Here is a 57,671-nt window from a genome sequence, read left to right as displayed (position 1 = left end):
TAAAAAACATTTTTTCAACTATTTTCAATGGTGTCTTGTTAAAGCAACATATTGATTATAAATATAAATTACCGTTTTTCATATTGAATAAAAGCCCTTACTATCCTAAATCTCTTTTATTTGGAATCTGTTCATGTTGAATCCATTAAAACAATGTCTCTTGCAAGACACAAGTCAATAATCTTGATTGATTTAATATGAACAGATTTTCAACCAGAGAATCTTGCGATATTCGGAGTATCATTTAGCATTCAAAAAGACAATTTATCATTATACATCAATATATTATATAAAAATCCAATTCAATAGCTCTTATAACCGTGCAAAACAGATGCAATATTGGAGGTTGAAAATAGTGTGATGATACTTGCCGCTCTTCTCATAAACGCAAAAATAGTGAATATTTTATAAGGGATTGTATTACATAGTTTCTGTGAAAATAGAAAAGTTTTTAAGTATAGTCTTTTTATCTTGCAAAAATATGGCAAAAAATGGAAATATTTTTTATTAAAATGAACTATTTCCTTACCAATTTGTAAGGTTCCTTCTTCATATAAATCTCTTGTAATTTTTAAATAAATCTCCATAATAAGAGCATATATGCTGGAATTCTGTCAGTGATTCTTAAGGGTTTTTGTATTTGCCCAATTAAGGCTTATACCAAGCTTATCTGTGTAATGACAGAGACACCTTTAAAGCCCTATACCTGACAGAACATATGCTAAAGGATTTTATATTATGGCTAATTTAAAAGATTTACGTTCGGCACCTGCTTCTCATGCCGATGCATCAATTGATCAGGGATTACGCGACTATATGTTGGGTGTCTACAATGCAATGGCCATTGGTTTGCTTATTACAGCTGCTGCCGCTTATGCAATTGTATCATTAGCAACGACAACAGATATGAGCCAAGCAGCAGCTCAAATCAATAGCAGTGTTTATCTAACACCATTTGGAGTAACATTTTATACATCGCCATTCTCTTATATTGTTATGTTTGCACCACTCATAGCAGTCTTATTTCTCAGTTTTAAAATTAATACATTGAGCACAAATGCTGCTCGTAGTCTCTTTTTTGGTTATGCTGCTCTGGTTGGTCTTTCACTGTCTTCAATCGTTTTGCGCTATACGACAGAAAGTGTTGTGCAAACCTTTGTCATTTCCGCCGCAACTTTTGGAGCTCTTTCACTTTATGGATACACAACAAAGCGTGATCTCACAGCAATCGGTTCATTCTTATTCATTGGATTGATCGGCTTGTTGCTTTCCATGATTGTGAACATTTTTCTTGGATCAAGCGCTTTGCAGTTTGCTATTTCTGTGATTGGTGTTTTTATCTTTGCTGGTTTAACAGCCTACGATACCCAGAGCATTAAGTTGATGTATTATGAAGGAGATGAAAGCGATACCAGAGGACGTAAAGTTATTATGGGCGCGCTGAATCTTTATCTTGATTTCATCAATATGTTTGTCTTCTTGCTACAGTTTCTTGGCTCAAACCGTGATTGATTGCAAAAATCATTACTTAATTAAAGAACCTTGTTTCTAAAAGAAACAAGGTTCTTTTGTTTTTAGTGTAAATCTTTACCCTCTGCTTCTTAGAAACTATTCTTTTCGCAAAATGACAAAAATCCCTTATAAGCAAAAATTCCCTTGGTTTACCGGTTTTATCCAACAAAAACTCCATAGCTCCTTTTTAAATACAATTCACAGCCGCTCTCATCATCAATCAAACATCGTCAATCAAAATAGTAATTATGATCTGACCGTTGCTTCCTATAATGTGCATAAATGTGTAGGTGTTGATAAAGTTTTTAATCCTACAAGAATTGTCCGTGTTATTACTGAATTACAAGTTGATATCCTTGCTCTTCAAGAAGCAGATAAACGTTTTGGGGAACGCATCGGTTTGATTAATCTTCAGCTATTAAAAGCTGAAACCGGTTTGATTCCTGTACCTCTTAATACTATGTCACCTCATGGCCATGGTTGGCATGGGAATGCTCTTTTTTTGCGAAAGGGATATGTACGTGATACTTTACAAGTCACTCTTCCTAGTATTGAACCACGTGGGGCTGTAATTGTAGAGTTGGAAATGGCAGCAGGCCCTATTCGTATTATTGCGGCTCATTTTGGCTTATTACGTTACTCTCGTAAACAACAAACAAAAATGCTCCTTGAAATTTTCCAAAAACGCCCCCTTATGCCTACACTCCTCATAGGAGATTTTAATGAATGGCGAATGGGAAAAGGCTCATCTTTAAATCATTTTTCTCCCTATTTTGATAGCACTTTTGAAGTTGTACCAAGCTTTCCCTCTCGTTTTCCTTTGTTAGCCCTTGATAGAGTTTTTTCTTTTCCCCACCAATTGGTAACAAGTATTGAAAATCATTATTCACCACTTGCACGCATTGCTTCAGATCATTTGCCTATCAAAGCCTATCTTAATCTTTCCAACGCAATCAATATTCTTAAAAATAAATAAAAAAATTAATGTGCCTCATCCCAATTTTGAGCCGTCATAACTTTTACTTCAAGCGGTACAGATAAAGATAGAACCGGTATTGTAGCATTTTCCATAACATTTTTAACAACAGTCATGGTTTTTTTACTTTCTTCTTCTGGTACTTCAAAAATCAGTTCATCATGAACTTGCAGCAACATTTTTGCTGATAGTTTTTCTGCTTTTAAAGCATCTTCCATATGTATCATAGCGCGGCGAATAATATCGGCCGCAGAACCTTGAATTGGAGCATTGATAGCTGCCCGCTCATTAAGAGAACGAATTTTTACATTCTTTGCTTTTATTTCTGGATAATGGATACGACGTCCAAAAATTGTTTCTACATAACCATTTTCACGTGCAAAGATTTTGGTCTTCTCCATATAATCTTTAATTCCTGGAAATCTTTCAAAATACAGTTGAATATAACGACCCGCTTCTTGGCGTGAAATTCCCAATTGATTGGCTAATCCAAAAGCTGAAATACCATAAATAATACCAAAATTAATCGCTTTTGCACGCCGTCGTATATCTGAATGCATTCCTTCTATCGCAACACCAAACATTTGTGATGCCGTTATAGCGTGAATATCATGCCCTTTAGCAAAAGCTTCTTTTAATGCTTTTATATCCGCAATATGTGCAAGAATGCGCAACTCAATCTGACTATAATCAGCAGAAAGTAACACATGTCCTTTGGGAGCAATAAAAGCTGTTCGAATTTTACGTCCTTCAGCAGTTCGCACTGGAATATTTTGCAAATTTGGCTCTGATGATGATAACCGACCTGTTGATGTTATTGCCAAAGAATAATTCGTGTGAACTCGCCCTGTTTTTGAAAAAATATAAGAAGGCAAGGCATCTGTATAGGTAGATTTTAGCTTTGAAAGTTGACGCCACTCAATAATTTTACGCGGTAAAATATGACCTTCAGCAGCCAACTCTTCTAAGGTCTGTGCAGAAGTTGACCATTGTCCACCCTTTGTTTTAGTGCCTCCAGGCAATCCCATTTTGCCAAAAAGGATATCCCCTAATTGCTTTGGCGAAGCAAGATTAAACTTTTCATCAGCTTGTTTGTAAATTTCCTCTTCTAGAATCAAAGCAGCTTGTGCCAACTCTCCTGAAAGACGCAATAAAATCTGCCTATCAATAAGAATCCCCCGTTCTTCCATTCTTGCAAGAACTTCTACAAGAGGTCGATCAAGACGCTCATAAATTTTTGTCATTCCACGAGCAACAAGTTGCGGTTTCAATACTTGCCAAAGACGTAGCTTTATATCAGCATCTTCCGCCGCATAAAGGGTTGCTTGTTTTAAATCTACTTGTGCAAAAGAAGTAATTTTTTTCCCGTTATGCGTTAAATCTTTATAGGCAATTGGTTTATGCTCAAGCCAACGTTCAGACAAATCATCCATATTATGGGTTAACATTCCAGCATCAAAAGCATATGATAAAAGCATGGTGTCGTCAAAAGAGCTTATCATAATGTCGTATTGCTTCATCACCAACCAATCATATTTTATATTATGACCAATTTTTAACACCGCTGAATCTTCTAATATCGGTTTTAAAAGTGCTAAAGCTTTTCGAGCCCCAATCTGTGAAGCAATGCGCCCGCCCCTCAAAAGGTCCTTTTCTCCTTCATCAAAATGTTCAAGAGGTATATAAGCTGCTTTTTCCGGCTGTAATGCGAGTGAAAAACCAACAAGCTTTGCTTGCATCGGATCAAGAGATGTTGTTTTAGTATCAAAAGCGAAAAAACCCTGCTCTTGTGCTTGTGATAACCAGTCTTTTAAAATTTCCTCATCAAGAATTGTTGTATAAGCATCTCTTGTAATTTTTTGAGTCAGCGCTTGATCTTTACGTTCTTGTGCAAAAACTTGTGGAGAATTTTCAGAAAAATTATGAAGGGATGCGCGCTCAGTATTCTTGATATCAGAATCATGCCTGATATCAGAATCATTCCTGGGGCTTAGTTTTTCCCATTCAACATTTATATCAAGTGCGTCAATAACAGCTGCATCGCATGTTGTTGCCTCTGCCACGCGACGCGTTAATGTTGAAAACTCCATCGCTTTCAAAAAAGCAATTAAACGTGGACCATCTTGTGGCTCCAAAATAAAATCATCTAAATCATTATCTATAGGAACATCTGTTTTAAGCCTGACAAGTTCACGAGATATTTTAACTTGTTCTCTATAAGCTTGAATGTTTTCACGTCGTTTTGTTTGTTTAATTTCTGTTACGTTTTGCAATAAAAGATCAAGAGAACCAAATTCATTTAACAACTGAGCTGCAGTTTTTGGACCAATGCCTGGAATACCCGGTACATTATCCGTTGAATCTCCAATTAATGCTTGTAAATCAATCATTTTTTCAGGCGCAACACCCCATTTTTCTATAACTTCTGAGATACCTATATGCTTATCTTTCATTCCATCATACAAAGATACATGCGTATTTACGAGTTGCATAAGATCCTTATCAGAAGAAATAATGGTTGTTTTTGCCCCAACCTTTGTTGCCAACTTTGCATAGGTAGCAATTAAATCATCCGCTTCAAAGCCTTCCTTTTCAATACAAGGCAAATTAAAAGCCTTCGTTGCTTGGCGTATTAGCGCGAATTGAGGAATTAGATCTTCAGGAGGTTCAACGCGATTCGCTTTATATTCAGGATAAATTTGTTTCCGAAAAGTATCAGATGAATAATCAAAAATAACAGCAAAATGTGTTGGAACAACACCCGTAGCTGTATTACGAGCATCACAAAGTAATTTCCATAACATATTGCAAAAACCAGCTACTGCTCCTACAGGAAGTCCATCCTTTTTACGTTTTAAAGGCGGCAAAGCATAATAAGCACGAAAAATATAGCCTGATCCGTCAACCAAAAAAAGATGATCTGTTGCTTTCATGACAATTTTTTCTCCATTTCAGCTAAAAAAACAAATTACCCTTATATATTTTTTCACTTTGCCTCTAAAAAGCCATTTTTTCTCTTCATAAGACGTGAAGTCGTTGCACTTTATATTAAGTACCTAGAGCTTTTCTTTGCTGTTACAGGATTAATAGCTTTCATTTTGCTCCTCCTATGATAGCTGAGGTACGATGTAGCGACAGGGTCGTTGTGGTGTTCCCCTCCCCACAACGACCGTTTTTTTTGACATCGATATTCTTTAATTTCAATCGTGACTCTTTTAGATAAAAGATGATGTTATTCATGAATTTTGAAGTTATTCCACAGAGCTTTTTCACCCATTTTGTAGATAAAATCAGCGTGTAACTTTTTTTCTTGCATACTCAATCTTGAAGGTAAAGCCTGCGGGCGAATTTTAACGGCATAAGATGTATCTTTATCGTTCTGGATATGTTCATCAATACCCCTTCTGTTATCAAAACCCAATACACCTTGCTTTCCACCGATGAGCTCAATATAAACATCGGCTAGAATCTCTGCATCAAGCAAAGCACCATGAAGAACACGATGGCTGTTATCAATTCCAAAACGTTTGCATAAAATATCAAGAGAATTAGGACCCATAGGAAATTTACGCCGCGCCATAGCCAATGTATCAAGAATATTATCAACACTGATAAGCGGTTTGTTGACGCGTTTTAATTCTGCATTAATAAAACCAATATCAAAACTCGCATTATGCGCAATCATTGTCGCGTCTTTGATAAATTCCAAAAATTCATCAACAATATCACTAAAACTTTTCTCGTTTTTCAAGCGTTCATTGGTTAATCCGTGAATTGCTACAACTTCATCAGGAATAATAACGCCTTCAGGGTTTAAATAAACATGAAATTGGCGTCCTGTGAGATAACGATCAACCATTTCTACACAACCAATTTCGATTATGCGATCTTTCTCTTTATCTAAACCTGTTGTTTCTGTATCAAAAATAATTTCACGCATAATTTTAATTCTTTAGCAATTTTTTTATCACATCAAAAACCTGTTGACGTGTATTCTCTAAATCTTTCCCTGTATCAATAATAAAATCAGCGCGTTCTCGTTTTTTTTCATCTGGCATTTGTTGAGCGTTGATAAAGGCAAATTTTTTCTCATTCATACCTTGGCGAATCATTACACGTTCTTTTTGTATTTCTGGTGGAGCAGAAACAACAATAACGCTATCCACACGACTTTCACCATTTTTTTCAAACAGAAGTGGAATATCAAGAATAACTAATTTTTTCCCTTGTTCACGCGCTATATCAATAAATTCCCTTTCTTTTTCTTGCACCAAAGGGTGAATTATTTTTTCTAATGTTTGTAATTTTTCTTTATCATCAATCAAAATTTCAGAAAGTTTCAAACGGTTAACTTCTCCGTTTTCAACAACACCTGGAAAAATACGCTCTATGAATGACAAAGCTGGCTCACTTTTATAAAGCTGTTGTACTGCTTCATCAGCACTAAAAACAGAAATACCCGCTTGCTTGAAAAAATCAGCAACTGTTGATTTTCCCATAGCAATTGATCCCGTTAATCCTATGATCTTCATTCTCTTTTTTCACTCATATCCTCTAAAATAGCTGTCCGTAACGCTTTTGTTACCTGTGGTCTTATTCCGAACCACTGTTCAAACCCTATAACAGCCTGATGTAGAAGCATCCCAAGTCCATCAACCGTCTTGAGATCACAAGCCTTTGCCTGTTGTAAAAAAGGAGTTATCAATGGTGTATAAATAATATCTGTTACTAATGCCGTTTTTTTTGCTTTATGAAAATCGCAAAAAAAAGAATCACTTTTTTCTTCTGGACTTTTTATGCCAATAGAGGTTGTATTAACAATCAAATCAGCTTGATGAAGTATTTCATGGATTTTATGCCAATCGTAAACTTTAATGATTTTTCCAAAATGCTGAGCTAAATTATCAGCACGTTGTTTTGTACGGTTAATTAAATAAATCTGTTCAAATCCGCGTCTTTTTAAGGCATATATGATAGCGCGTGCGGCACCACCTGCTCCAAAAACAAGAGCTGTTTCCCCTCCCCAATCAGATACAAAATCATCAAGATTAGCGCTAAAACCATAGGCATCACTATTCGTGGCACAAAGCTTATCTCCTTCATACCAAAGTGTATTAACAGCACCAATCATTGTTGCTCTCTCATCTTTATAATCTGCTAAACGAAAAGCTTCCTGTTTATAAGGCAAAGTAACATTTCCTCCACAAAAGCCTATTTTTTGTAAAGACGCAATAAAATGACTGAACTCTTCAGATGTTACTTCTTGTGCAAGATATTCTCCTTGTAAACCATATTGTTTAAGCCAAAAATTGTGAATTCTTGGCGATTTTGAATGATGAATTGGAGAACCAACAACAAAAGCACGCGGATAATTTGTTTTTTTTATTGTTAAGTCAACCATCAATAATTCCTAAGTGGCGCAGTTTTATGAGTAGAGGCAGCAAAGGTAAACCAACAATGGTAAAAAAATCTCCTTCAATTTTTTCAAAGAGATGAATTCCTTCTCCTTCAATTTGATATACTCCCACGCTGTTTAAAACATCTTTTCCTACGCGTGCTAAATAACGTTCAATAAATTCTGATGAGAGTAAACGGACGGACATATGTGCACTAAAAGCTTCAACCCAAATTTTTTGACCATTTTTAAATAAAGCTACCGCACTATGAAGAGAATGGGTTTTTCCTGATAATTCACATAAACGTTGATGTGCTTCTTTAATATTTGTTGCTTTGTGAAAAACTTGACCTTCAAAATCAAGAACTTGATCACAACCAATAACGAAAGCATCAGGAAAACGATCTGAAACATTTTTTGCTTTTGCGCTCGCAAGAAAACAGCTGAGTTCTTTAGGTGTTTTTTCTTTTGCTTTTTTTTCTACTTCTCTTTCATCAAAAGAAGCTCCTTCAATGGAAAAATTTAAGCCTGCTTTTTTTAATAATTTTGCACGATAAAAACTAAGAGATGCTAATATTAAAGTATCTGCGTTCATGAGAATTTTCTCTCATTTCCTTCACGAAATCGTGATAACAGTTCAAATATTGCAGCAGCAGTTTCTTCAATAGAACGTCTTGTGACATCAATAATAGGCCAACCAAAACGTTCGCAAATGCGTTTTGCATGGATTAATTCTTCAGCTATGTTGATACGATTAGTATAATTATCAAGAGCAAAACCTTCTCCTAAATCTCTATTTTGACGAATATGTGAGATTCTTTCAGCTGAAGCAATTAAACCAATAATTAAAGAATTTTTTGCCTCTAAAAGGGATTCTGGCAAATCAATATTAGGAATAAGAGGAATATTAGCCGTCTTTATTCCGCGATTTGCTAAATAGATGCTTGTTGGTGTTTTAGAGGTTCTTGAAATTCCCACAAGGATCACATCTGCTTCGGATAAGCTACTGGAAGACTGTCCATCATCATGCTCTATTGTAAAATCCAGTGCCTCAATACGGCGAAAATAATCTGCATTAAGATCATGTTGTGCGCTCGCACGTAAATGTGTTGGCATTCCAAGGTAAGACTGAAAAGCATTTAAAACAGGATGCAATATATCAATACAGGGAACTTCTATTTTTTTGCATTTTTTTTGAAGGAGTAGTTTAAGTTCTTCATCAATCATTGTGTAAAGAACAATACCTGGCTCTTGTTGTATTTCATCAAGAGCTTTCTGTAACTGTATTCTATTACGAATCATAGGATAGATATGCTCTGTTGCCTGAATCATTGCATATTGCGATGCTACAGCTCTTCCAACAGAAATTAATGTTTCTCCTGTTGCATCAGAAAGCATGTGTAAATGAAAGAATTTTTTTTCTTTTGTCACAAAAATTTTAACTCCTTGTTAAGACATGTGTATATATCCTCACCGTTTTTTATAAAACTAAAATTTATGAAAAATTCTCCTTTTTTATGCACAAATTAAATGCTTGTGATAATTTAATCCCTCTTATAAAAAAAGAGGGGATAATATCTTTAAGATAGTGATATTTTTATTCTTTTTTCAGTTCCTTTTGTGGATAAAATTGAGGATAAATAATAATCCACACTAAACACAGTTATAAATAAGAATAATCCTTTCTTTAATATAAATTTATTAATATAAATTTCTGTAAAAAATACTTTTGAATAGCATTTCATTAATGCTATAATCCTAACTCACATTTTTGTTATTAAAATAATTAAATACTATTTGGATTTTATATTTTTTCAAGTTTTTCATATAATTACTTAATATTACAGGAACAAATTTCATATAAATGGTACTTGCAGATTAAAAAAATTGAGTGTAGGATATTTTTTCTTAATAATATTTCACTCATAAATTTCCATAAATTATTTAGAACAATCTTCTCCTTAATTACAAAGAGCATATTTCATGCAAAAAATGAAACTACAAGAACTTAAAAGCAAAAATCCCGTTGAGCTTGTTTCTTTTGCTGAAACATTAGAAGTTGAAAATGCCTCCCTTATGCGCAAACAAGAATTAATGTTTGCTATCTTGAAAAAACTTGCTCTACAAGATGTTGAAATTATAGGAGAAGGTGTTGTTGAAGTTTTACAAGACGGATTTGGATTTTTGAGATCTGCTGATGCTAATTATCTTCCTGGTCCTGATGATATTTATCTTTCACCTGCACAAATACAGTCGTTTTCTTTAAAAACAGGCGATACAATTGAAGGTCCCATACGCAGTCCAAAAGAGGGAGAACGTTATTTTGCTCTCCTTAAAATTAATACAATTAATTTCGAAAAACCTGAAAAGATTCGTTATAAAATCCACTTTGATAATCTTACTCCTCTTTATTCAAATGAACGTTTCCAAATGGAAATACAAGATCCTACAGAGAAAGATATGTCATCACGCGTGATTGATTTGATATCTCCATTGGGAAAAGGACAAAGAGGGTTAATTGTAGCTCCTCCTCGGACGGGAAAAACAGTTTTACTTCAAAATATTGCTCATTCTATTACCACTAATCATCCTGAATGTTATCTCATTGTTCTTTTAATTGATGAACGACCAGAAGAAGTTACTGATATGCAGCGTTCAGTAAAAGGAGAAGTGGTTTCTTCTACTTTTGATGAACCTGCAATACGTCACGTACAAGTGGCAGAAATGGTTATTGAAAAAGCCAAACGTCTTGTTGAATATGGGCGTGATGTTGTTATTCTTCTCGATTCTATTACACGTCTTGGGCGTGCATATAATACAGTTGTTCCTTCTTCGGGTAAAGTTTTAACAGGTGGTGTGGATGCAAATGCCCTCCAGCGTCCAAAGCGTTTTTTTGGTGCAGCACGTAATATTGAAGAAGGCGGATCTTTAACCATTATTGCAACGGCTTTGATTGATACAGGAAGTCGTATGGATGAGGTTATTTTTGAAGAATTTAAAGGAACAGGTAATTCGGAAATTGTTCTTGATCGAAAAGTTGCTGATAAACGTATTTTCCCTGCTATGGATATTTTAAAGTCAGGAACGCGTAAGGAAGAACTTCTGGTAGAACGACAAGATTTACACAAAATTTTTGTTCTTCGTCGTATTTTAGCATCTATGAATGTAACAGATGCAATTGAATTTTTGATTGATAAATTAAAGCAAACAAAAAACAATAGTGAATTTTTTGATTCAATGAATACGTAGAGTCATTAAAGTTTTTATTAGGATAAAACCTGTGGATACAATCTTTGCTGTTTCGAGTGGATTGTTACCTTCAGGGGTTGCAGTCATTCGGCTTTCTGGTCCTCATGTTGTGGATATAGTTAAAACGCTTTGTGGTCGTTTACCTAAAGCACGTTTTATGCATTATGGAAATCTTACTGCTCGTGATGGTAGTTTTTTAGATTCTGGTTTAACTGTTTTTTTTCCTGCTCCTCATAGTTTTACGGGGGAAGATTGTGCAGAATTCCATTTACATGGAGGAAAAGCAGTCGTTAATCGTTTTCTCGATGAATTGTCGACATTTTCTGGATGCCGTATTGCAGAAGCAGGTGAATTTTCACGTCGTGCTTTTATGGAAGGAAAATTAGATCTTGTTCAAGCAGAAGGTCTTGCTGATTTAATAGAAGCAGAAACGGAAAGCCAACGGCGTTTAGCTGTTATGGGTACAAGTGGACATTTAACGACGCTTTATCGTGATTGGCGTCATAAGCTTATGAAGGCGCGTGCTTTTATTGAGGCAGAACTTGATTTTGTTGATGAAGCAGATATTCCCAACGCAATATCTGATAAAGTTTGGAAAGATGTTCAGGATCTTTGTACTTCTATTCGGGAATATATTACTGAAGGAGAACGTGCGAGTATTTTACGTGATGGATTAAAAATTGTTATTGCTGGTGCTCCAAATTCTGGAAAATCAAGCATTATGAATCGTCTTTCAGGAAGATCTGTTGCTATTGTAACGGAAGAAGCAGGAACAACCCGTGATGCTTTAGAAATGAGAATTATTCTTGGTGGTTTACCTATTTTTTTAACCGATACTGCTGGTTTTAGAAAAACAGAAAATAAAATAGAACAGATGGGAATAGAAATTGCTAAACAGCATGTTAGGGAAGCTGATTTGGTTATTTTGGTTTATGATATAGGAAATCCTAAGCAAGTTGATTTACCAGAAACATCGGCTGAAATATGGTGTGTTGGCAATAAGCTTGATCTTTATGAAAAAAATGATCAGCGTTGGTCTATACAATTTTCCGCATTAACTGGTTTAAATTTTGATTATTTTATAAAAGAACTTGAATCATTTTGTCATTATCGTGCTTCTAAAATTGGAAATATTGTTCCAGCACGTAAAAGGCAACTTCAATTATTAAAGCAGGCTGTTAAAGAGATTGAATTTTCTCTTAATTATCATTCTCTTGATCTCAGTTTACGTGCAGAACATCTCCGTTGTGCAAGTGATTTTCTTGGGAAAATTACAGGGGATATTGATGTTGAAGATTTGCTTGATATTATTTTTTCAGAATTTTGTGTTGGTAAATAATGATTCACGTGAAACATTGATTATTTCATAGACAGATTATAAGGATTATGTAATTTATATCCTGTTTCACGTGAAACCTTAGAATATTTTCTACGGAATTAATTAAATGCAATCATATGATGTTGTTATTGTTGGTGGTGGTCATGCTGGCTGTGAAGCGGCTTCAGCTTCAGCACGTGTAGGAGCCAAAACAGCGCTTGTTACACATAAAATATCAGCACTGGGAACAATGTCGTGTAATCCTGCTATTGGTGGACTTGGAAAAGGGCATTTAGTTCGTGAAATAGATGCGTTAGATGGTCTTATGGGAAGAGCAGCGGATGCTGCTGGAATTCAGTTTAGACTACTTAATAGACGTAAAGGACCGGCAGTAAGAGGACCACGGACACAGGCAGATAGACAACTTTATAAAAAAGCAATTCAAAAATTATTAAAAGAACAAGAAAATCTTACTCTTATTGAGGATGAAGTTATTGATCTGGTTGTTAAAGATAATTGTGTATCAGGTGTTATTTTAAAAAAACAAGGAACAATTTTTTCTGGTGCTGTTGTTTTAACAACAGGTACGTTTTTAAATGGCTTTATTCATATTGGTAATAAAACATGGGCTTCTGGTCGTATGGGAGATCAGTCAAGTGTAAAACTTGCTGAACATTTGAAAAAATATCATATAAAACTTGGACGATTAAAAACAGGAACCCCTGCTCGTTTGAGTAAAAAAACAATTGCTTGGGAAGCTCTCCAAAAACAACAAGCAGATGAAAATCCCATACCCTTTTCTCTTTTAACAGAGAAAATTGAACAACCACAAATTGAATGTGCAATAACACGTACAAATGAGAAAACACATCAAATTATTCGCGAGAATATTTATCGCTCTGCTTTATATTCTGGAAATATTGAAGGATTAGGACCACGTTATTGTCCTTCTGTTGAAGATAAAATTGTTAAATTTGGAGAACGTGATGGACATCAGATCTTTCTGGAACCAGAAGGATTAAATGATGATACTGTTTATCCAAATGGTCTTTCTACTTCTCTTCCTGAAGATGTACAAATTTCTCTATTGAAAACCATTGAAGGATTGGAAAATGCTATAGTTTTGCAACCTGGTTATGCTATTGAATATGATTTTGTTAATCCACAACAATTAACGAGAAACTTAGAATTACGTTCTTTACCGGGTTTGTTCTTAGCAGGCCAAATTAATGGTACAACAGGATATGAAGAAGCAGCAGCACAAGGACTTTTAGCTGGATTAAATGCTGCACGTAAAGTAGGTAAATTAGATGAAATACTTATAAGTCGTTCTACTGCTTATATTGGTGTTATGATTGATGATTTGGTTTCACGTGGTGTTTGTGAACCTTATAGGATGTTTACATCACGTGCTGAATTTCGTTTATCTTTACGATCTGATAATGCTGATACGCGTTTAACACCTTTGGCACAAAAATGGGGTATTGTGAGTAAAATACGTTGGGAATGTTATCAGAAAAAACAACAACGGCTTGATCAAGCACGATCAATATGTCAAAATCTTTTTTTTACACCCAATGAAGCTTCTGCTCATGGATTACATGTTAATCATGATGGAATTCGGCGTTCGGCTTATGATTTTCTTGCTTATCCTCATATGACCTTAGAGCGTCTTTCAGATTTTTGGCCACAATTAAAAACAATTGATTCTAAAACAGCAGAATCTTTAGAAATTGAAGCACAATATGCGGTTTATTTAGATAAACAAGCACAAGATATTGCCTCTCTTCAGAGAGATGAGCGTTTAGAAATTCCTTCTTCTCTTGATGTTCAGGCAATTTCAGGTCTTTCAAATGAACTTAAATCAAAAATTCAAGAAGTGTCGCCGCGTTCAATTGCTGATGCACAAAAAATTGATGGCATGACACCCGCCGCGTTATCGCTTATTATTACACATATTCAACGTCAACGACGTGAAAAGGCTAAAACAGCTTAATGAATTTTTCTACAGAAAAAAAATATCAACAATTATTAAATATTGTTCCTTCTGTTTCACGTGAAACGATGGAAAATTTAATTCAGTTTGAGTCTTTAATACTTCAGTGGAATGCACATATTAATTTGATATCTGCTACAACTATACCAGATCTATGGACACGACATATTCTAGATTCAGCACAAATTTTTCCTTTGTATACTCATTCTTTACATTGGTGTGATTTAGGATCAGGAGGAGGTTTTCCTGCAATTGTGATTGCTATCTTTTTGAAAGAAAAAAAAGCAGGACATATTAATCTTGTTGAAAGTAATGGGAAAAAAGTTGCTTTTTTGCGAACAGTTATTGCTCAACTTAATCTTCCAGCAACGGTTTATCACGCTAGAATTGAAGATATATATCAAAAAATTCCCATATCTGATATTATAACAGCACGGGGATTAGCGCCGCTTGATACTCTTTTACAACTCATTTTTCCTTTATTAACAGAAAAAACAATAGCTCTTTTGCAAAAAGGTCGGGATTACGCTACAGAAATAAAAAATGCCTCTGCCAATTGGCACTTTGATCTGTTAAAACATAAAAGTAAAGTTGATGAAAATTCTGTTATTTTGGAAATTTCTCATATTCGATCATATAGAGGGTAGAGCAAAATGAGCGAAACACGAATTATCGCTATTGCAAACCAAAAGGGTGGAGTCGGAAAAACAACCACAGCAATTAATCTTGCTACAGCTTTAGCGGCTATTGGTGAAAATGTCCTTATTATGGATGTTGATCCACAAGGTAATGCTAGTACAGGTTTAGGGATTGATCGTAATAGCCGTCCTTTATCTTCTTATGATGTTTTGGTTTCGGGCGTTTCAATTACACAGGCGGCTTTAAAAACAGCCGTACCCAATCTTTATATAGTTCCTTCTACACTTGATCTCTTAGGTGTGGAAATGGAAATTTCTTCATCAAAAGATCGCATACAACGCTTACGTAAAGCTCTCTATGATGATCCGGAAATGGAAAAAAAATTCAATTATATTTTAATTGACTGTCCTCCCTCCCTTAATCTTTTAACACTTAATGCTATGGGGGCTGCGGATTCTGTTTTAGTGCCTATGCAGTGTGAATTTTTAGCACTTGAAGGTTTAAGTCAATTACTTGAAACAGTAAAACAAGTGCGATCCGTACTTAATCCATCTTTAGAGATCCAAGGTATTGTTTTAACAATGTATGATGGACGTAATAACCTTTCAAATCAAGTTGTTGAAGATGTACGCTCTTTTATGGGAGATAAAGTTTATCGTACTGTTATTCCACGAAATGTAAGAGTATCAGAAGCGCCTTCTTTTGGCAAACCTGTATTGCTTTATGATCTTAAATGTGCTGGGAGCCAAGCTTATTTGCGTCTAGCATCAGAAATGATTCAACGTGAAAAACAAGCACGTGCTGCTGCTTAAAAATGTAAAATTTTTTGTAAGAAAACTCAAAGAGCAAAATTATGAACGATGATCTATCAAAAAAAAGACTAGGACGTGGATTAGCGGCATTGATTGGAGATATCAATTTAAACAACAATATTGCACGTTCATCAAGCTTTGATAAATTAAATGAATCCGGTAGTCTTTCTGAGCGATTTATTTCTATTGAATCTATTTCATGTAATCCTCACAATCCTCGGCGTCATTTTACTGAAACAGAGCTTGATAATTTGACACAATCAATTCGTCAACACGGTGTGGTTCAACCGGTTATTGTGAGGCCTTTAAGAGATCATCCTCATCGGTTTGAATTGATTGCGGGTGAACGGCGCTGGCGTGCAGCACAACGTGCAAATTTAAGTCAATTACCCGTTATTATTCGTGATGTGGACGATAAAACGGCTTTGGAATTGGCAATTATTGAAAATGTTCAACGTGCAGATCTTAATCCTATCGAAGAAGCAAAGGGATATGAGATGCTTCTAAATGAACATGATTATACGCAAGTAGATTTAGCGCAAGTTATAGGAAAAAGTCGTAGTCATGTTGCAAATACGCTTCGTTTGTTAAAACTTCCAGAAAAAGTACAACAATTCTTAACTGATGGACAACTTTCTGCAGGTCATGCACGTTGTCTTATAACCGTTGATGATCCACAAAATTTAGCTGAGAAAATTATTCGTGAAGGGCTTTCAGTACGTCAAACAGAAATACTTGCATATGAGCAAGCTAATCCTAAAACTAAAAAGCGTACCAATACGGAGAAAGATGCTGAAACAAAATCTTTAGAAAAATTACTTGCAGATGTGATAGGAATGAAAGTTATTATTCGACATGGTAAAAAAGGTGGAGATTTAAAAATACATTACTCTTCATTAGAACAATTAGATGAAATTTGTCGGCGTTTACAAAGTTAATCAATTGTTCTAAAAAGATTTTTTTAACAGTTATCTTTTAAAATTTTTATTATTCTATACATATGCTCTTTAGCAAATTCTATATTTCTTGCAGGTAAAGAGTTTTTTTCATAAGTAGAATTTTCTTCATCAGTAAGTACATACAATGTCGCTTGAAGTGCTAGGTGAGCAACAACAAAATCTTTCGGTGTTATATTATTTTCTTTTAAAATATTTACAAGTTTTGGATTATTAAAAATATAGGAAGCGTATTTTTCAATATTATCATCATAAGTACTGAGATCACTTTTTGTATTTGTTTGTTCTGGTTCTGAAGATAAATTTCTACATTCTGCTTTGATTTTTTCCAGCTTTAAAAGAATATCTTCTGTTAAGGGATAATTTGCAATGAAAGGCGGTATAAAAGAAGGATCATCTATTTCTTGTTTTTTTTCTTGAGCGTATGATACAAAAGGAAAAATGAAGAAAAAACACAATAGAAGTTTAAACATGACGAAAAATTATCCTTTCTTTTTTGAATTTCAATAAATATTTTTCCGTCTGTTATTCTTTATTTTTAGAAAAACATTTGTAAATATAATCGAAATAAAAACAATTATTAGGAATGGTAAAAACACGGTGTTTTTTTAATGCACATACTTTTTTATTAGATTAATGGGATGATATTTTTTAATGTCTCATAGCTTATTAGTTGCTCAAAATGAGTTTTTCACAGCTATTTAAAAGAATTGTTGCTTTGTAAAAATGTTTTTTAACAAATTCAAGATTGTTTAGAAATATAGTATTTTTCTCAGTAGAATATTCCTTTTCAGGTACAAATATGAGAAGCGCTGATATTTCTTTAAGTGCTAAGGTTCCCGCAGCAAAATCTTTCGGTGTTATATTATTTTCTTTTAAAATATTCACAAGTTTTGGTTTACTAGAAATATAGGTAGTGTAGTTTTCAATACTAGAGTGGATACTAGAATCATAAGTTATAAGATTATTTTTTGTTTCTGGAAGTAAGTTTTTACATTCTTTTTCAATTTTTTCCAGCTTTAAAAGAAAATCTTCTGTTAAGGGATAATTTGCAATGAGAGGTGCTATAAGAGAAGAATTATCTGTTTCCTTTTCCTCTGCCATTGTTTGTTGAATATGTATCACGAAAAGAAAAAGCAGGAACAAACGTAATACGAACTTACGCATGGTTAAAAATTGTCCTTTCTTCTTCGAACTTCAGCAAAAACTTCTTCATCTGTTTTTTCTTCCATTACAAGGTTCTTTCGCAATACACTATCATCCCAGCGGAGAAAGGGATTGGTGGCTTTTTCTTGCCCTAAGGTTACTGGTAAAGTCATAGCGTTTTTTGCACGTAGCAAAAAAACTTCCTCTATTCTTTGGTGGAGTTTTTTATTATGTGGGTCAATTGTTAGTGCGAAAAGAGCGTTATTTTTTGTATATTCGTGTCCACAATAGAGAAGTGTTTCATCAGGAAGTTTACGAAGTTTTTTTAAAGAATTCAGCATTTGTGCTGGTTTTCCTTCGAAAAGACGTCCACAGCCCAATGAAAAAAGTGTATCTCCAGCAAAGAGTAAATTCTTTTCAGGAAAATAGTAAGATAATGCGCCTAGAGTATGACCAGGTGTTGAAAGAGCTAAAAGAAGGTGTGAGCCAAAAGAAAAACTTTCATCAGGTTGAAGTGTTTTATCAAGATGATTGATCTTTTCTTTTTCTGCTTCTGGTCCTATAACCGTAGCGTTGTAAACTTGTTTTAATTCTGATAGGGCTTCTACATGGTCGTGATGATGATGAGTTACAAAAATAGTGTTAAGTGTCCAATTGTGGCGCTTTAAGGCATTGTGAATCGCTTTGCCTTCAGGAGCATCTATTGCAGCTGTCATACCACTTTTTTCATCATGAAGGAGTACACCGAAATTGTCTTCTCGACAAATAAACTGTTCAATCAACATATTTTTTCTCCCGAACAGTGTTTGGCGATGAATCTATAAAATAATCGGTAGTGATGATTTTTTTAAGAATCAGATTTGTCCTCTTCTGTAAAAAGTCCTTTTGAATGTTTTATAATTATAGGCATTTGGGTAAGCATGAAAAGGACTGTTATAGGCATGACGCCAAATACTTTGAAACTTGTCCAGAAATTATCGCTAAAATTACGCCAAATTATTTCATTCAAAATGGCAAGAAAAATGAAAAAAAACGCCCAACGATAGGTAAGTTTTTGCCAACCTAAATCATCAAGTTTTAAGGTAGAATCAAGAGCATAACGTAAAAGTGGTTTTTTAAAAAACATCCCTCCAAAAAGTATAAAAGCAAATAAGCTATTAATGATTGTTGGTTTCATTTTTATGAAAGTTTCATTATGAAGCCAGAGAGTTAGAAAGCCAAAAACTAAAACAAATATTCCTGAAATAAGAGGCATAATAGGAATTTGTTTTGCAAGGATCCATGATAAGCTTAGGGAAATAATAATAGCCACCATAAAAATAGCTGTTGCAGGGAAAATAGGCTTACTAAAATTTTGAAAAAATCCAATGTTTTTTATCAGCCATTCTCCCTTATAATTGGCAAAAAAGAAGGCAACCAATGGACCCATTTCCAAAAGAAACTTAAGTGTTGGTGAGAGAGAAATTTTTTTATTGTTATTCATCTTTTTTTCAGAATTATTGTGTAAATTAAGATTAGATAAAGGCTGTTTCATGCGTGTTTTCCTGCAATAGTTTCGGCAAAGTCAGAAGCAGAAAAGGGTTGAAGGTCTTCAATATCTTCTCCTATACCGATAAAATAAACGGGTAATTTATATTTTGCTGCGATAGCGACAAGAATTCCTCCTCGTGCAGTCCCATCTAGCTTTGTCATAACTAAACCATTAACACCAGCAATATCACGGAAAATGTCCACTTGGTTGAGTGCATTTTGTCCGGTTGTTGCATCAAGAGTTTGAAGGATTGTGTGGGGTGCTTGGGGGGTGTGTTTTTTTAAAACACGAATAATTTTTGCCAACTCATCCATTAATTCAGATTTATTTTGTAAACGCCCTGCTGTATCAATAATTAATACATCACTGTTTGTTTTTTTTGCTTTTTCATAAGCATCAAATGCTAAGCTGGCGGCATCTGCACCCAATTTTGTCGAAATAACAGGAGAATTGGTACGTTCACCCCAAATGTGTAGTTGCTCAATAGCAGCGGCTCGGAAAGTATCACCTGCTGCCAGCATAACTTTTAATCCCCCTTCTGTTAATTTGGCTGAAAGTTTTCCAATAGTTGTCGTTTTTCCAGTGCCATTTACACCTACCAGCAAAATAACATGAGGTTTATGGCTGAGATCAAGTTCTAATGGTATTGCAACAGGTTCCAGAACTTTTTTGACCTCATCAGCTACAATAGTATGAATATCATCTGGGGAGAGGTTTTTTCCGTAACGACTGGAAGCTAAAGTATTTGTGATGCGTGTTGCCGTCTCTACACCTATGTCAGCTTGGATAAGAATATCTTCGAGCTCTTGCAATGTATCTTCATCAAGTTTTCTTTTAACAAAGAGATCGCCAATTGATCCGCTTAGGCGTTGTGAAGAAAGGGATAGGCCTTTTTTAAGGCGCCCAAACCACGCTGTCTTTTTTTGTTCAACAGAAGGTTCAGATAAAATTTCTTCATTCTTTTTTTCACGGATGTTGTCTGTGACAATAATTTTACCAGAAAAGGGAATTTTATCAGAATGGGATTCTAGAAATGGAGATTTTTCATCATATTTTGTAAGTATTGACTCTGGATTTTTTGTTTGTTCTTCTTTTTCTGTGTTTATAGAGATTTGATTATTTTTTGTCTTTTCATTTTTGTCTTTATTTTCTTCTATTATATCGCTTTTATCAGGAATAGAAATCTGTTGTTCAATTTCTTGCTCTTGAGATTTGTTAAAAGAGAATATTTTTTTTATAAAAGATTTAGTCATAAGAATTCTCCTGCTCAAGCAGCGTTTAATTTTGGAGGGACAGCAATCAATTTATCGCCATCATGATCAACGATAAGGGCTTGAACAATTGTTCCTGCTTTTGCACCTTTAACTTGTACAAGAGTATAATCTTCTGTTCGTCCGATTTCATCTTTTTCAACGAGAATTGTTTGTAGACTGTTTTGTAAATGAGCAAGATGCTTTTGGTAAGCCATATCACCTGCTTTACGCAATTTTTCAGCACGCAGCTTAACTATTTTACGGTTGATTTGTGGCATACGTGCGGCAGGTGTTCCTTCTCTTGGACTAAAGGGGAAGACATGGAGATGGGTTAAATTACAATCTTTGATTAAGGCAAGACTATTTTGAAACATCTCTTCTGTTTCTGTAGGAAAACCAGCAATTAAGTCGGCACCATAAACCATTGTAGAACGTTTGGCACGCAATTCTTGGCAAAATTGAATGGCATGTTCGCGCAGATGACGCCGTTTCATCCGTTTTAAAATCATATTATCACCTGCTTGCAAAGATAAATGCAAATGGGGCATGATTCTTGTTTCATAAGCTAAAAGATTTATGAGTTCTTCGTCTGCTTCAATAGAGTCAATAGATGAGAAGCGTAATCGGGCTAAGTCAGGGACATGATGCAAAATAGCTGAAGTTAATTTTCCTAGAGTAGCTTTTCCAGGAAGATCGTGGCCATAACTTGTAAGGTCAACACCTGTAAGGACCACTTCTTGGATACCCCCACCTATCAGCTTTTTAATTTGTTCTATGACAGCACCCATGGGAACTGAACGAGATGGTCCTCGTCCATAAGGAATAATGCAAAATGTACAGCGGTGATCGCATCCGTTTTGTACCTGTACAAAAGCGCGGGTGCGCTCTTGTATTGCACCGACCATATGTGGAGCAATTTTTTGTACTTCCATAATGTCATTGATATGCACCTTTTCAGAATGATTAATACCAAAATCAGGAAGTTGACGATAAGAATGAGCGTGAAGTTTATCTTCGTTTCCTAAAACAAGATCCACTTCTGTCATTGAGGCAAAATTTTGTGCTTCTGTTTGGGCTGCACACCCTGTTACAATGATACGCGCATGAGGATTTTCACGTCTTGCTTTGCGGATAGCTTGTTTTGCTTGTCGTACGGCTTCGGCAGTGACAGCACAGGTATTAAAGATAATAGCACCATCTTTAAGTTGATCTAGCCCTGAAGAAGTACTTTCTTTGCGAATGATTTCCGATTCGTAGCTATTAAGTCGACAACCAAAAGTTACAATTTCTATTGCCATCAGGAGTGATCCTTTTTGTAGCACCCTGTTAAAGGGCTTAAAAAACCACTAAAGTGATATTTAATTGGTCCTGTCATGATAATATGATCGTCTTTTCGGTAAAAAATATTAAGTGTTCCCTTTGGTAAATTTACATCAACATGGCGCTCTGTAAGTCCACGACGATAAGCAGCCACTGCACTTGCACAAGCAGCACTCCCACATGCTTGTGTTAATCCTGCCCCTCGCTCCCATGTACGTAAATTTAGACTTTTCTTTGACGTTATGCAAGCAATGGAAATATTGCACCGTTCGGGAAACAGGGGATCATGTTCAAGTTTTGGCCCATATTTTTCTAATGGAATATGTTGAATATCATTTTCAACAAAAAAGATAGCATGGAGATTGCCAATGGATATGAGACAAGCGTCTTTTAGGGGACCAGCCATAATTTCTACGTGATTGGTATCAACTATTTCACGTGAAACAGGCATCTCTTTTGCATTGAAATTTGGGCATCCCATATCAACAGAAATGAGATTATCGGTTTGGTATTTTCCTTCAATAATTCCAGCGGGAGTTTCTAAATGAAATTTTTCACCAAAATTGTGATCTTTAAGCCATGCGATGACACAGCGGGTACCATTGCCACAAGCTTTAGCCATTGATCCGTCGGCATTCCATATTTCTATGCGGAAGTCGGTTTTTTTCTGGGTTGGTGTGTGGATAGCCATGATTTGATCAAAATGCATTTCAGGATCTGCCGACAAAGCAAGGATTGCTTGTGGTGTAAGAGCGTATGTGCTTTCACGCATATCAACAACAATAATTTGATTTCCAAGACCGTCCATTTTGCTAAATGGCGTTTTCATGAAACTTCTCTATTTCTAATGATTACTTATAAAAAGATATATGACTGAAAATATTATAAATTTCTAGTGTTTAATAAATATAAAATTGGGCACATAAATTATTTCTTTTAAAATAAGTGATTTTAACCTGTTTTTTTTAATTTGTTAATTTATCTTTGTAACTATAACAAATATTCGCTTAATTTTTTTGTGAACTTATTTATTGTCGTGGGAGAGAGTACAGACATGGCGTTTTCAAAAGTTTCGTTTTTCGTTGCACTATCAACTGTAATGTTTTTAGGGGGATGTTCAACAACACGGTTTGATGGTAATGACGATGGTAACGCATTAGAAGTTTTTTATCCATCTCAACAAATGACAATATTAGAAGCGTCTGATCTGTCGTCTACTTCTTCGTCGATATCTGAAGATGCAAACGCTCCGATGTATGAAAAAGGAGATTCTCAGAGCGATGGACGAATGGCTAGTCTCGAATTGCCAAGTAATGCCACTGATTTATTTCCTGCAAGTGTTGCTGGGGTGTGGAATCTTTCTATGGGAGGAAAAGTTTGCCGGATTGCAACTCCACAAACAAAGTTTGGACAAGGGTACCGTGCTGGTCCTTTACACTGTCCAGGAATTGCTTCCCAAGTGAGATCGTGGGCTGTTAAAGGAAAAAGATTATATTTTTATAATAACTCTGGACGTGTTATCCTCGTTCTTTATTCTTCAAATGTTGATCGTTTTGAGGGACGTACACTTGATGATCATCCCGTTATTTTAAGTCGTTAAATCATTTTTGATCGTTTATGACAAACTAAACTAGACGGACAGATTCTTGAAAAGTATTTGTATTTTTCATTGAGATCGGTTTGAAAAAGGTTTTTTGGATGATTCTCGTTTCAACACGTTATAAGGAACTTGTCGCTAAAGGAGAGGTTTGTTTTGATCCCGCTCAATTAGCTATAACAGAATATTTTGATCATTTATTAAAAAAAATTGCGGAACAAAATATCTCTCATCCTTTGCCTTGGATATTTTGCTCTTTCTTTAACAGAATATTTAAAAGGAAAAAACAAAATATTTCTTGTGTTGTAAAACAAGGAGATGAAACAGGTTTTTTTCAGGGACTGTATATTTATGGTGAAGTAGGACGGGGCAAAACCATGCTGATGGATTTGTTCTTTTCTTGTTTGCCTAAAGGTCATAAAAAGCGTGCCCATTTTAATGATTTTATGGCTGATGTGCATGAGCGTATTAATTTTTATCGTCAAGCATCTGGGTGTGCAAAATTTAAACAAGATAATCCTATTTTAGCTGTTGCTGAGGATCTTGTACGAGAAGCAAAAGTACTTTGTTTTGATGAGTTTAGTGTAACGGATATTGCTGATGCTATGGTATTGGGGCGGCTTATTTCTGCTCTGTTTGATAAAGGAATTTTCTTTATTGCAACCTCAAATGTGGCGCCGGATAACCTTTATTGTAACGGTTTGAATCGTGAGCTCTTTTTGCCTTTTATTCAAGTTTTGAAAGCATATGTTCGTGTTGTTAATCTTGATGCAAAAACAGATTATCGCCTTGAAAAATCAAATCTACAACAGGTGTATGTGTCGCCGTTGGGGGTCCCGGCAAATGAATATATGGATCAAGCATGGACACTTGTATTGCAAGGACATAAGGAGACATCTGATGAGCTTTCTATAAAAGGGCGCATTATTCCTATTCCGCGCTTTGGTGCAGGATGTGCTCGTTTTGATTATGGGGATTTATGTGAAAAGCCTTTGGCCGCGGCTGAATATTTGTTATTAGGGGAGCGTTATCATACGATTTTTATTGATAATGTACCGGTCATGGATGATACATGTCGCAATGAAACAAAACGGTTTATTTTGCTTATTGATATTCTTTATGATCGGCATATACGGTTGTTTATGTCGGCAGCCGCAGGGATAGGGGCTTTGTATAAAGGGCATGCGCAGATTACGGAAACATTTGAATTTCAAAGAACACAATCACGTCTTTTCGAAATGCAAAGCTACGATTATTTAAAACTTTGGGAAGAACGTTTTCTTTTGAAGAAGAAGCATTGATTATACTTTTACCTTTACGTAAACTGTCAAAACAATAACTTTTTGAAATTAAAGAAATATAATAATTCTGTTGTATTTTTTTAAAATTCACTTTATCGATACATCGTGATAATTTTCTAATAGTTGTTTCAGCGGAGGGTTGTTGTTTCTGTAAGGAGATAAATTTGTAAATTTCATTTCTTTACTCCTTTTTATGATATTGTTTGAATATGGTTGAAGTCAAAAATATTCAGTATACGGACGTTGATTGGGTGTGCGCTGAATTATCTAAAAGTTAGGAAAAATAAAATGGCACGGAAAAAAATAGCTCTCATTGGTTCAGGTATGATTGGTGGTACTTTAGCACATATTATTGGGCTTAAAGAGCTTGCTGATGTGGTCTTATTTGATATTACAGAAGGTGTGCCACAAGGTAAGGCTCTAGATATAGCCGAATCTTCTCCTGTTGATGGTTTTGATATCAGTCTAAAAGGTGCTAATGCTTATGAAGCAATTGAAGGTGCTGATGTTGTTATTGTAACAGCAGGCGTTGCGCGAAAACCTGGTATGAGTCGTGATGAACTTTTGGGCATTAATTTAAAGGTTATGGAACAAGTTGGAGCTGGAATTAAAAAATACGCTTCTTCAGCGTTTGTTATTTGTATTACCAATCCCCTTGATGCGATGGTGTGGGCATTGCAGAAATTTTCAGGTCTCCCTACACATAAAGTGGTTGGTATGGCTGGTGTTCTTGATTCAGCGCGTTTTCGTCATTTCTTATCTGAGGAATTTAAGGTCTCTATTAAAGATGTGACAGCGTTTGTTTTAGGGGGCCACGGTGATACAATGGTTCCTCTCGTGCGTTATTCAACGGTTGGTGGTATTTCTTTGCCTGATCTTATAAAGATGGGCTGGACAACACAGGGAAGAATTGATCAAATTATCCAGCGTACCCGTGATGGCGGTGCAGAAATTGTTGGTTTGTTAAAAACAGGTTCTGCTTATTATGCACCAGCAGCTTCTGCTGTTTCTATGGCTGAGGCCTACCTAAAGGATACTAAGCGTGTTGTGCCTGTTGCAGCTTATCTTTCAGGAGAATATGGGGTTAATGATACCTATGTTGGGGTACCTGTTGTACTTGGTGCAGGTGGTGTTGAACGAGTCATTGAAATTGATCTTGATAAAGAAGAAAGAGGTGCTTTTGATCATTCAGTAAATGCGGTTAAAAAGCTTTGTGAAGCTTGTATTGCTCTTGTACCTAGTCTCAAGTAAATTGAACAAGATTTAATTCATTAAAATAAGTATTTAGAATATTAAAACTTTAGGATTAATAAGATCCATAAAAGAAAAGGACAAATGCATGAATATCCATGAGTATCAGGCCAAACGTCTGCTTCATGAATATGGAGCACCAATTGCAAATGGTGTCGCTGTTTATTCTGTAGAGCAAGCTGAAAAATGGGCGGAAAAATTGCCCGGACCTCTCTATGTGGTTAAAAGTCAGATACACGCTGGTGGTCGTGGTAAGGGTAAGTTTAAAGAACTTGGTCCTGATGCAAAGGGTGGTGTTCGGCTTGCACAATCTGTTGAAGAAGTTGTTGCAAATGTTCAAGAAATGCTTGGAAAAACTTTGGTAACCAAACAAACTGGTCCAGAGGGTAAGCAGGTCAACCGCCTTTATATTGAAGATGGTGCCGATATTGAACGGGAGCTTTATCTTTCACTTTTGGTTGATCGTAGCGTTGGTCGAATTGCTTTTGTTGTTTCAACAGAAGGTGGAATGGATATTGAAACGGTTGCTGAAGAGACACCAGAAAAAATATTCACGCTTCCCATTGATGCTGTAGAGGGTGTTACTTCTGCTGATTGTGCAAGACTTTGTGATGCGTTGAAACTACAAAGCAGTGCGCGAGAAGATGGTGAAAAGCTTTTTCCGATTCTCTATAAGGCATTTTGTGAAAAAGATATGAGCCTTTTAGAAATCAATCCGCTTATTGTGATGAAAGATGGTCACTTGCGTGTTCTTGATGCGAAAGTTTCTTTTGATAATAATGCTCTGTTTCGTCATCCAGATATTTTAGAATTGCGCGATCTTTCAGAAGAAGATCCAAAGGAAATAGAAGCATCAAAGCATGATCTTGCTTATGTTGCTCTTGAGGGTACGATTGGTTGCATGGTTAATGGTGCTGGGCTTGCTATGGCAACAATGGATATCATTAAGCTTTATGGAGTAGAGCCAGCGAATTTTTTGGATGTTGGTGGTGGAGCATCAAAAGAAAAGGTGACAGCTGCTTTTAAAATTATTACGGCCGATCCAAATGTTAAGGGCATTTTAGTTAACATTTTTGGTGGTATTATGCGTTGTGATGTCATTGCTGAGGGTGTGGTTGCTGCTGTTCGTGAGGTTGGTTTAAAGGTTCCCTTGGTTGTTCGTCTTGAAGGTACTAATGTTGAGCAAGGTAAAGCAATTATCAATGAGAGTGGTTTGAATGTTATTCCTGCTGATGATTTAGATGATGCTGCCCAAAAAATTGTTGCAGCCGTGAAGGGAGCTTAAGCTATGTCAATTCTTGTGAATAAAGAGACAAAAGTTCTCGTTCAAGGGCTTACAGGAAAAACAGGAACATTTCATACAGAGCAGGCGCTTGCTTATCATGGTACGCAAATGGTTGGTGGCGTTAATCCTAAAAAGGGTGGAGAAACATGGGAAGGTTCAAAAGGCGAAACTCTTCCTATTTTCGCTAATGTTGCAGAAGCAAAAGAAAAAACAGGTGCAGATGCTTCCGTTATTTATGTTCCTCCTGCAGGGGCTGCGGCAGCTATTATAGAGGCTATAGAAGCTGAAGTTCGTTTAATTATCTGTATTACGGAAGGTATTCCCGTTATGGATATGGTTAAAGTGAAGGCGCGATTAGAAAACTCAAAGTCTCGTCTTATTGGTCCTAATTGTCCCGGTATTCTTACACCAAATGAATGTAAAATTGGTATTATGCCTGGTTCTATTTTTAGAAAAGGTTCTGTTGGGGTTGTCTCGAGGTCGGGAACTTTAACTTATGAAGCCGTTTTTCAAACGAGTCAGGAAGGTCTCGGACAAACAACTGCTATAGGGATTGGTGGCGATCCTGTTAAGGGCACTGAATTTATTGATGTGTTGGAAATGTTTTTAGCGGATGATGAAACCGAGTCTATTGTTATGATTGGTGAGATTGGTGGTTCTGCTGAAGAAGAAGCAGCACAGTTTTTGCAAGATGAAGCAAGAAAAGGTCGTAAAAAGCCAGTTGTTGGCTTTATTGCTGGCCGTACGGCTCCTCCAGGACGTACAATGGGACATGCTGGTGCTGTTATTTCTGGTGGTAAAGGTGGAGCAGAAGATAAAATTGCGGCAATGGAATCAGCAGGGATTCGTGTATCTTCTTCGCCATCACAGATAGGTAAGACTTTGATGTCAGTTTTGAAAGGCTAAAAGAAAGTTTCACCTGAATAAGAAAAGGTTCTTAGATTCAGGTGAAAAAGCTTGAGTATAAAAAGGTAAAACTTTTTTGAATGTTCGAATCACTGCTTGTTTGTAAGCATTTAAAGGTCAAAAAGAGATATAAGGAGACGGAATAAATGTTCCGGAGAAGTATATGGCAAGGCAGGACGAAATAAATAGCCTTTTTGCACAGACATCATTTCTTTATGGTGGGAATGCGGATTATATAGATCAACTTTATGCTCAATATGAAAAAGATCCTACCAGTGTTGATTCACAGTGGCGTGCTTTTTTTGAAGGACTTCATGATAATAAAGAAGATGTTCTTAAAAATGCTGAAGGAGCAACATGGCAGCGTGATCATTGGCCATTAAAAGCAGAGGGTGAATTGATTTCTGCTCTTGATGGTGATTGGTCTTCTCTTGAAAAATATTTTGGCGATAAATTAAAGGAAAAAGCAATAACAGGTGCTGCACAAAAGGGAAAAACTTCCAGTGAACAAGATATTATTCGTGCAACACGTGATTCCGTTCATGCAATTATGATGATTCGTGCGTTTCGAGAACGGGGACATCTTCATGCGCAACTTGACCCTCTTCAATTGGCCGAAAAACAAGAAGATTACAAGGAACTTTCTCCAGAAGCTTATGGTTTTACTCCAGCTGATTACGAGCGTCCCATTTTTATTGATAATGTTTTAGGGTTGGAATATGCAACTATTCCGCAAATGCTTGAGATTCTCAATCGTACCTATTGTTCAACAATCGGTGTGGAGTATATGCATGTTTCTGATCCGGTTCAGAAAGTATGGCTTCAAGAACGCATTGAAGGGCGAGATAAAAAAAATTCTTTCACACAACAAGACAAGAAAGCTATTCTGAATAAGCTTATTCAGGCAGAGGGATTCGAACAGTTTTTAGACACTAAATATAAAGGTACAAAGCGTTTTGGACTCGATGGTGGTGAGGCGCTGATTCCCGCTCTTGAACAGATTATCAAATGTGGTAGTGCTTTGGGGGTTAGGGAAGTTATTTTAGGAATGGCACATCGTGGTCGTTTAAATGTTCTTTCACAAGTTCTTGCCAAACCGCATAGGGCTATTTTTCATGAATTCAAAGGGGGATCTTACAAGCCTGATGATGTGGAGGGATCCGGTGATGTCAAATATCATTTGGGAACTACCGCTGATCTGGACTTTGATGGTAAAAAAGTTCATTTATCACTGTTGGCGAATCCATCTCATCTTGAGATTGTTGATCCGGTTGTTATGGGAAAAGCACGTGCTAAACAAGATCAACTTATGGGACCTGCGCATACTGATTTACTCCCATTAAGTGAGCGTTCAAAAGTGATGCCATTGCTTATTCATGGTGATGCCGCTTTTGCAGGACAAGGCGTTATCCAAGAAACTTTTGGTCTTTCAGGTCTTAAAGGTTATCGTGTTGCAGGCTCACTTCATGTTATTATCAATAACCAGATTGGTTTTACAACATCTCCACGTTTTTCACGTTCTTCGCCTTATCCATCAGATGTCGCAAAAATGATTGACGCACCAATTTTCCATGTGAATGGTGATGATCCTGAGGCAGTTGTTTTTGTTGCCAAAATAGCAACAGAGTTTCGCCAAATTTTCCATAAACCAGTGGTTATTGATATGTTTTGTTATCGCCGTTATGGGCATAATGAAGGTGATGAACCTTCCTTTACGCAGCCGCTTATGTATAAAGCAATACGTAATCATAAAACAACACTTCAACTTTATAGTGACCGATTGGTAGCAGAAGGAATGGTTACTTCAGAAGAAATTGAGCAACAAAAAAAATTATGGCGCGATAAGCTTGAAGGTGAACTTGAAGCAAGTGCTTCTTATAAACCTAATAAGGCTGATTGGCTTGATGGAAGCTGGACGGGACTCAAAGCTTTTAGTAGTTCTGATGAGCAGCATTCTAGAGCAACCGGTGTTGAATTAAAAACTTTAAAGGAAATTGGTCAGAAAATTGTTGAAATTCCGGCGAATTTTCACGTTCACAAAACCATTCAACGTTTTTTAAATAATCGTGCTAAAATTTTTGAAACCGGTGAGGGTGTTGACTGGGCAACCGCTGAAGCTTTAGCTTTTGGTTCACTTTGTTTGGAAGGTGCACCGGTTCGTCTTTCCGGTGAAGATGTTGAGCGGGGAACTTTTTCACAACGTCATTCCGTTCTTTATGACCAGGAAAATGAGGCGCGTTATATTCCTTTGAATCATTTACAAAAGGGGCAAGCGCTTTATGACGTTGTTAATTCTATGCTTTCTGAAGAAGCTGTTCTTGGTTTTGAATATGGATATTCTCTTGCTGAACCACGAGGATTAACACTTTGGGAAGCACAATTTGGTGATTTCTCTAATGGTGCACAGGTCATTTTTGATCAATTTATTTCATCCGCAGAGCGTAAGTGGCTTCGTATGTCTGGTCTTGTGTGTTTATTGCCTCATGGTTTTGAAGGGCAAGGGCCGGAGCATTCTTCTGCACGTTTAGAACGGTTTCTTCAACTTTGTGCGGAAGATAATATGCAGGTTGCTAATTGTACAACCCCTGCAAATTATTTTCATATTTTGCGTCGACAAATTAAGCGTGATTTCCGGAAGCCATTGATTTTGATGACACCGAAATCACTTTTACGTCATAAGCGAGCTGTTTCTTTTCTCAATGAAATGGGGCCAGAAACAAGTTTTTGTCGTGTGTTGCTTGATGATGCAGAATGTCTCAAAGATTCTGTCATTAAGTTGCAAAAAGATAATAAGATTCGCCGTGTCGTTCTTTGTACTGGTAAGGTTTATTACGACCTTTATGAAGAACGTGAAAAAAGGGGTATTGATGATGTTTACCTCCTTCGTGTTGAACAGCTTTATCCTTTCCCTGCAAAAGTTTTGGTGAATGTATTATCGCGCTTTTTGCAGGCGGAAGTTTTTTGGTGCCAAGAGGAACCAAAAAACATGGGGGCTTGGTCATTTATTGAGCCTTATTTGGAATGGGTTTTGACGCATATTAATGCGCAATATTCACGTGCTCGTTATGCAGGACGTCCTGCGAGTGCGTCACCGGCCTCTGGGTTAATGGTGAAACACCTTGAACAACTGGCTGCGTTTCTTAAAGACGCGTTAGGTTCTTAATTTATTACTACTCTGATGTATGGAAAAATATTATGACTACTGAAATTCGTGTTCCTACTTTGGGCGAATCGGTTACCGAAGCAACGGTTGGCAAATGGTTTAAAAAACTTGGCGAAGCTGTCGCTATGGATGAGCCTTTGGTTGAATTAGAAACTGATAAGGTAACCGTTGAAGTTCCTTCTCCTGTTGCTGGGAAATTATCTGAAATCATTGCAAAAGAAGGCGATACGGTTGAAGTAAATGCTCTTTTAGGAGTGGTGAAAGCTGGAGAAGCTGGTATTTCCCAATCACTTTCACCTTCTGCTACACTTGTTCCAGCGGCTTCATCTGAATCGGAGAAGCCTGCTTTGAGCAGTGCAATGCCTCCTTCTCCTTCAGCAGCAAAATTGATGGCTGAAAATAATGTTGCAAAAAGCGATATTTCAGGTTCTGGAAAACGTGGACAAATTCTTAAAGAAGATGTTCTTGATGGATTAAAACAAAGTACAAATGCTCCTACACCCTCTTCTTCTGCGACGAGTTCTTCGGCACCTCCTGTCCAAGAAACACGTGAAGAGCGGGTTCGTATGACGAAATTGCGTCAAACAATTGCTCGCCGTCTTAAAGATGCACAAAATGTAGCAGCAATGTTAACCACATTTAATGAGGTTGATATGTCAGCGGTGATGGATTTGCGCAAGCGTTATAAGGATCTTTTTGAAAAGAAACATGGTGTTAAGCTTGGTTTTATGGGTTTTTTTACCAAGGCTGTTTGTCATGCATTAAAAGAACTTCCTGCTGTTAATGCAGAGATTGATGGGACAGATATTGTTTACAAAAACTATGTCAATGTTGGAATTGCTGTTGGAACGGATAAAGGGCTTGTTGTTCCAGTGGTGCGAGATGCAGATCAAATGTCATTGGCAGAGATTGAAAAAGAGATTGGTCGTTTGGGGCGTCTTGCGCGTGATGGAAAATTAGCCGTTTCTGATATGCAGGGCGGAACTTTTACCATTACCAATGGTGGTGTGTATGGATCGTTGATGTCAACACCGATTTTGAATGCACCACAATCTGGTATTTTGGGAATGCATGCGATTAAAGAGCGAGCAATGGTTGTTGAGGGTCAAGTTGTGATCCGCCCCATGATGTATTTAGCGCTTTCTTATGATCACCGTATTGTGGATGGGCAAGAAGCTGTGACTTTCCTTGTGCGTGTTAAGGAAAGCTTAGAAGATCCGGAACGCCTTGTTCTTGATTTGTAAAATACAGTTTTCAGGATGAAAGGAGAAACGGATGTCTTATGATGTGGCTGTGATCGGAGCGGGTCCAGGTGGTTATGTAGCAGCAATAAAAGCGGCGCAACTGGGACTTAAAGTAGCAATTATTGAAAAGCGTACAACATTAGGAGGAACATGTCTCAACGTTGGTTGTATTCCTTCTAAAGCGTTGTTGCATGCTTCAGAAGTGTTTTCTGAAACCCAGCATGGTTTTGAAACGCTTGGTATTTCTATTGGTAAATCTAAGCTTAATCTTGAACAAATGATGGTTCATAAGAAAGCTGTGGTGACAGCCAATACGAGTGGTGTTTCTTTTTTGATGAAAAAAAATAAAGTTGATACTTTTTTTGGGACAGCCAAAATTTTGAATACGGGTCATGTGGAAGTTGTTGCCAGAGATGGTAATAAACAAACAATTGAAACAAAAAATATTATTATTGCTACCGGTTCAGAGAGTTCAGGCATTCCAGGGGTGAATGTTGAAATTGATGAAAAGACTATTGTTTCTTCTACGGGAGCTCTTTCACTTGAAAAAGTACCAACGCATATGATTGTAGTAGGTGCTGGTGTCATTGGCTCAGAACTTGGATCAGTTTGGAGCCGTTTAGGTGCTAAGGTGACCATTATTGAGTATCTTAATAAAGTTTTGGGCTCAATGGATGGTGAAGTTTCACGGCAATTTCAGAAATTAATGGAAAAACAGGGGATTGAATATAAAACGGGTGCAAAGGTAACAGCTGTTACACAATCTGGCTCAACTGCTCAGGTGAGCTTTGAATCTGTCAAAGGTGGTGAATCTGAAACTTTAGAGGCTGATGTTGTGCTTATTGCTACTGGACGTTCTCCTTATACAGAGGGGCTTGGATTACAAGAGGCTGGTGTTCAGTTAGATGAACGCGGATTTATTGCAATTGATGCTCATTGGCAGACGAATGTTCCAGGAATTTATGCGATTGGTGATGTCGTAAAAGGACCAATGCTAGCACATAAAGCAGAGGAAGAAGGCGTTGCTGTGGCAGAAATTTTGGCAGGTCAAAAAGGGCATGTTAATTTTGATGTTATTCCTAGTGTTGTTTATACACAGCCGGAAATTGCGAGTGTAGGAAGGACAGAAGAAGAGCTAAAAACTGCTGGTATTGAATATAATGTTGGCAAATTTCCTTTTATGGCCAATGGTCGTGCACGTGCAATGCAAAAGAGTGATGGGTTCGTTAAAATCCTTTCTGATAAAAAAACAGATCGGGTATTAGGGGGGCATATTCTTGGATTTGGTGCTGGTGAAATGATCCATGAAATTGCAGTTTTAATGGAATTTGGTGGTTCATCAGAAGATCTGGGACGTTGTTGCCATGCACATCCTACCTTATCAGAAGCCGTGCGTGAGGCAGCTTTGGCAACATTTGCTAAACCACTTCATATTTAAAAAGCTTTTAAAAAGTACATTTTAAAAGGCACATGAGGCAGAAAATATTAGTGAAGCATGCAACAACATTTTAAAACTTTAAAAAAATATAACCAATTGTATTGAAATGTTCCATTTGTTGTATGCTTTTCGATAATTACTGTTTTAGATATCTGTTGTGCAGTTTTGATTGATTATTCTGTTGTGCACTATCGTTTAGAGCGGTGGTGTTTAGTCTATGTAAAGTTTTATATATGGGGTAGTTTTTATACTGTTATAAAATATTTAAGATAGGATTCTGAGCCTATCTGCATGCTTTGTGTTAAGAAAACATCTCTCAAAGTGCCCAAATCTACTTCGCGAGGGTGTTCGTGAATGGTATAGCTGTAAAAGTTCCTCTTGAAATATATGAAATTCATTCAAACTGTTATAAGACCTATTGTGCACCATCATCTTTATGTTTAGTAAAAGTACACGCTGGCATTATAATACACTTTTTCAGTTCTCAATATTGCTAAAGCTCTTTATTATTTGAGAGTTTTCATAAGAGAATTTTTATTCTGTGCTTTTATCATTTTACCTCACACGCTCGTTTTGTTTGTGATGTGCAGACAAAAGATTTTAATTACTTCAATGTGAGAGAGTTTGTGATTAAGAGAATTTTACAGTATTCAGCGTTATGAATCAAGTTGAAAATGATGATTTATTGTTATAAATCAAAGCGTTATATATGAAGAGGGAAGTCAAAAGGAATTCACTCAAAGAAATTGAATTGTTTAATGATTGGTGTAGGTTAAGGATCTTTGTCATTTAAGATGAAGAGGCGAGGAATTGAATATTCTACAAAATACCGCTCTTCTTTAAAAGAGCGGTATTTTTATATCTTTTGTTTATGACACTATCTTTTTGATGATAATGACAAGTTATACAGTGTGATTAAATTAGTTTTTTCTTCTCTGTTTTTCTTGATCATTGCTCGCTATGTCTTAAAAAGATGCTATGTCTCTTCTTTAGGGTTGTTAAGAAATCGCAATGTTGCCAAAATATAACGAATAGCTAAAATTTTTTTGAAAACCATAATTACACGAGAATATTAAGTTTGTTTTCATTGGGCAGTTTTGTGATAACTTAAAAAATCAAGCATATGCTTTCTATAGGTATTAAAATTGTAATTTTTTATCCTCTTGTTGTTCTCTTATAAAAGTGGGAAGCCCCATATGATCAAGATATTTAAGGAAAGGGTGGGGTGGTAATTCTTCCACATTGACCATAGTTTTAACATCCCATTCACCTGTGGCAATAAGAAGAGCTGTTGCCGCTGCTGGTACGCCAGCCGTATAGGAAATGCCTTGTGCCCCAGTTTCATGAAAAGCTTGTTTGTGATCGGCTATATTATAGATAAAAATTTCTCGCAGGTGTCCATCTTTTTCGCCTTTAATAAGATCTCCAATACAGGTTTTTCCTGTGTAGTCTGGGGCGAGAGAGGAAGGGTCGGGTAAGACGGCCTTTACGACTTTCAAGGGCACGACTTCTTGTCCTTCTGCTGTCTTAATGGGCTGTTCAGATAAGAGACCAAGATTTTTTAGAACCGTAAAAACAGTGATATAACGATCACCAAATCCCATCCAGAAACGGACATTCTCTACATCAAGATTTTTGGAAAGTGAATGAATTTCATCATGTCCTGTCATATAGGCTTTTTGTTTTCCCACAACGGGAAGATCCCATTCATGGCTGATTTCAAACATTTTATTGGAAGTCCATTTTTTATTTTGCCATGACCATACTTGTCCTGTAAATTCACGGAAGTTAATTTCTGGATCAAAATTTGTAGCAAACCAACGTCCATGATTTCCGGCATTAATATCAATAATATCAATATCTGTGATTTTATCAAAATAATCATCGCGCGCTAATGCTGCATAAGCATTCACTACACCTGGGTCAAAACCTGCTCCTAAAATAGCGGTTATACCAGCTTTTTCACATTCTTGACGTCGAGGCCATTCATAATTGCCATACCAAGGAGGTGTTTCACAAATTTTCAATGGGTCTTCATGAATTGCGGTATCGATATAAGCGCATTTGGTTTCAATACAAGCTGAAAGAACAGACATATTAAGAAAGGCAGAACCAACATTAATGACAATTTCGCATTTGGTCTTTTGGATGAGCTTTATAGTTTCTTCTACATTCATGGCATTGAGCGAATGGCTTTTGAGAACACTTTGCTCTTTCATTGTGTTTTTTTCTTTAATAGAAGCAATGATGGCTTCACATTTTTTGAGTGTTCGTGACGCAATATGAATTTCACCAAGAATATCATTGTTTTGAGCACATTTGTGTGCAACAACTTGTGCAACACCTCCAGCACCAATAATGAGAACATTTTTTTTCATTGTAGGTCCATCTCCTTTTTAATACTGTTGTATGACGTTTTTTATGGTTTATCTTTATGAAAGGCTTTCCTGATAGTCGTTATAGCTGAATTGGCGTTGAAGTGTTAATGTACCATCGCACTCTTTGAGAACAATAGCAGGCATTGTAACGCCATTAAACCAGTTTTTCTTGACCATTGTATAACCTGCTGCATCTTGAAAAGACAGTCTATCGCCTATTTTAAGAGGTTTTTGAAATTGAAATGTTCCAAAAATATCGCCGGCAAGACAAGATTTTCCACAAATCATAATTTCGTGTGGTCCTTGATTAGGTTCTAATTTAGCATTTTCACGATAAATGAGAAGATCAAGCATATGTGCTTCAATTGAGCTATCAACGATGGCTAGATTCTTTTCATTATACAATGTGTCAAGAACACTGACTTCTAATGTGGTGCTTTTGGTAATAGCAGCTTCTCCTGGTTCTAGAAAAAGAGTGACACCATGAGTTTTAGAAAATTGTTTTAAGCGTTTTGCGAAAGCTTCTAGAGGATAATTTTCAGCCGTAAAATGGATTCCACCGCCAAGGCTTATCCAGTCAACAGCAGAAAAAAGTTCTGCAAATTTTTCTTCCATATACCCAAGCATTTGGTTAAAAAGATTAAAGTCAGCATTTTCACAATTGTTATGGATCATCAATCCGTTGATAAGTGGCAGAATTTCTTTGATAGCGCTTTGGTTTGTTTCTCCTAAGCGGCTAAAAGGGCGTGAGGGGTTGGCAAGATCAAAATTTGATGCGCTCATTCCTGGGTTTAACCTTAAACCTCTTTGAATGGTTTTTGTTGCATCAGAAAAGCGTTGAAGCTGTTGGATGGAATTAAAGATGATTTTATCTGCATAACCACAGGCTTCATCAATTTCATCATCTGCCCAAGCCACTGAATAAGCATGGGTTTCTTTGCCAAATTTTTCTCTTCCTAAACGTAGTTCATAAAGGGATGATGATGTGGTTCCATCCATGAACTCAGACATTAAATCAAAAACACTCCATGTGGCAAAACATTTTAAAGCAAGTAAAATTTTAGCTCCGGACATTTCCCGTAAATGAGAAATTGTTTGCATGTTTTTGATGAGTTTCGATTTGTCTATAAGATAATAGGGGGTTTTTATCATCATTTATTCATTCTTTTTTGAAGGATCTTATTGCCAAGATCAACGTTTAGTACAAAGAGTAACAGAATGTCTCAAGAAAAAAGAATCTTAAGAAAAGAATCTGTTTCTGTCTAGCAAGAGAAAGGCTTTCTGTAATTACTGTTGTTTATTATGTTGAGTTTTTTGTTATGAGTATGAAAAAAAAATTATATTATGCTTTAGCTTTTGTATTTGTTAGCATTTTTTTCATTATAACAACCACTCTTGTTAATTGGGGGCAAAATAGAAGTGACGCTAAAGCCAAATTGGTTACTCATACTTCTGTCCAAGATAGTTCGGTGCCTCTGATTTTTACGGGGCGTAGAGAACTTAATGGTTTCAAAGGTTATCGTCATTATCGGCGTGGTTATCGTAAATACAGTGATAATTGGTGGTATCCTGAAGTGGCATTTGTTACATCACCGCACTTAAGCACAAAAGGCGCATCATTAAAAGTTGTACCAGATGCTAAAAAAGTGTTTTTAACGTCTTCTTCGGAAAAATTAGAAAAAAAAGAGCCATGGATGCTTAAACAACATATTGAATCTTGCCGTGCGCGTTATCGCTCTTATAATAAAAATGATAATAGTTTTCAGCCTTTTCATGGGGGGCGTAGGCAGTGTTTATCACGCTTTTTTAAAGGATAGAAATTAAATAAAATTTTAATTGCTTCTTGTCGTGGGCGTTATTGTTCTTACAATAAAGAGAAGACTTGTGTGGTGCGCAGTATTTTCATGCAAGCATTGTTTTTTTTAAATTTAAATGCTTTTAAGTTTTATTAAATCTTATTATCATTAAGTGTGGAATGGGGGGTGAGAATATAAGTTTTTGTTTTGTCGATGACAAAATATTAAGGTAAAATGGAGTTTAAAGAATGACAACACGGGAAGCAATGTTGGTATTGCTCGTTTTGCTTCCTTTTGGTGGAAGTGCTGTCATTGGCTTTTTTCGTTCGACAGCAAAAAATAATGAAGCGTGGTTTGCTGGGGTCGTCGCACTTTTCTGTCTTATTTTTACAATAATGCTTTATCCGGAAGTTCGCGGAAACCACATAGTGCGTTTAGATATTTCTTGGCTTCCAGAATGGGGAAGCGATTTGATTCTCCGCATAGATGGTTTGTCCTGGCTTTTTTGCTTGCTTATTACAGGGATTGGGCTGCTTGTTGTCATTTATTCACGTTATTACATAGATCCAGCGGATTCTGTACCGCGTTTTTTTTCCTTTTTTTTGGCCTTTATGGGATCAATGATAGGAATAGTTTTATCAGGTAATCTCATCTTTTTGGTTGTTTTCTGGGAACTTACCAGTATTTTTTCTTTTTTGCTGATCGGCTATTGGTACCATAATGCAAGTGCGCGTGAGGGTGCGCGTATGGCTCTAACGATCACAGGTTTTGGCGGCTTTGCTCTTTTTATTGGAGTTTTATTGATTGGGTATACTGTTGGCAGTTTTGATTTGGATAAGGTGCTACAGTCTGGAGATATGATCCGGTCAAGTTCTCTTTATAGTCCTATCCTTATTTGTATTTTATTGGGAGGGTTAACAAAAAGCGCGCAATTTCCCTTTCATTTTTGGCTACCTAACGCGATGGCTGCTCCAACTCCCGTATCGGCTTATTTGCATTCGGCAACAATGGTAAAAGCGGGATTGTTTTTGCTTGTTCGTTTATGGCCTGTGCTCTCTGGAACAGAATCTTGGTTTTGGCTGGTTGGCTTTTCAGGACTCTCAACTCTTCTTCTAGGTGCCTATTTTTCCATGTTTCAGCAAGACTTGAAAGGACTGCTTGCTTACTCGACTATTAGTCATCTTGGATTAATTACAACACTTTTAAGTCTTGGTAGTCCACTTGCATGTGTTGCGGCGATCTTTCATATGGCCAATCATGCTACTTTTAAAGCTTCTTTATTTATGGCTGCTGGCATTATTGATCACGAGACGGGAACACGTGATATGCGTAAACTGTCAGGGCTTTATCGTTCTATGCCTATCACAGCAACTCTTGCTTTAGTTGCGAGTGCAGCGATGGCTGGGGTTCCTTTGTTGAATGGTTTTTTATCGAAAGAGATGTTTTTTGCTGAAGCTGTTGAAACGCATATGGAATCATGGCTCGATTGGATTGCGCCTTATGTGGCAACGCTAGCTAGTCTGTTTAGTGTGACCTATTCTATACGCTTTATTCATGGCGTTTTTTTAGGACCAAAGCCTGACAATTTACCCAAGACTCCCCATGAACCACCGCATTTCATGCGTTTACCAATGGAGCTTTTGGTGTTTATTTGTTTAGCGGTTGGTATTTTTCCTAATTTAACAATAGGACCTATTTTAGATAATGCGGTCGTGTCTGTTTTAGGACCAATGACAATTCCTTATAGTTTGGCTGTTTGGCATGGGTTTAACACTCCATTAGTGATGAGCTTTGTTGCATTATTAGGGGGCGGATTGCTCTATGCTGTTGGGCATCGTTATTTTTTATCCTGTGATGATGGGGCTCCTTTTTTCCGTCACTTAAAAGGACCGCGTATTTTTGAACGCATTCTCGTAATTATTTCTTGGAAATGGGCCCGTGCGGTGGAGTCTGCTTTGTCAACACGCCGTTTGCAGATCCAATTGCATTGGATTTTTTGGGTCTGTTTTGCCTTTGTTGGTCTTTTACTTTGGTGCGATGGTTTCATTCCAGTGGGGACATTACCGCTTTTTCCACTTGATATTCCTTTTCTCGCTCTTTGGCTGGTTGGCGGATTATGTGCGCTTTTAGTTGCTTGGCGAGCAAAGTTTCATCGTCTTGCTTCACTTATGCTTTTAGGGGGAGCTGGTTTGATGACTTGTGCAACCTTTTTATGGCTTTCTGCTCCTGATTTAGCAATAACACAATTGGTTGTTGAGGTTGTTACAGTCGTTTTATTATTGCTTGGTTTACGGTGGTTGCCTAAACGTTTGCATGACCCTGGGCCAGCTGCTGTTCATTTTTGGGTTCGTTTGCGTCGTTTCCGTGATTTCATCATATCCCTTGTAGGAGGTGCTGGTGTAGCATGGCTTTCTTTTGCAGTGATGACACGTCCCCAAGGTACAACGATTTCTGATTTTTTTCTAACGCATGCTTACTCAGATGCTGGTGGTCGCAATGTTGTGAATGTGTTATTGGTTGATTTCCGTGGTTTTGATACCATGGGAGAAATTGTGGTTTTGGGTGTTGTTTCCCTTACTGTTTTTGCACTCTTACGACGTTTTCGTCCTGCGCCTGAGAGTATTGATGCGCCTTTTCAACAACGTATCCAGAAAGCCTTTGATATAGCACAGCCTAATCGAAATGTGGGAGATACAGTATTGAATTATTTAGCTGTTCCTGCTGTTATTATGGGTTGGCTCTTTCCGATTATTATCGCTTTTGCTATTTATTTATTCATGCGAGGGCATGATCTGCCAGGAGGTGGATTTGTCGGTGGTATTACTTTGGCTATAGGATTTATTTTACAATATCTTGCACGCGATATTCGGTGGGTGGAAACGCATTTGAGAGTTTTACCTTTGCGTTGGATAGGCTTTGGTTTATTATTGTCAGTCGTAACGGGGATGGGCTCTTGGTTTTTTGGATATCCTTTTTTAACATCCTTTTTTCGATATATTCATCTTCCGTTAATTGGGAAAGTTCCCATGGCATCTGCTTTTTTGTTTGATTTTGGTGTGCTTTCTCTTGTGTTAGGAGCAACTGTTCTCATTTTAATTGCACTTGCACACCAGTCAATTCGGAGTTACCGAATCGGTAAGAAACCTATTTTAAAAGAGAAGGAAAATTAATGGAAATTGTTCTTTCTTTGGGTATCGGTGTTTTTGTCGGATCAGGTATTTGGCTTGTTTTGCGTCCACGTACTTTTCAAGTCATTCTTGGTTTGTCCTTGATCTCCTATGGTGTTAATCTTTTTATATTTTCAATGAGTAGACCGCGTAGTAATGCTGCTCCAATTGTTGATCCTACCACTGTTATTAATCCAGCTAATTATGTCGATCCTCTTCCACAAGCCTTGGTTTTAACTGCGATTGTGATTGGTTTTGCAACAACAGCTTTATTTTTAGTTATCTTGTTGGTTTCACGTGGTTTAACGGGTTCTGATCACGTTGATGGACGTGAGGTGCAATAATGGAAATAGGAGTGCATCATCTCCTTATTTTGCCTATTCTTTTGCCGTTAATCACTGGAGCACTTCTTCTTTTTTATGATGAACGTCGTGCAAGACTTAAATCATTCATCAGTCTTTCTTCTGCGGGACTGTTGGTCGTTACTGCCATTTTATTGATTATACGTACTCTTGAAATAGCACCGGCTTGCGATGTTTATCGACTTGGTAATTGGCCGTCTTCTTTTGGAATTGTTTTAGTCCTTGATCGCTTAAGCGCTATGATGCTTTTACTTTCCAGCTTGTTGGTGACTAGCGTATTGGTTTTTGCGCGGGCTCATTGGTACAAAGCTGGTTCTCATTTTCAGTCACTAATGCAATTTTTTATGGTGGGGATAAATGGTGCTTTTTTGACTGGCGATTTATTTAATTTATTTGTGTTTTTTGAAGTTATGTTAACGGCTTCCTATGGGCTTGCTTTGCATGGTTCTGGTCAGACACGCGTGCGTGCAGGGTTGCATTATGTTGTGGTTAATCTTGTTGCTTCATTATTTTTTTTAGTTGGTATAGCGCTCATTTATGGAGTCGTTGGTACTCTTAATATGGCCGATTTGGCTGTTAAAATAAAATATATATCTTCTACAGATATTGTTTTGTTCGAAATAGGTGTTGCACTTTTAGGTATTGCTTTTTTGCTTAAAGCGGGTATGTGGCCGCTTAATTTTTGGTTGGTGCCAACTTACAGTGCAGCAGCAGCGCCTGTTGGAGCTTCTTTTGCACTTTTGAGCAAGGTTGGTATTTATATTATTTTACGTTTAACGTTGCTATGGTTTGGTTCTGAAAGTGAATATTTTAACCATTTTGGTCATACGGTTTTGTTTTATGGTGGGCTTGCCACTATGATTATTGGTTTTATTGGAGTATTGGCGAGCCAAGTTTTGGTGCGTTTGGCAGCTTATAGCGTTCTTGTCTCTTCTGGCACATTGTTGGCTGCGATCGGGATAGGCAATGCAGCACTGACAGCAGGCGCACTTTTTTATATTGTTTCTTCAACTTTAGCACTGGGAGCTTTTTTTCTTTTGGTAGAGTTGGTAGAACGCTGTCAAGATGTGGCTGCTAATGTTCTTGCTGTCACAATGGAGGTGTATGGTGACGATGAAGAGGAGGAAGAAGATGAAGTTGGCATCTATTTTCCAGTAACCTTGGCAATTCTTGGAGCTTGTTTTGGTATCTGTGCCATTTTGATTATTGGATTGCCGCCTTTTTCTGGTTTTGTTGCTAAATTTATGATGTTCATGGCAATTTTAAACCACAGTAGAGAGGATTTTTCTACTTCTCTTCCGGTTTACCAAGATTGGCTTTTTGTAGTTTTTGTCACTCTCTCTGGTTTTGCGGCTTTGATTGCATTGACACGAACGGGTATCCGAACTTTTTGGGTTTCTCTTGAAGGGCGTATTCCTCGTGTGCAAGTGATAGAATTTGCGCCTATTGCCGTTCTCCTTGCTTTGTGTTTTCTTATAACAATTGTAGCCAGTCCTGTTAGTCATTATATGTCTGAAACTGCTAAGACTTTGTATGAACCTCAAAACTATATTGGGAGCGTTTTAACGGATTTTTCTCTCGAAAATAGGGAGATAAGTAAATGAATTGTTTTTGTCCTTCCCCTTTTTTCAGTGGTGTCATTGTCCTTATGTGGCTTATTTTAAATGGTTTTAGTTTAGGGCAATTGCTTTTAGGGATTTTAACCGCTTTGTTTTGTGGTTGGATGATACGGCTTCTGGAGCCAGAGAAGGTTGTTATTAAAAGCTGGAGTGCGGTTTTTCGTCTTGTTTTTCGAGTATTTATAGATTCTATATTCTCAAATGTTTCGGTGGCTTGGTTTGTTTTAACAAAAAGGTCTCGAGTGCAGAAATCTGGTTTTATTGTAGTACCTCTTCTGCTTCATAATCGCACTGCTTTGGCTATTTTAGCATGCATCCTTTCGGCAACCCCTGGAACTGCTTGGGTTGCCTATAATAGTAAAAAGGGTGAACTTTTGCTTCATGTCTTAAATTTAAAAAATGGATATGATTACAAACAGTTGATCAAACAACGGTATGAGCAATTGCTTTTGGAGATTTTTTTATGAGTATGGTGATTCTTTATTGGGGGCTTTTCTTTTCACAGTTTTTTTTAAGTTTAGCGGTGACTTTCGCGCTGTTTCGGTTGATTCGTGGTCCACGGGCGCAGGATAGAATTGTTGGTTTGGATGCCCTTTATATAACCACTATTCTTTTGTTTCTTACATTCGATATTCGTTCAGGAACAACCACTTATTTTGTCGCAGCTCTCATTATTGGATTGTTAGGATCTGTCTCAAGCATCGCTTTGGCGAAATTTCTTATGCGGGGGGAGATTATTGAATGAAAGATGATATATCGCTTGTGGTTGCTATTGCTATCACAGTTTTCTTAATATTAGGGTCTGGATTGACATTGATCGCAACGATAGGTTTGGTGCGTTTTTCCAATTTTTATAAGCGTTTGCATATGCTTTCAGTATGTACGAGTTGGGGCGTTGGTAGTATTCTTATTTCTTCATTTCTTTATTCAATATTTGTGGACCATTATTTTGTTTTTCATGAAGTGTTGCTGATGTTTTTTTTGTTTTTAACAGCACCGGTAGCTTCTATGTTGCTTTCACATACGGCAGCTTATCGACATCATTCAGAAAAACAATCAGAAAAACCGCTGGCTCTTTTATTACACCAAACGGAGGAAAAGCTACCCACATCAGAAGGAACATCACGAGATGAGAGCCAGCGCGGTTCTTGAAATGTAAGAATCTTCCTTATTCTGTGCTTTTTTCTTCTACACAGTGGATGGGCTTTTCTTCTTTTGGATCATTAATAAGATCGTAGAATATGGCTTCATTTTTAGTTATCCACCAAATGTATTGTCCACCCACATATTTTCCTCCAGAAGCGGCAATTACATTAGAACCAACGATGCGCTTACCGTTCCATTTTAAATCAACAAGCGCAATATTGCCAGCATTATAATAAGTTGCTTCAACATACTCTTTGCTTGTTCCCATATCGCATTGATAGGAGACGGTCTCTGTTGTTGGTTCTGGATCATCTGGTACTTCAATGACTAAAGAACTTGCTAATGCATTAATTGAACCGAGGAGGAGCACACTTAAAGTAATGAAAAATTGTTTAGTAAAAGAAATTTTTTTCATAATATTTCCCGTGTTATTTAAAATAATAATGTTGACTCATCTTTACAGAGGATAGGTTTTTTTTCTTCTGGATCCTGAGCAAGGTCATAAAGCGTGACTTCTTTGTTCTTTTCCCACCAGATGTACTGAGCTCCTGCAAATTTTGCTCCTGTTGCCGCGATGACATTAGCAGCAATGACACGATCACCGTTCCATTTGAAATCAACCAACGAAATATTATCAGCATTAAGATAGACTGCCTCAATGCGCTCTTTACCTGCTCCAGTTTCACACTGATAGGTAATGGTCTCTGTTTTGGGCTCTGGATTGTCTGGTACTTCAATGATTAAAGAACCAGCTAAGCTATTGTTTGAGCTGAAGAGTGATAAACTTAAAGCGGTGAAAAATCCTAAAATGTGCAAAGTTTTTTTCATGATGCTTCCCTATATTCCTAATATTGTGCACAAAGAATAATTTGACTGATACGATGGTGTCTACGGCAGGATTCGAACCTGCGACCCCAGGATTCATACCACTTCGATTTTCACCGCCAGCCTTATCGGCTGTTTGTGGTCTGGACTGTCTCTTCACCTTGAAGCTTTTGCTCTTTAGGTGCTGCCCGTTCAGTCTCTACACCTTTCTCTCATTTGAAGAGAGACTTGGCTCGGGATTGGCATACAGTCGCCCATGAAGCTTTCCCCGAATTTGAGCAGATTCACTTTGAGGATTTCTCCTCAAAGTGCCCAATTTCTTTAGGAATCCTGTGCTCTATCCTACTGAGCTACGCAGACATCATCATGTTAATCTTTAATAGAAGTATAAAAACGAATCAATTATATTCAATATGAATTAACGAATTTCTGTTAATTTTTGTTCCAAAAAGGATAAAACGGCATCTGGTGAAACATTTTTTGCAATAAATGATTGGCCAAGTCCGCGTGTTAAGATGAAAGTCAAATTGTTTTGCGAAACTTTTTTATCTTGGGCAATGAGAGTCATTAAAGTTTCAGCATCTGGTAGACACCCTGGGATATCCTTTAATTGTGTAGGCAATCCTATAAATTTGAAGTGCGCTTCAATGCGTTGTATAAGCGTGGGGCTTATTAAATTTAATTGAGCAGAGAATTGATGAGCTAGAATCATCCCAATTGCTACGCTTTCGCCATGGATTAAACGGTTGGAGTCATAAGCGGTTGCTGTTTCAAGCATGTGTCCAAATGTATGGCCAAGATTTAAGAGTGCGCGCTCTCCCGTTTCGTACTCATCGCGTGCTACAATGGCAGCTTTAAATTGGCATGAGCGAACAATGGCCTCTGTTCGCATAGGGCCATTAGAGAAAATTTTCTGCCCATTTTTTTCAAGCCACTCAAAAAAGTCAGGTTGGTTAATGAGACCGTATTTTACTATTTCTGCGTAGCCAGCGCGAAATTCGCGCGGTGGCAGGGTATCAAGAAGACACGTGTCAGCAATAACGCATTGTGGTTGATAAAAGGCACCAATAAGATTTTTGCCATATTGGCTATTGATTCCCGTTTTTCCACCAACAGAAGAATCAATTTGTGCAAGAAGCGTTGTGGGCATTTGAATGAAGTTCATGCCACGGCGGATTATACTTGCCGCAAATCCTGCTAGATCACCAATGACACCACCGCCAAAAGCAATAACACAGTCGCCTCTTTCTAAACGCGCAGCAAGAATTTGATCGATGACAACTTGCAGGGTTGAAAATGATTTTGATTGTTCTCCTGCTTCTACAATAATAGGGACAGTATGAATTTTATTTTTTGTTAATTCTGCTTGCAATATCTCCAAATGAAGGGAAGCAACATTTGTATCTGTAACAAGTGCCAAGCGCGTTTGATGAGGATCTTTTTTATTAAGAGCATGTTTAATCTGTGAAGCAGCTTGTGTAATCAGACCCGGACCAATGATGATATCGTAACAGTGTTTGTCAAGTTTAACAGTGACGGTTTTGGTTTGCATGCTGATTATCCCTATTGTTAATTTCTGTGTATAGGTAGTGCTGTACGGATCGTATAACATTTTGTGCTACGGTATGACGGCTTTCTTTATGACTGTTAATTGTTAAGTTTGCCTTTGCATAGATAGGATAACGCTGTTCCATGAGTTTTTGCATGGTTTCTTTAGGATTGGCTGTTTGAAGCAGGGGACGTGTTGGGTGCTTTGAGACACGTTGCATGAGGATATCAAGATCGACTTTTAGCCATATGGATATACCATTTTGGTGAATGGCTTTTCGGATATTTTCATTTATGTAGGCACCACCACCTGTTGCTAAAACAAGGGGACTTTTTTTCATGAGGTTTAGAATAACACGCTGTTCAAGAGCACGAAATTCGGATTCACCATAAATTTCAAAGAGTTCCGTGATTGTCATTTGTGCAGCTTTTTCAATTTCTTGGTCAGAATCATAAAAAGGTAAACGAAGCATGGTGGCGACGCGTTTTCCGATCACTGATTTGCCTGCCCCCATAAGACCAACAAGGACAAGTGCTCTTTTATCAAGGGACGATAAGAGCTGATTCTTTATTTGTGTTATGGGGACGCGTTTTTGTCGATTGCTTTTCATAACTTTATTTCGGCATTTATCCATCTTAAAGTCAATTCCTGTTAATCTTTGTGAGGCATAATACGAGATAGAATATTTTTGGGTAGGTTATTGTCTTATGCCAACATTGACTAGATTTTTGATGATTCTTTTCATTTTGCTTTCTGTTCTTTTCATTATAATGGGTGCTCTTGTGGTTTGGGTTGAACCAGTAACTGTGGATATGTACATTGATGTTCCCTTGGATTCGTGGAATCTTTCTACGGAAGCGAATCAATGAAATGAAAAGTGGTGCTGTGATAGATCATTTTCTTGAGATGATGAGTGCGGAGAGAGGGGCTTCGTCTCATACGCTTGCGGCTTATCAGCATGATTTGCAGTGGGCACAAGACGAATTGTCTTCACACTCTGTTTCGCTTTTTTCAGCACAAAAAGAAGATTTAATTACTCTTTTGTCACTTATGCATACTTTTGGTTTTGCGGCATCGTCGCAAGCGCGCCGTTTATCGACTTTGCGTCAGTTTTATCAATTCCTTTATGCTGAAGGGTTGAGAGCAGATGATCCCTCTCATGATATTGATGCACCTCGTCAGGGGCGTCCTTTACCCAAAATCATGAGTGAAGATGCAGTGATAAAATTGCTTGATTTTGCGGAGTTAGAAGTCAATCAAGCAGACTATGGGTCCAAAGGTTATTTCCGTGCACTGCGTCTTCAGCTATTGATTGAAATGCTTTATGCAACAGGGTTACGTATTAGTGAGTTGGTGAGTCTGCCGGTTCAGTCTGTTCGAAGGAAGGAATACAGCGTTTTGGTTCGTGGTAAGGGCAAAAAAGAACGAATGGTGCTGTTATCAAAAAAAGCATGCCAAGTTCTTTCACAGTGGTTAAATTTGCGTGATCAGGGAAAGGACGCTACGAGTTCTTATCTTTTTCCTGCGCATTCCGAGACAGGATATATTGCTCGTCAAGTCGTTGCACGAGAGTTGAAAAATCTCGCTAGAAGAGCAGGGATAGGAAGTGATAGCTTTTCTCCCCATGTGTTGCGTCATGCTTTTGCTAGTCATCTTTTGCAAAATGGTGCTGATTTGCGTGCCGTTCAACATTTGTTAGGTCATTCTGATATTGCTACCACTCAGATTTATACCCATGTGTTGGAAGAGGGACTTTATCGTTTAGTCAATGAGCATCATCCACTTGCCGATGAGCAAAAGGCTCGTTAAAGAAAAGGTGATGTTTTTGAAAAAGACTTTATAAAGCAAATTATAAGTGTATAAGTGACACTGAATGAGTTGACACAAATGTATAATTATCTTGATTTTGAAAAACCAGTTGCTGATCTTGATGGGAAAATTCTTGAATTAAAAAAAATTTCTCAGGAAAAAGGCAGTCTTGATATGAGTGACGAGATTGCTCGTCTTGAAACGCGTTCCCAAACAGCGTTGCGCGATATTTATAAAAAATTATCGCCGTGGCAAAAAACACAAGTTGCTCGTCATCCGGATCGTCCCCATTTTATGGACTATTCTAAACGCCTATTGAGTGACGTTACGCCTTTGGCCGGAGATCGCAAGTTTGCTGAAGATGAGGCTATTCAAGCGGGGTTTGCACGCTTTAAAGGTGAGGCCGTTGCTTATATCGGTCAAGAGAAAGGTCATGATACGCAAACACGTTTGCGCTATAATTTTGGTTCTGCGCGTCCAGAAGGCTATCGTAAAGCTGTACGTATTATGGAAATGGCTGACCGCTTTGGTTTGCCCCTCCTTACTTTTATTGATACAGCAGGTGCTTATCCTGGGGTAAGCGCTGAAGAACGTGGGCAAGCGGAAGCAATTGCTCAATCAACAGCTACAACTTTGCGTTTGAAAGTTCCTGTGGTTTCCGTTGTTATTGGAGAAGGCGGTTCTGGAGGGGCGATAGCAATCGCGGCTGCCAACAAAGTTTATATGTTGGAGCACGCAATTTACTCTGTTATTTCACCAGAAGGAGCAGCTTCTATCTTATGGCGTGATCCAGCTCGTGCAAAAGATGCTGCAATGAATATGCGTATTACCGCTCAAGATTTGTATCGCTTAAAGATTATTGATGGCATTATTTCGGAACCTTTAGGGGGAGCGCATCGTGGCAAAGAGATTGTCATTGATGCAACGGGTGATGTTATTTCAGAAGCTTTAAAAGCTATGGCTGGAAAAGATGGTCAAGTGCTTAAACAAGAGCGAAGGGAAAAATACCTTCAAATTGGTCGATCTCTAACATAGGTTATTTTTTGTGAGGGGTGTTGGATTGGAGTTTTATTCGATGACATTTAGCAGATTCCTTGCTGTGTGTGTGTTGTTTGTAATGGGACTATTGACAGCATGTGAAGGAAGATTACCAGCCTCTATTCGCGCTAAAGTTGAGCAGCCGTTGCCGCAAGAAATCAAAAATAGAATGGTTCTGTATGATATAGATCCCTATGCACCGATTATGATGCGGTTTTTTAAGGAAGAAAATCTTGCTGAAGTTTGGAAGCAATCTCGTTCAGGACCTTTTATCTTGGTTGCTCGCTATGGCATTTGCAAATGGTCTGGTAAGCTTGGACCTAAATATAAAGAAGGGGATCTTCAGACACCAGAGGGTTTTTATACTATTAGCGCAAACCAAATGAATCCTTATTCAAAATATTATCTCTCTTTTAATATAGGATTTCCTAACCTTTATGATCAGGAAAATGGTCGCACAGGAAGCAATCTTATGGTGCATGGTTCTTGCTTTTCCGCAGGGTGTTATTCTATGAGTGATAAGAACATGGCTCAGATTTATGCGTTTGCACGGGATGCTTTTAAAGGAGGACAAAGAGAGTTTCAGTTGCAGGCTTTTCCTTTCCGCATGACCGAGGATAATATGTCACGTCATAGCAAGAATCCTCATTATCAATTCTGGGTTATGCTTAAGAAAGGTTATGATTTTTTTGAAAAAAATCGTCAACCTCCAACTGTTGAGGTTTATGGAAAACGTTACGTTTTTAATCGCGATATTGATAAAAATTCAGTTTCTCTAATGCAGTGAGTGTTATTGTATCCTACTGCACCGTAAACACTATCACTTAATAATGGTGATACAGGATACGCAAAAACTTTGCACATAAGGTGTTTAAGTGAGTAGTCAATATTTTAAAGCGCAGAGTTTTTTCATAGAGCTTTATGTAAGTAAATCATATGAAGTGGGAAGCCAAGAGGAATTTTCTCAAAGAAGTTGGATTGTTTGCACATCGTTACTGGTATCAATCTTCGTTTTTAGTGAAGAGTAAGTTAACATGAAATGTACCTCTCTTTTTATTTCTTTCAAAGAGTTTTATTCTTTTATGCTGTGAAATATTGTCTTGTCGTGCTGTTATATAAGATACATTCACATATTTTAAAATGCGATATTGCCTCTGTCTGATTTTGTTTTTTTTCTTAACAGGGATTTTGATTTCAATTAGCTTGAATAAATATAGAGTTGAGCAGAATATTTTAGAACCAAGAATTTGGCCAATCGGTCTGTGAAATGAATCACATGAAGTGGTTTGCAGATGAAGCGCATTTAGAGAGAAAACAATCTGTTTGCAGATTGATGGGTATTAAATTTTTTATCATAACAATTTGATTTATAATGATAATTTAGTGTTATTCAAGTTAAATTAGAACCCTGAATACCGTAAGATTCTCTCATTTCAAAGCCGTTCCATGTTGAATAAATTAAAACCATTTTCTTGCACGTTACAAGCGGGGATAACCGCGTGGGTGAAACTGTGCAAGAAAGACTAAAATGCTTTTTACAAACCGTCTCAAGTACCAAGGGCTTGGTTTCAACATTGGGAATTAGCAAAGTGTGTAATGGTGCCGGTTTGCTTCTTTAAAAGCATAAAGATGGTGGTGCTAATGAATTTAATGTTATATCATTGAAGGGGAGAAAAAATTAAAATTTTATTCCTGGAATGACCAGAGGATTTTCTAAGAGAGCTGTTTTGTCTGCAGTATCTATTGCTGGTTTATTAAAAAAAGCATTGAGGAGCTTTTGTATTGCGTCTTTTTCAACACCATCGGCAATGATGACAAAACGTGTTTGTTTTATTCCTTTTGGCCATGCCGGCAATCTTATGGGAGGATGAAAAAATGTTTGTACGCCATGTAATACAAGTGGGCGATAAGGGTCATCACGCAATGCGATAATTGCTTTAATACGTAATAATTTTGTACCATAACGCTCTTGTAGGAGATCTAAAAAAGCTTCAATTGTGGCGTAATCAACAGGACCCTCACAGTTTAGTGAAAAGGTACGAATGGTTTTATGGGGGGTATGATCATGTGGGGTAGTCGTAAGATTTTGTTTAAGTTTTGTATTTTCTACTTTTTCATCCCATAATGTGTTATTTATTAATAGATTTGAACAGAAATCTTTAGAATGGCCGTCAATGATTTGTGCTGTAGGATTCATTGTTTTAAGTGTGCTAAGGAGTGCATCTGAAAGCGTTTGTGGGTCTCTAAGATCTGTTTTGGTGAGAATGATTTTATCAGCAAATATTAATTGTTTATATATTTCAGGATAGCGCTTACATATGGAAAGTGGACTTAATGTATCAAATGTTGCAAGAACAGCATTTATGGACAATGTTTGAATAAACAATGGGTGGCTTAAAAGTATTTGTAAAATAGGGGCGGGATCAGCCATTCCTGTGGTTTCAATGATAATATGATGGAGTTGTTTGATCTGTCCTGTCTGAACGCGATTTATTAAATCAATTAATGTGTCGATGAGATCACTGCGTAAATTACAGCATAAGCAACCATTGGCAAGCTCAATAATTCCTTCTGTCGTTTTTTCAACCAGAAGGTGGTCAATACTGATTTCGCCGAATTCATTGATGATAACAGCACATTCTGTTAGAAGAGGGTCTTGTAGCATACGGTTGAGCAAAGTTGTTTTGCCAGAGCCTAAAAAACCCGTAATAAGCGTGAGAGGGATGCGCTTTATTTTCATGTTAATCATCAATCATAGTTTTGTTTTTAAAAAATATATCTCAGTATGTCTAAGCAATTTATAATGATGTCCGTGAGGGATATAATGGTTAATCCCCCATGAAATCCATTGTACCACTATCTTTACGCTTATAAAGGTAGGTGCACGTGGGTATATTATACACTTTTAGCGTCAATGTTATGATAATTCTTGGTTCTTGAAAGGACTTATAGGAAGGATTTTTATTCCTTGTTTTAATTATTTTATCTACATGTTCATCCACCTTGTGGCGCGCAAGAGACTGGTTTTATTGATTCAACAAATACAGATTTGAAATGAGAGAATCTTACAATACTTGTGGTTTTGACATAAGGTACAAAATAATTAATTATGATTATAAATCAAAGTATTATAATTAATTGTAGATTATGATTTATGGCTTTTTATAGAATGGTTTGCGTGCCTTTTATACGGAATATAGGGTTTTCTTAGTGGTTTTACTGTCATTTTAGGTGTTTGTGGCGTACGAATGAGGTGTACTGATAAAGGATGAGAAAAAGAAGGTGGAGCAGTGATAAAAGGTGAGGTGAGAATAATATTTCCTTGATCATCATATGAATTTGCATGCATTTTTATGGCTTCAGGTGTGCATGTTTGTTGTCTCATATTGTTGGCTTGTGTTATGTTGCTCCCATAAGGTTTTAATGTTGCTAGTGTTAATTGGGGGCTTCCTTGGTGCAAAAATCCTATTTCAAGAAGTTGTGCAGCTTTTTCTTCTCTTTCACTTATGTTGTTAGCACCTAGAATGACAGCAATAATTGTACGTTTATTGCGGGTGGCTGAGGCAACAAGATTAAAACCAGAGGCACAAATAAAGCCTGTTTTCATACCGTCTATCCCATAAAAACGGCCAATGAGGTTGTTTGAGTTATGTTGAATTTTTCGATTATTACCAAAATCAATGGCTGGAATAGAAAAATAATGAGCATATTGTGGAAATTCTCGACGTATTTGAACGGCTAAAAGAGCAATATCGCGTGCCGTGGAGTAGTTTTGAGGATCTGGTAAACCACTTGCGTTCGCAAAATGGGTGCCAAACATGCCTAAACGTTTAGCTTCGCTATTCATTTTACGTACAAAATCTTTCTGTGAACCCGCAACAGCTTCACTCATGGCAATGGCTAAATCATTGGTAGATTTAACCATGGTGATACTTAAGGCTGTATCAAGTGTGAGTACAGAACCAGCTTTATAGCCTGAACGATATGAGGGAGCTTTTGCGGCGTATTCGCTGATGGTGATATGTTTGTTTGGTGAAACTTCCCCTCGGCTCATGGCACGAAAAATAACATAAGCGGTCATTAATTTTGTCAAGGAAGCAGGATACCAACGCTCAAAAGCTTGATTATGTTTTAAGATACGCCTCGTTGTAACATCAACAGAAATAAAAGGCTGCGCTAGAGCAACAGCGCTGGATAAACTCAAAATCACAGAAAAAAATAAATTATAGAAGAGACGTCGCATTAATTTAAATCTAGTTCCCTCTTATTCGTTATTTAGAATTGTTTTAATGTAGCACACAAAGCATTTAAGTCTAGGATAGGAAGGAAAGATGGTTAATTGCTGTATCCGTTGTGTCTGTGGGATAAAAACCAATTCTCATTTTTATTTTCCCCTTGAATTTGGTTTGATGACTTAAGTATCTCAAAAAATACTTTTTAAATAATGAAGATTGTACAAGATTTCAGGTTCTTGGAGGGATTGAATTTCTCAGAAAGGAATGAATCTGCATAATCATGCATTTTTCTTGCTCTCCTGTTAGGATAGCCCTTGGCACTTGAGACGGTTAGTAAAAAGCATTTTAATCTTTTCTTGTATCGTTTTATTCACACAGATATCCCCGCTTGTAATGTGTAAGAAAATGATTCTAATTGATTCAACCTAGAATAGATTTGAAATGAGAAATCTTACGGTATTCAGGGTTCTCATTCAAGTTGAATAACGCTAAAATATCCTTATAAATCAATGAGATGTATGTTATTTAAATGATTTTAAAGAGAGGAAGAATTCTTTTTCAAAAAAATTTACACATTGATCATTTCTTATCATGTACAAGTGTTTTACAATTTTAAATTAGAAAGTTTGAAGTATCTTTCTTATATTTTTGTTCCCTATACTCCGCTCAATATACAAAGTTATGCATTATTCTTATCAATCAGTGCATTGTTTCATGATGATTTAGTTTTTGAAGTTTCTGAACAGCGTATGGTGGCATAGGAGGAGGGGTGGGATCTTGAGCTGCTAAGAGAAGCAGTTCATCACACGCTTTTTCAGTTTTTTGGACAAGTTGATCTAGAAAATCACGTTTGCTTAAACCAGCCTCTATCGGGGGAAGAATACGGACACGAATTGTTCCGGGATAGCGGCGAAAATTATTGCGTGGCCAATATAAACCCGCATTATGTGCAATAGGAACAACTTGAAGTCCTAATTCATTATAGAGCGCGACAATTCCCGACTTATAATCTGGTTCTTGACCGGGTTGTCGGCGTGTTCCTTCGGGAAAAATCAAGATTTGGCGCCCTTGTTTTACTTTCTCTTTTGCTTTTTGTATAATCATTTTTAAGGCTTTGATGGGTGTTGTGCGGTTAATGGGGATAATTTGCGTTTTTGCCATATACCAGCCAAACAATGGAATCCACATCAATTCACGTTTTAAAATGAGAGTGGGATCATCAAAATAAGGAACAAGACTGAAAGTTTCCCAAGCCGATTGATGCTTTGGAGCAATGATATAGGGTCCTTTGGGAAGATTTTCTAAACCTTCAATCTCATAACTTGTGCCTGCGATGTATTTTTGCAAAAAGAGTGTAACGCGCGCCCATGTTTTAGGGACAATCCATGCCTTTTTGCGGGGCATTAAAAAATAAACGGGAGCGTAAAGAATCATTTGTATGAAAGTTGTTGTATAAAAAGCGAACGTAAAAAGAATAGAACGAAGGATAAGCACTACATTTTCCATTTTATATCTATAAGAAGACTTCATATATAATATAATTCACATGAGAAAACATCTTCTTTATGTTTTTTCAAGCATCTATTTTTTCGGTAACTCATTTTCCGATATTTAAAAACAGAAGGAAAGAGGTTAATGGAATTACAAAAAGATAAACTTTTTATTCCACGGATTTTATCTATTGCGGGAACAGATCCTTCTGGTGGCGCTGGAATGCAGGCGGATTTGAAGGTTTTTTCAGCTATGAAAACTTATGGTATGAGTGTGGTTACAGCTGTTGTTGCACAAAATACTCAGGGTGTGCGTTCTTTTCAGGCATTAGATGCTTCTTTTGTTGCAGATCAAATTGATTCTGTTTTTGAGGATATCCATGTTGATGCCGTTAAAATTGGTATGGTTGCAAATGCTCAGATTGCACAGGTTATTGCAGAACGTCTTGCTTATCATAAAGCGCGTTTCATTGTTTTTGATCCGGTTATGGTTGCAAAAAGTGGTGATGTTCTTTTAAAGTCTGATGCAATTGAAATTATGCGTGATGTTCTTGTGCCGATGTCAACTTTGATCACGCCAAATTTGCCTGAAGCTGCACTGTTATTGGGGCGTGAAGTGCAATGGTCTTTAGAGACTATGTATCAATATGCTCCACGACTCTTGGCGCTAGGGTGTCATGCAGTTTTGTTAAAAGGGGGACATTTGAATACGCTGACCAAAAATAGTACAGAAAATTACGATTGTTCTAGTCCAGATCTTTATTGTGATTGTGAAAACCTTGTTATACTTGAAGCCTCTCGTCTTTCAACTACTCATGATCATGGGACAGGGTGTACCATTTCTGCTGCCATTGCAGCTCTGTTACCTACCCAACCTTTGGATTGCGCTGTTAAACAAGCAAAAGATTATTTGCATGGCGCTTTAACTGCCTCAGATGCTTTAAAAGTAGGGAAAGGGCGAGGGCCGCTTCATCATTTTTATGCATTATGGAAAGATTAATACAACGGTTGATAGTGAAAAATCTTCACTCTATGAATTTGTTTCGTCATTATATGATGTTTTGGACTTATGACTGATAAATGTTAGCGTATTGTAGCTTAACAGTTATTTTGTATTAAGAAGGATAAGAAAAAATGTTATAATTTGCTTCTTTTATATATTTTTTACGATTAATCTATCCTGTTTCAGAGGCAATTTTGAGTATAAAAAAGAGAGCAAGGAATTGTAAAATCAGGATTTGATAGCAAAAAGAGTAGAGGGAAAGACCTTTTACAAGGCGATATTAAAGCTGGCGGATCCACTATATTCGCTGTTTCTTATATTGGTGGCAAAACAGCCATTCAACCGATTGCACAATTTGCGGGGGCTTTTCCTGTAAATTCATCTGCGAGAGAGCAAAGAGACAAAGACCGTTCCCCCATCACACACAATCAAAATGTCACGGTACATGTTAATGGTGCCCGTGATCCTGTTGTCACTGGTCGTGCGGTTGCCCATGCTTTGCAACGGGCACGCGCTAATGCGCTGCATGGCGGGACAGAATGAGGGGAGGGAGGCTATGAGAGATCCTTTGATGATGTTAGGACCGCATCAATTTTATGTGGACTGGCTGAATTTCCAATCCTTTGAAGAAGAGTTTTCTGCCTCATGGGTTTGTATGGAGCGTTTTGGCAGGTCCCCCAGTTTGCAATTTACCGGCTATGGCAATGATGCAAAAACCATTCATGGAGTTTGGTTTCCAGAAGAATTTGGGGACCGGGTAGCGATAGATGCCATCACTACAACTATCCGAAGAGCAAAGCCGGTCCAGATGCTTCGTTGGATCAATGATACGACCTATAGTGTCCTTCTCCATGGACCCGTAGTAATCACCACGATCAATAAAGACCACGACTATATCAGTCGCTCTGGTCAATCCCAGCGCATCCGCTATTCCATTACGCTCTTGCCCTTTTTTAATGGCGGAAA

50 protein-coding genes are annotated in these 57,671 nt (G+C 37.2%); 28 read left to right on the top strand and 22 right to left on the bottom strand.

Features of this window, described 5'->3' with window-relative positions; translation table 11 throughout:
- The first annotated feature begins 738 nt into the window (after positions 1–738).
- Positions 739–1,512 (top strand): Bax inhibitor-1/YccA family protein, encoded by a 774-nt coding sequence (locus ACFINH_RS02980; RefSeq protein WP_375632117.1) that lies wholly within the window; start codon positions 739–741, stop codon positions 1,510–1,512.
- Between the two features lie 112 nt (positions 1,513–1,624).
- Positions 1,625–2,488 (top strand): endonuclease/exonuclease/phosphatase family protein, encoded by an 864-nt coding sequence (locus tag ACFINH_RS02975; protein WP_375612773.1) that lies wholly within the window; start codon positions 1,625–1,627, stop codon positions 2,486–2,488.
- Positions 2,489–2,493: 5 nt separating this feature from the next.
- On the opposite strand, the gene polA is transcribed toward ACFINH_RS02975, so the two are convergent.
- The 6 genes from polA to ACFINH_RS02945 all read right to left on the bottom strand — a co-directional run bounded on the left by polA (position 2,494) and on the right by ACFINH_RS02945 (position 9,314).
- Entirely contained in the window at positions 2,494–5,421 is a 2,928-nt protein-coding gene (gene polA / locus ACFINH_RS02970; protein ID WP_375632116.1) for a DNA polymerase I, read from the bottom strand.
- 299 nt (positions 5,422–5,720) lie between these two features.
- On the bottom strand, positions 5,721–6,428 hold the full coding sequence (dnaQ, locus tag ACFINH_RS02965) for a DNA polymerase III subunit epsilon (RefSeq protein WP_375629128.1): 708 nt from the start codon (positions 6,426–6,428) through the stop codon (positions 5,721–5,723).
- A 4-nt stretch (positions 6,429–6,432) separates the two neighbouring features.
- Positions 6,433–7,020, bottom strand: coding sequence for a dephospho-CoA kinase (coaE, locus tag ACFINH_RS02960; protein ID WP_375612770.1), 588 nt, complete (start codon positions 7,018–7,020; stop codon positions 6,433–6,435).
- Positions 7,017–7,889 (bottom strand): shikimate dehydrogenase, encoded by an 873-nt coding sequence (locus ACFINH_RS02955; protein WP_375629126.1) that lies wholly within the window; start codon positions 7,887–7,889, stop codon positions 7,017–7,019. Before ACFINH_RS02955 ends, coaE begins: the two co-directional genes overlap by 4 nt.
- Positions 7,882–8,478 carry a Maf family nucleotide pyrophosphatase gene (locus ACFINH_RS02950; protein WP_375611343.1) on the bottom strand — a complete coding sequence of 199 codons (597 nt, stop codon included), beginning with the start codon at positions 8,476–8,478 and terminating at the stop codon, positions 7,882–7,884. The genes ACFINH_RS02955 and ACFINH_RS02950 overlap by 8 nt, the downstream gene beginning before the upstream one ends.
- Positions 8,475–9,314, bottom strand: coding sequence for a pyruvate, water dikinase regulatory protein (locus tag ACFINH_RS02945; RefSeq protein ID WP_375632115.1), 840 nt, complete (start codon positions 9,312–9,314; stop codon positions 8,475–8,477). The genes ACFINH_RS02950 and ACFINH_RS02945 overlap by 4 nt, the downstream gene beginning before the upstream one ends.
- Before the next feature lie 552 nt (positions 9,315–9,866).
- Here ACFINH_RS02945 and rho point away from each other — a divergent pair.
- The 6 genes from rho to ACFINH_RS02915 all read left to right on the top strand — a co-directional run bounded on the left by rho (position 9,867) and on the right by ACFINH_RS02915 (position 16,835).
- Positions 9,867–11,132, top strand: coding sequence for a transcription termination factor Rho (gene rho / locus ACFINH_RS02940; protein ID WP_015857121.1), 1,266 nt, complete (start codon positions 9,867–9,869; stop codon positions 11,130–11,132).
- A 31-nt stretch (positions 11,133–11,163) separates the two neighbouring features.
- Positions 11,164–12,471 (top strand): tRNA uridine-5-carboxymethylaminomethyl(34) synthesis GTPase MnmE, encoded by a 1,308-nt coding sequence (gene mnmE, locus ACFINH_RS02935; RefSeq protein ID WP_375632114.1) that lies wholly within the window; start codon positions 11,164–11,166, stop codon positions 12,469–12,471.
- Positions 12,472–12,577: 106 nt separating this feature from the next.
- A complete protein-coding gene (mnmG, locus tag ACFINH_RS02930) occupies positions 12,578–14,446 on the top strand; it encodes a tRNA uridine-5-carboxymethylaminomethyl(34) synthesis enzyme MnmG (RefSeq protein WP_375632113.1) in 1,869 nt (622 codons plus the stop codon).
- Entirely contained in the window at positions 14,446–15,093 is a 648-nt protein-coding gene (gene rsmG / locus ACFINH_RS02925; protein WP_375632112.1) for a 16S rRNA (guanine(527)-N(7))-methyltransferase RsmG, read from the top strand. Before mnmG ends, rsmG begins: the two co-directional genes overlap by 1 nt.
- A gap of 6 nt (positions 15,094–15,099) precedes the next feature.
- Positions 15,100–15,897, top strand: coding sequence for a ParA family protein (locus ACFINH_RS02920; RefSeq protein ID WP_273790170.1), 798 nt, complete (start codon positions 15,100–15,102; stop codon positions 15,895–15,897).
- Positions 15,898–15,938: 41 nt separating this feature from the next.
- The gene (locus tag ACFINH_RS02915; RefSeq protein WP_375612765.1) at positions 15,939–16,835 is read left to right on the top strand and encodes a ParB/RepB/Spo0J family partition protein; all 897 of its coding nucleotides are present in this window, start codon (positions 15,939–15,941) and stop codon (positions 16,833–16,835) included.
- 23 nt (positions 16,836–16,858) lie between these two features.
- On the opposite strand, the gene ACFINH_RS02910 is transcribed toward ACFINH_RS02915, so the two are convergent.
- The 7 genes from ACFINH_RS02910 to dapF all read right to left on the bottom strand — a co-directional run bounded on the left by ACFINH_RS02910 (position 16,859) and on the right by dapF (position 22,932).
- Complete coding sequence (locus tag ACFINH_RS02910) at positions 16,859–17,326, bottom strand: hypothetical protein (RefSeq protein WP_375611337.1); 468 nt, start codon at positions 17,324–17,326, stop codon at positions 16,859–16,861.
- Between the two features lie 196 nt (positions 17,327–17,522).
- On the bottom strand, positions 17,523–18,020 hold the full coding sequence (locus ACFINH_RS02905) for a hypothetical protein (RefSeq protein WP_375612763.1): 498 nt from the start codon (positions 18,018–18,020) through the stop codon (positions 17,523–17,525).
- 2 nt (positions 18,021–18,022) lie between these two features.
- Positions 18,023–18,784 carry a hydroxyacylglutathione hydrolase gene (gene gloB / locus ACFINH_RS02900; protein WP_375632111.1) on the bottom strand — a complete coding sequence of 254 codons (762 nt, stop codon included), beginning with the start codon at positions 18,782–18,784 and terminating at the stop codon, positions 18,023–18,025.
- Between the two features lie 62 nt (positions 18,785–18,846).
- Positions 18,847–19,533, bottom strand: a complete 687-nt coding sequence (locus ACFINH_RS02895) for a septation protein A (RefSeq protein ID WP_375632110.1) — start codon at positions 19,531–19,533, stop codon at positions 18,847–18,849.
- Positions 19,530–20,783: a signal recognition particle-docking protein FtsY gene (gene ftsY, locus ACFINH_RS02890; protein ID WP_375611333.1), complete on the bottom strand. Its 1,254-nt coding sequence runs from the start codon at positions 20,781–20,783 to the stop codon at positions 19,530–19,532. Before ftsY ends, ACFINH_RS02895 begins: the two co-directional genes overlap by 4 nt.
- Positions 20,784–20,797: 14 nt before the next feature.
- A complete protein-coding gene (mtaB, locus tag ACFINH_RS02885; protein ID WP_375632109.1) occupies positions 20,798–22,081 on the bottom strand; it encodes a tRNA (N(6)-L-threonylcarbamoyladenosine(37)-C(2))-methylthiotransferase MtaB in 1,284 nt (427 codons plus the stop codon).
- On the bottom strand, positions 22,081–22,932 hold the full coding sequence (gene dapF, locus ACFINH_RS02880; RefSeq protein WP_375632108.1) for a diaminopimelate epimerase: 852 nt from the start codon (positions 22,930–22,932) through the stop codon (positions 22,081–22,083). Before dapF ends, mtaB begins: the two co-directional genes overlap by 1 nt.
- 225 nt (positions 22,933–23,157) lie before the next feature.
- Between dapF and ACFINH_RS02875 the strand changes: the two genes are divergently transcribed.
- The 8 genes from ACFINH_RS02875 to lpdA all read left to right on the top strand — a co-directional run bounded on the left by ACFINH_RS02875 (position 23,158) and on the right by lpdA (position 34,288).
- Positions 23,158–23,703, top strand: a complete 546-nt coding sequence (locus ACFINH_RS02875; protein WP_375620904.1) for an AprI/Inh family metalloprotease inhibitor — start codon at positions 23,158–23,160, stop codon at positions 23,701–23,703.
- Positions 23,704–23,801: 98 nt separating this feature from the next.
- Positions 23,802–25,001 carry a cell division protein ZapE gene (zapE, locus tag ACFINH_RS02870; RefSeq protein WP_375632107.1) on the top strand — a complete coding sequence of 400 codons (1,200 nt, stop codon included), beginning with the start codon at positions 23,802–23,804 and terminating at the stop codon, positions 24,999–25,001.
- Positions 25,002–25,289: 288 nt separating this feature from the next.
- Positions 25,290–26,252, top strand: coding sequence for a malate dehydrogenase (mdh, locus tag ACFINH_RS02865; protein ID WP_375628541.1), 963 nt, complete (start codon positions 25,290–25,292; stop codon positions 26,250–26,252).
- 88 nt (positions 26,253–26,340) lie between these two features.
- The gene (sucC, locus tag ACFINH_RS02860) at positions 26,341–27,537 is read left to right on the top strand and encodes an ADP-forming succinate--CoA ligase subunit beta (RefSeq protein ID WP_375632106.1); all 1,197 of its coding nucleotides are present in this window, start codon (positions 26,341–26,343) and stop codon (positions 27,535–27,537) included.
- Positions 27,538–27,540: 3 nt separating this feature from the next.
- Positions 27,541–28,443 carry a succinate--CoA ligase subunit alpha gene (gene sucD, locus ACFINH_RS02855; protein WP_375612754.1) on the top strand — a complete coding sequence of 301 codons (903 nt, stop codon included), beginning with the start codon at positions 27,541–27,543 and terminating at the stop codon, positions 28,441–28,443.
- Between the two features lie 163 nt (positions 28,444–28,606).
- On the top strand, positions 28,607–31,606 hold the full coding sequence (locus ACFINH_RS02850; protein WP_375632105.1) for a 2-oxoglutarate dehydrogenase E1 component: 3,000 nt from the start codon (positions 28,607–28,609) through the stop codon (positions 31,604–31,606).
- A gap of 32 nt (positions 31,607–31,638) precedes the next feature.
- Complete coding sequence (odhB, locus tag ACFINH_RS02845) at positions 31,639–32,850, top strand: 2-oxoglutarate dehydrogenase complex dihydrolipoyllysine-residue succinyltransferase (protein ID WP_375632104.1); 1,212 nt, start codon at positions 31,639–31,641, stop codon at positions 32,848–32,850.
- A 31-nt stretch (positions 32,851–32,881) separates the two neighbouring features.
- Positions 32,882–34,288 (top strand): dihydrolipoyl dehydrogenase, encoded by a 1,407-nt coding sequence (lpdA, locus tag ACFINH_RS02840; protein WP_375632103.1) that lies wholly within the window; start codon positions 32,882–32,884, stop codon positions 34,286–34,288.
- Positions 34,289–35,427: 1,139 nt separating this feature from the next.
- Here lpdA and ACFINH_RS02835 read toward each other — a convergent pair.
- On the bottom strand, positions 35,428–36,666 hold the full coding sequence (locus ACFINH_RS02835; RefSeq protein WP_375632102.1) for a saccharopine dehydrogenase NADP-binding domain-containing protein: 1,239 nt from the start codon (positions 36,664–36,666) through the stop codon (positions 35,428–35,430).
- A gap of 54 nt (positions 36,667–36,720) precedes the next feature.
- Positions 36,721–37,818, bottom strand: a complete 1,098-nt coding sequence (locus ACFINH_RS02830; protein ID WP_375632168.1) for a carboxynorspermidine decarboxylase — start codon at positions 37,816–37,818, stop codon at positions 36,721–36,723.
- Between the two features lie 167 nt (positions 37,819–37,985).
- On the opposite strand from ACFINH_RS02830, the gene ACFINH_RS02825 reads away from it, so the two are divergent.
- From ACFINH_RS02825 to mnhG, 7 genes are all read left to right on the top strand, one after another.
- The gene (locus tag ACFINH_RS02825; protein WP_375632101.1) at positions 37,986–38,483 is read left to right on the top strand and encodes a BA14K family protein; all 498 of its coding nucleotides are present in this window, start codon (positions 37,986–37,988) and stop codon (positions 38,481–38,483) included.
- A 227-nt stretch (positions 38,484–38,710) separates the two neighbouring features.
- Complete coding sequence (locus ACFINH_RS02820; protein ID WP_375632100.1) at positions 38,711–41,632, top strand: monovalent cation/H+ antiporter subunit A; 2,922 nt, start codon at positions 38,711–38,713, stop codon at positions 41,630–41,632.
- On the top strand, positions 41,632–41,973 hold the full coding sequence (locus ACFINH_RS02815; protein WP_273790150.1) for a Na+/H+ antiporter subunit C: 342 nt from the start codon (positions 41,632–41,634) through the stop codon (positions 41,971–41,973). The genes ACFINH_RS02820 and ACFINH_RS02815 overlap by 1 nt, the downstream gene beginning before the upstream one ends.
- Entirely contained in the window at positions 41,973–43,595 is a 1,623-nt protein-coding gene (locus tag ACFINH_RS02810; RefSeq protein WP_375632099.1) for a monovalent cation/H+ antiporter subunit D, read from the top strand. The genes ACFINH_RS02815 and ACFINH_RS02810 overlap by 1 nt, the downstream gene beginning before the upstream one ends.
- Entirely contained in the window at positions 43,592–44,077 is a 486-nt protein-coding gene (locus tag ACFINH_RS02805) for a Na+/H+ antiporter subunit E (RefSeq protein ID WP_375611318.1), read from the top strand. Before ACFINH_RS02810 ends, ACFINH_RS02805 begins: the two co-directional genes overlap by 4 nt.
- Complete coding sequence (locus ACFINH_RS02800) at positions 44,074–44,355, top strand: K+/H+ antiporter subunit F (RefSeq protein WP_375632098.1); 282 nt, start codon at positions 44,074–44,076, stop codon at positions 44,353–44,355. The genes ACFINH_RS02805 and ACFINH_RS02800 overlap by 4 nt, the downstream gene beginning before the upstream one ends.
- Complete coding sequence (gene mnhG, locus ACFINH_RS02795) at positions 44,352–44,762, top strand: monovalent cation/H(+) antiporter subunit G (protein WP_375611317.1); 411 nt, start codon at positions 44,352–44,354, stop codon at positions 44,760–44,762. Before ACFINH_RS02800 ends, mnhG begins: the two co-directional genes overlap by 4 nt.
- 16 nt (positions 44,763–44,778) lie before the next feature.
- Here mnhG and ACFINH_RS02790 read toward each other — a convergent pair whose 3' ends face one another.
- The 4 genes from ACFINH_RS02790 to ACFINH_RS02775 form a co-directional block, all read right to left on the bottom strand.
- Positions 44,779–45,171, bottom strand: a complete 393-nt coding sequence (locus ACFINH_RS02790) for an MliC family protein (RefSeq protein ID WP_375611316.1) — start codon at positions 45,169–45,171, stop codon at positions 44,779–44,781.
- A 17-nt stretch (positions 45,172–45,188) separates the two neighbouring features.
- A complete protein-coding gene (locus tag ACFINH_RS02785) occupies positions 45,189–45,584 on the bottom strand; it encodes an MliC family protein (RefSeq protein WP_375611315.1) in 396 nt (131 codons plus the stop codon).
- A gap of 415 nt (positions 45,585–45,999) precedes the next feature.
- On the bottom strand, positions 46,000–47,133 hold the full coding sequence (aroB, locus tag ACFINH_RS02780) for a 3-dehydroquinate synthase (protein WP_375612745.1): 1,134 nt from the start codon (positions 47,131–47,133) through the stop codon (positions 46,000–46,002).
- Complete coding sequence (locus ACFINH_RS02775) at positions 47,108–47,740, bottom strand: shikimate kinase (RefSeq protein ID WP_375606223.1); 633 nt, start codon at positions 47,738–47,740, stop codon at positions 47,108–47,110. The genes aroB and ACFINH_RS02775 overlap by 26 nt, the downstream gene beginning before the upstream one ends.
- A 260-nt stretch (positions 47,741–48,000) precedes the next feature.
- Here ACFINH_RS02775 and ACFINH_RS02770 point away from each other — a divergent pair, with 260 nt between their 5' ends.
- The 3 genes from ACFINH_RS02770 to ACFINH_RS02760 all read left to right on the top strand — a co-directional run bounded on the left by ACFINH_RS02770 (position 48,001) and on the right by ACFINH_RS02760 (position 50,764).
- The gene (locus ACFINH_RS02770; RefSeq protein ID WP_375628561.1) at positions 48,001–48,939 is read left to right on the top strand and encodes a site-specific tyrosine recombinase XerD; all 939 of its coding nucleotides are present in this window, start codon (positions 48,001–48,003) and stop codon (positions 48,937–48,939) included.
- Between the two features lie 78 nt (positions 48,940–49,017).
- Complete coding sequence (locus ACFINH_RS02765) at positions 49,018–49,974, top strand: acetyl-CoA carboxylase carboxyltransferase subunit alpha (protein ID WP_375611312.1); 957 nt, start codon at positions 49,018–49,020, stop codon at positions 49,972–49,974.
- Between the two features lie 40 nt (positions 49,975–50,014).
- Positions 50,015–50,764, top strand: a complete 750-nt coding sequence (locus ACFINH_RS02760; protein ID WP_375612743.1) for a L,D-transpeptidase family protein — start codon at positions 50,015–50,017, stop codon at positions 50,762–50,764.
- Positions 50,765–51,655: 891 nt separating this feature from the next.
- Here ACFINH_RS02760 and ACFINH_RS02755 read toward each other — a convergent pair.
- The 3 genes from ACFINH_RS02755 to ACFINH_RS02745 form a co-directional block, all read right to left on the bottom strand.
- Complete coding sequence (locus tag ACFINH_RS02755; RefSeq protein ID WP_375632097.1) at positions 51,656–52,717, bottom strand: CobW family GTP-binding protein; 1,062 nt, start codon at positions 52,715–52,717, stop codon at positions 51,656–51,658.
- A 405-nt stretch (positions 52,718–53,122) separates the two neighbouring features.
- A complete protein-coding gene (locus tag ACFINH_RS02750) occupies positions 53,123–54,220 on the bottom strand; it encodes a D-alanyl-D-alanine carboxypeptidase family protein (protein ID WP_375611309.1) in 1,098 nt (365 codons plus the stop codon).
- Positions 54,221–54,911: 691 nt separating this feature from the next.
- Entirely contained in the window at positions 54,912–55,718 is an 807-nt protein-coding gene (locus ACFINH_RS02745) for a 1-acyl-sn-glycerol-3-phosphate acyltransferase (RefSeq protein ID WP_273790137.1), read from the bottom strand.
- A 129-nt stretch (positions 55,719–55,847) separates the two neighbouring features.
- Here ACFINH_RS02745 and thiD point away from each other — a divergent pair, with 129 nt between their 5' ends.
- Both thiD and ACFINH_RS02735 read left to right on the top strand, forming a co-directional pair.
- Positions 55,848–56,702, top strand: a complete 855-nt coding sequence (thiD, locus tag ACFINH_RS02740) for a bifunctional hydroxymethylpyrimidine kinase/phosphomethylpyrimidine kinase (protein ID WP_375612742.1) — start codon at positions 55,848–55,850, stop codon at positions 56,700–56,702.
- 559 nt (positions 56,703–57,261) lie between these two features.
- A partial coding sequence (locus tag ACFINH_RS02735; RefSeq protein WP_375632096.1) for a phage tail protein occupies positions 57,262–57,671 on the top strand: 410 nt, incomplete at its 3' end.

This window comes from Bartonella sp. AA74HLJMH (assembly GCF_042197045.1).
In the GTDB taxonomy this organism is placed as follows: Bacteria; Pseudomonadota; Alphaproteobacteria; order Rhizobiales; family Rhizobiaceae; genus Bartonella.
Note: the sequence above shows the minus strand (reverse complement) of the source record. Positions and strands in the feature narration are given on the sequence as shown.

What these genes read in the sequence shown, in the direction of transcription:
- ACFINH_RS02980 (WP_375632117.1), top strand. Translation starts at nt 739, where the DNA reads ATGGCTAATTTAAAAGATTTACGTTCGGCACCTGCTTCTCATGCCGAT.
- ACFINH_RS02975 (WP_375612773.1), top strand. Translation starts at nt 1,625, where the DNA reads ATGACAAAAATCCCTTATAAGCAAAAATTCCCTTGGTTTACCGGTTTT.
- polA (WP_375632116.1), bottom strand. Translation starts at nt 5,421, where the DNA reads ATGAAAGCAACAGATCATCTTTTTTTGGTTGACGGATCAGGCTATATT.
- dnaQ (WP_375629128.1), bottom strand. Translation starts at nt 6,428, where the DNA reads ATGCGTGAAATTATTTTTGATACAGAAACAACAGGTTTAGATAAAGAG.
- coaE (WP_375612770.1), bottom strand. Translation starts at nt 7,020, where the DNA reads ATGAAGATCATAGGATTAACGGGATCAATTGCTATGGGAAAATCAACA.
- ACFINH_RS02955 (WP_375629126.1), bottom strand. Translation starts at nt 7,889, where the DNA reads ATGGTTGACTTAACAATAAAAAAAACAAATTATCCGCGTGCTTTTGTT.
- ACFINH_RS02950 (WP_375611343.1), bottom strand. Translation starts at nt 8,478, where the DNA reads ATGAACGCAGATACTTTAATATTAGCATCTCTTAGTTTTTATCGTGCA.
- rho (WP_015857121.1), top strand. Translation starts at nt 9,867, where the DNA reads ATGCAAAAAATGAAACTACAAGAACTTAAAAGCAAAAATCCCGTTGAG.
- mnmG (WP_375632113.1), top strand. Translation starts at nt 12,578, where the DNA reads ATGCAATCATATGATGTTGTTATTGTTGGTGGTGGTCATGCTGGCTGT.
- rsmG (WP_375632112.1), top strand. Translation starts at nt 14,446, where the DNA reads ATGAATTTTTCTACAGAAAAAAAATATCAACAATTATTAAATATTGTT.
- ACFINH_RS02920 (WP_273790170.1), top strand. Translation starts at nt 15,100, where the DNA reads ATGAGCGAAACACGAATTATCGCTATTGCAAACCAAAAGGGTGGAGTC.
- ACFINH_RS02915 (WP_375612765.1), top strand. Translation starts at nt 15,939, where the DNA reads ATGAACGATGATCTATCAAAAAAAAGACTAGGACGTGGATTAGCGGCA.
- ACFINH_RS02910 (WP_375611337.1), bottom strand. Translation starts at nt 17,326, where the DNA reads ATGTTTAAACTTCTATTGTGTTTTTTCTTCATTTTTCCTTTTGTATCA.
- ACFINH_RS02905 (WP_375612763.1), bottom strand. Translation starts at nt 18,020, where the DNA reads ATGCGTAAGTTCGTATTACGTTTGTTCCTGCTTTTTCTTTTCGTGATA.
- gloB (WP_375632111.1), bottom strand. Translation starts at nt 18,784, where the DNA reads ATGTTGATTGAACAGTTTATTTGTCGAGAAGACAATTTCGGTGTACTC.
- ACFINH_RS02895 (WP_375632110.1), bottom strand. Translation starts at nt 19,533, where the DNA reads ATGAAACAGCCTTTATCTAATCTTAATTTACACAATAATTCTGAAAAA.
- ftsY (WP_375611333.1), bottom strand. Translation starts at nt 20,783, where the DNA reads ATGACTAAATCTTTTATAAAAAAAATATTCTCTTTTAACAAATCTCAA.
- mtaB (WP_375632109.1), bottom strand. Translation starts at nt 22,081, where the DNA reads ATGGCAATAGAAATTGTAACTTTTGGTTGTCGACTTAATAGCTACGAA.
- dapF (WP_375632108.1), bottom strand. Translation starts at nt 22,932, where the DNA reads ATGAAAACGCCATTTAGCAAAATGGACGGTCTTGGAAATCAAATTATT.
- ACFINH_RS02875 (WP_375620904.1), top strand. Translation starts at nt 23,158, where the DNA reads ATGGCGTTTTCAAAAGTTTCGTTTTTCGTTGCACTATCAACTGTAATG.
- zapE (WP_375632107.1), top strand. Translation starts at nt 23,802, where the DNA reads ATGATTCTCGTTTCAACACGTTATAAGGAACTTGTCGCTAAAGGAGAG.
- mdh (WP_375628541.1), top strand. Translation starts at nt 25,290, where the DNA reads ATGGCACGGAAAAAAATAGCTCTCATTGGTTCAGGTATGATTGGTGGT.
- sucC (WP_375632106.1), top strand. Translation starts at nt 26,341, where the DNA reads ATGAATATCCATGAGTATCAGGCCAAACGTCTGCTTCATGAATATGGA.
- sucD (WP_375612754.1), top strand. Translation starts at nt 27,541, where the DNA reads ATGTCAATTCTTGTGAATAAAGAGACAAAAGTTCTCGTTCAAGGGCTT.
- ACFINH_RS02850 (WP_375632105.1), top strand. Translation starts at nt 28,607, where the DNA reads ATGGCAAGGCAGGACGAAATAAATAGCCTTTTTGCACAGACATCATTT.
- odhB (WP_375632104.1), top strand. Translation starts at nt 31,639, where the DNA reads ATGACTACTGAAATTCGTGTTCCTACTTTGGGCGAATCGGTTACCGAA.
- lpdA (WP_375632103.1), top strand. Translation starts at nt 32,882, where the DNA reads ATGTCTTATGATGTGGCTGTGATCGGAGCGGGTCCAGGTGGTTATGTA.
- ACFINH_RS02835 (WP_375632102.1), bottom strand. Translation starts at nt 36,666, where the DNA reads ATGAAAAAAAATGTTCTCATTATTGGTGCTGGAGGTGTTGCACAAGTT.
- ACFINH_RS02830 (WP_375632168.1), bottom strand. Translation starts at nt 37,818, where the DNA reads ATGATAAAAACCCCCTATTATCTTATAGACAAATCGAAACTCATCAAA.
- ACFINH_RS02825 (WP_375632101.1), top strand. Translation starts at nt 37,986, where the DNA reads ATGAGTATGAAAAAAAAATTATATTATGCTTTAGCTTTTGTATTTGTT.
- ACFINH_RS02820 (WP_375632100.1), top strand. Translation starts at nt 38,711, where the DNA reads ATGACAACACGGGAAGCAATGTTGGTATTGCTCGTTTTGCTTCCTTTT.
- ACFINH_RS02815 (WP_273790150.1), top strand. Translation starts at nt 41,632, where the DNA reads ATGGAAATTGTTCTTTCTTTGGGTATCGGTGTTTTTGTCGGATCAGGT.
- ACFINH_RS02810 (WP_375632099.1), top strand. Translation starts at nt 41,973, where the DNA reads ATGGAAATAGGAGTGCATCATCTCCTTATTTTGCCTATTCTTTTGCCG.
- ACFINH_RS02805 (WP_375611318.1), top strand. Translation starts at nt 43,592, where the DNA reads ATGAATTGTTTTTGTCCTTCCCCTTTTTTCAGTGGTGTCATTGTCCTT.
- ACFINH_RS02800 (WP_375632098.1), top strand. Translation starts at nt 44,074, where the DNA reads ATGAGTATGGTGATTCTTTATTGGGGGCTTTTCTTTTCACAGTTTTTT.
- mnhG (WP_375611317.1), top strand. Translation starts at nt 44,352, where the DNA reads ATGAAAGATGATATATCGCTTGTGGTTGCTATTGCTATCACAGTTTTC.
- ACFINH_RS02790 (WP_375611316.1), bottom strand. Translation starts at nt 45,171, where the DNA reads ATGAAAAAAATTTCTTTTACTAAACAATTTTTCATTACTTTAAGTGTG.
- ACFINH_RS02785 (WP_375611315.1), bottom strand. Translation starts at nt 45,584, where the DNA reads ATGAAAAAAACTTTGCACATTTTAGGATTTTTCACCGCTTTAAGTTTA.
- aroB (WP_375612745.1), bottom strand. Translation starts at nt 47,133, where the DNA reads ATGCAAACCAAAACCGTCACTGTTAAACTTGACAAACACTGTTACGAT.
- ACFINH_RS02775 (WP_375606223.1), bottom strand. Translation starts at nt 47,740, where the DNA reads ATGAAAAGCAATCGACAAAAACGCGTCCCCATAACACAAATAAAGAAT.
- ACFINH_RS02770 (WP_375628561.1), top strand. Translation starts at nt 48,001, where the DNA reads ATGAAAAGTGGTGCTGTGATAGATCATTTTCTTGAGATGATGAGTGCG.
- ACFINH_RS02765 (WP_375611312.1), top strand. Translation starts at nt 49,018, where the DNA reads ATGTATAATTATCTTGATTTTGAAAAACCAGTTGCTGATCTTGATGGG.
- ACFINH_RS02760 (WP_375612743.1), top strand. Translation starts at nt 50,015, where the DNA reads ATGACATTTAGCAGATTCCTTGCTGTGTGTGTGTTGTTTGTAATGGGA.
- ACFINH_RS02755 (WP_375632097.1), bottom strand. Translation starts at nt 52,717, where the DNA reads ATGAAAATAAAGCGCATCCCTCTCACGCTTATTACGGGTTTTTTAGGC.
- ACFINH_RS02750 (WP_375611309.1), bottom strand. Translation starts at nt 54,220, where the DNA reads ATGCGACGTCTCTTCTATAATTTATTTTTTTCTGTGATTTTGAGTTTA.
- ACFINH_RS02745 (WP_273790137.1), bottom strand. Translation starts at nt 55,718, where the DNA reads ATGGAAAATGTAGTGCTTATCCTTCGTTCTATTCTTTTTACGTTCGCT.
- thiD (WP_375612742.1), top strand. Translation starts at nt 55,848, where the DNA reads ATGGAATTACAAAAAGATAAACTTTTTATTCCACGGATTTTATCTATT.